The 51050-nt window shown below is 57.7% G+C and carries 53 protein-coding genes; 29 read left to right on the forward strand and 24 right to left on the reverse strand.

Annotation, left to right across the window (positions count from 1 at the left end):
* Positions 1 to 24: 24 nt before the first annotated feature.
* The 13 genes from ACFWW4_RS19385 (at position 25) to ACFWW4_RS19445 (ending at position 10345) form a co-directional block, all read left to right on the forward strand.
* Positions 25 to 354: a hypothetical protein gene (locus ACFWW4_RS19385; RefSeq protein ID WP_411891543.1), complete on the forward strand. Its 330-nt coding sequence runs from the start codon at positions 25 to 27 to the stop codon at positions 352 to 354.
* A gap of 132 nt (positions 355 to 486) precedes the next feature.
* Positions 487 to 1050, forward strand: coding sequence for a NifU family protein (locus ACFWW4_RS19390; RefSeq protein WP_411892371.1), 564 nt, complete (start codon positions 487 to 489; stop codon positions 1048 to 1050).
* Positions 1040 to 1630, forward strand: a complete 591-nt coding sequence (tsaB, locus tag ACFWW4_RS19395; RefSeq protein WP_411892372.1) for a tRNA (adenosine(37)-N6)-threonylcarbamoyltransferase complex dimerization subunit type 1 TsaB — start codon at positions 1040 to 1042, stop codon at positions 1628 to 1630. Before ACFWW4_RS19390 ends, tsaB begins: the two co-directional genes overlap by 11 nt.
* The gene (locus ACFWW4_RS19400; RefSeq protein ID WP_411892373.1) at positions 1627 to 2046 is read left to right on the forward strand and encodes a GNAT family N-acetyltransferase; all 420 of its coding nucleotides are present in this window, start codon (positions 1627 to 1629) and stop codon (positions 2044 to 2046) included. The genes tsaB and ACFWW4_RS19400 overlap by 4 nt, the downstream gene beginning before the upstream one ends.
* A gap of 191 nt (positions 2047 to 2237) precedes the next feature.
* Positions 2238 to 3233 carry a BMP family protein gene (locus ACFWW4_RS19405; protein WP_393927741.1) on the forward strand — a complete coding sequence of 332 codons (996 nt, stop codon included), beginning with the start codon at positions 2238 to 2240 and terminating at the stop codon, positions 3231 to 3233.
* 79 nt (positions 3234 to 3312) lie between these two features.
* The gene (locus tag ACFWW4_RS19410) at positions 3313 to 3669 is read left to right on the forward strand and encodes a molecular chaperone GroEL (RefSeq protein ID WP_411892374.1); all 357 of its coding nucleotides are present in this window, start codon (positions 3313 to 3315) and stop codon (positions 3667 to 3669) included.
* The gene (locus ACFWW4_RS19415; RefSeq protein WP_411892375.1) at positions 3666 to 5270 is read left to right on the forward strand and encodes an ABC transporter ATP-binding protein; all 1605 of its coding nucleotides are present in this window, start codon (positions 3666 to 3668) and stop codon (positions 5268 to 5270) included. Before ACFWW4_RS19410 ends, ACFWW4_RS19415 begins: the two co-directional genes overlap by 4 nt.
* Before the next feature lie 3 nt (positions 5271 to 5273).
* On the forward strand, positions 5274 to 6368 hold the full coding sequence (locus ACFWW4_RS19420) for an ABC transporter permease (RefSeq protein WP_411892376.1): 1095 nt from the start codon (positions 5274 to 5276) through the stop codon (positions 6366 to 6368).
* On the forward strand, positions 6365 to 6787 hold the full coding sequence (locus ACFWW4_RS19425) for a hypothetical protein (RefSeq protein WP_393927734.1): 423 nt from the start codon (positions 6365 to 6367) through the stop codon (positions 6785 to 6787). The genes ACFWW4_RS19420 and ACFWW4_RS19425 overlap by 4 nt, the downstream gene beginning before the upstream one ends.
* A complete protein-coding gene (locus tag ACFWW4_RS19430) occupies positions 6788 to 7756 on the forward strand; it encodes an ABC transporter permease (protein WP_411892377.1) in 969 nt (322 codons plus the stop codon).
* A complete protein-coding gene (locus ACFWW4_RS19435; RefSeq protein ID WP_411892378.1) occupies positions 7740 to 8546 on the forward strand; it encodes a purine-nucleoside phosphorylase in 807 nt (268 codons plus the stop codon). The genes ACFWW4_RS19430 and ACFWW4_RS19435 overlap by 17 nt, the downstream gene beginning before the upstream one ends.
* Before the next feature lie 135 nt (positions 8547 to 8681).
* The gene (locus ACFWW4_RS19440) at positions 8682 to 9599 is read left to right on the forward strand and encodes a sulfite exporter TauE/SafE family protein (protein ID WP_411892379.1); all 918 of its coding nucleotides are present in this window, start codon (positions 8682 to 8684) and stop codon (positions 9597 to 9599) included.
* On the forward strand, positions 9596 to 10345 hold the full coding sequence (locus ACFWW4_RS19445) for a TIGR02186 family protein (RefSeq protein ID WP_393927726.1): 750 nt from the start codon (positions 9596 to 9598) through the stop codon (positions 10343 to 10345). The genes ACFWW4_RS19440 and ACFWW4_RS19445 overlap by 4 nt, the downstream gene beginning before the upstream one ends.
* Here ACFWW4_RS19445 and ACFWW4_RS19450 read toward each other — a convergent pair.
* The 6 genes from ACFWW4_RS19450 to ACFWW4_RS19475 all read right to left on the reverse strand — a co-directional run bounded on the left by ACFWW4_RS19450 (position 10342) and on the right by ACFWW4_RS19475 (position 17317).
* On the reverse strand, positions 10342 to 11052 hold the full coding sequence (locus ACFWW4_RS19450) for an SDR family oxidoreductase (protein ID WP_411892380.1): 711 nt from the start codon (positions 11050 to 11052) through the stop codon (positions 10342 to 10344). The two genes, ACFWW4_RS19445 and ACFWW4_RS19450, sit on opposite strands and share 4 nt — an antisense overlap.
* A complete protein-coding gene (locus ACFWW4_RS19455) occupies positions 11049 to 12575 on the reverse strand; it encodes an ATP-dependent RecD-like DNA helicase (protein WP_411892381.1) in 1527 nt (508 codons plus the stop codon). Before ACFWW4_RS19455 ends, ACFWW4_RS19450 begins: the two co-directional genes overlap by 4 nt.
* 40 nt (positions 12576 to 12615) lie before the next feature.
* The gene (locus tag ACFWW4_RS19460) at positions 12616 to 13251 is read right to left on the reverse strand and encodes an acyl-homoserine-lactone synthase (protein WP_411892382.1); all 636 of its coding nucleotides are present in this window, start codon (positions 13249 to 13251) and stop codon (positions 12616 to 12618) included.
* Between the two features lie 103 nt (positions 13252 to 13354).
* Positions 13355 to 14146, reverse strand: a complete 792-nt coding sequence (locus ACFWW4_RS19465) for a helix-turn-helix transcriptional regulator (protein WP_411892415.1) — start codon at positions 14144 to 14146, stop codon at positions 13355 to 13357.
* 359 nt (positions 14147 to 14505) lie between these two features.
* Complete coding sequence (ccrA, locus tag ACFWW4_RS19470) at positions 14506 to 15798, reverse strand: crotonyl-CoA carboxylase/reductase (RefSeq protein WP_411892383.1); 1293 nt, start codon at positions 15796 to 15798, stop codon at positions 14506 to 14508.
* 121 nt (positions 15799 to 15919) lie between these two features.
* On the reverse strand, positions 15920 to 17317 hold the full coding sequence (locus tag ACFWW4_RS19475; protein ID WP_411892384.1) for a 1-acyl-sn-glycerol-3-phosphate acyltransferase: 1398 nt from the start codon (positions 17315 to 17317) through the stop codon (positions 15920 to 15922).
* Positions 17318 to 17455: 138 nt separating this feature from the next.
* Here ACFWW4_RS19475 and ACFWW4_RS19480 point away from each other — a divergent pair, with 138 nt between their 5' ends.
* The 4 genes from ACFWW4_RS19480 (at position 17456) to ACFWW4_RS19495 (ending at position 21668) form a co-directional block, all read left to right on the forward strand.
* On the forward strand, positions 17456 to 19423 hold the full coding sequence (locus tag ACFWW4_RS19480; protein ID WP_411892385.1) for a methylmalonyl-CoA mutase family protein: 1968 nt from the start codon (positions 17456 to 17458) through the stop codon (positions 19421 to 19423).
* Between the two features lie 108 nt (positions 19424 to 19531).
* Positions 19532 to 19873 (forward strand): H-NS family nucleoid-associated regulatory protein, encoded by a 342-nt coding sequence (locus tag ACFWW4_RS19485; RefSeq protein ID WP_411892386.1) that lies wholly within the window; start codon positions 19532 to 19534, stop codon positions 19871 to 19873.
* Between the two features lie 110 nt (positions 19874 to 19983).
* The gene (gene deoD, locus ACFWW4_RS19490; protein WP_411892387.1) at positions 19984 to 20688 is read left to right on the forward strand and encodes a purine-nucleoside phosphorylase; all 705 of its coding nucleotides are present in this window, start codon (positions 19984 to 19986) and stop codon (positions 20686 to 20688) included.
* Complete coding sequence (locus tag ACFWW4_RS19495) at positions 20685 to 21668, forward strand: aldo/keto reductase (RefSeq protein WP_411892388.1); 984 nt, start codon at positions 20685 to 20687, stop codon at positions 21666 to 21668. Before deoD ends, ACFWW4_RS19495 begins: the two co-directional genes overlap by 4 nt.
* 58 nt (positions 21669 to 21726) lie before the next feature.
* On the opposite strand, the gene ACFWW4_RS19500 is transcribed toward ACFWW4_RS19495, so the two are convergent.
* The 13 genes from ACFWW4_RS19500 to ACFWW4_RS19560 form a co-directional block, all read right to left on the reverse strand.
* Positions 21727 to 22506 carry a succinate dehydrogenase iron-sulfur subunit gene (locus tag ACFWW4_RS19500; protein ID WP_393927709.1) on the reverse strand — a complete coding sequence of 260 codons (780 nt, stop codon included), beginning with the start codon at positions 22504 to 22506 and terminating at the stop codon, positions 21727 to 21729.
* Between the two features lie 42 nt (positions 22507 to 22548).
* Entirely contained in the window at positions 22549 to 22836 is a 288-nt protein-coding gene (locus ACFWW4_RS19505) for a hypothetical protein (RefSeq protein WP_411892389.1), read from the reverse strand.
* Positions 22836 to 23168 carry a succinate dehydrogenase gene (locus ACFWW4_RS19510; protein ID WP_393927706.1) on the reverse strand — a complete coding sequence of 111 codons (333 nt, stop codon included), beginning with the start codon at positions 23166 to 23168 and terminating at the stop codon, positions 22836 to 22838. The genes ACFWW4_RS19505 and ACFWW4_RS19510 overlap by 1 nt, the downstream gene beginning before the upstream one ends.
* On the reverse strand, positions 23168 to 24973 hold the full coding sequence (gene sdhA / locus ACFWW4_RS19515) for a succinate dehydrogenase flavoprotein subunit (protein WP_411892390.1): 1806 nt from the start codon (positions 24971 to 24973) through the stop codon (positions 23168 to 23170). Before sdhA ends, ACFWW4_RS19510 begins: the two co-directional genes overlap by 1 nt.
* Positions 24974 to 24992: 19 nt before the next feature.
* Positions 24993 to 25364 carry a succinate dehydrogenase, hydrophobic membrane anchor protein gene (gene sdhD, locus ACFWW4_RS19520; protein ID WP_411892391.1) on the reverse strand — a complete coding sequence of 124 codons (372 nt, stop codon included), beginning with the start codon at positions 25362 to 25364 and terminating at the stop codon, positions 24993 to 24995.
* Between the two features lie 11 nt (positions 25365 to 25375).
* The gene (sdhC, locus tag ACFWW4_RS19525; RefSeq protein WP_411892392.1) at positions 25376 to 25759 is read right to left on the reverse strand and encodes a succinate dehydrogenase, cytochrome b556 subunit; all 384 of its coding nucleotides are present in this window, start codon (positions 25757 to 25759) and stop codon (positions 25376 to 25378) included.
* A gap of 169 nt (positions 25760 to 25928) precedes the next feature.
* On the reverse strand, positions 25929 to 27002 hold the full coding sequence (locus tag ACFWW4_RS19530) for a M48 family metallopeptidase (RefSeq protein WP_411892393.1): 1074 nt from the start codon (positions 27000 to 27002) through the stop codon (positions 25929 to 25931).
* Positions 27003 to 27065: 63 nt separating this feature from the next.
* On the reverse strand, positions 27066 to 27488 hold the full coding sequence (locus ACFWW4_RS19535; protein ID WP_411892394.1) for a hypothetical protein: 423 nt from the start codon (positions 27486 to 27488) through the stop codon (positions 27066 to 27068).
* A gap of 95 nt (positions 27489 to 27583) precedes the next feature.
* Positions 27584 to 28249: a DUF1194 domain-containing protein gene (locus ACFWW4_RS19540; RefSeq protein WP_411892395.1), complete on the reverse strand. Its 666-nt coding sequence runs from the start codon at positions 28247 to 28249 to the stop codon at positions 27584 to 27586.
* A 43-nt stretch (positions 28250 to 28292) separates the two neighbouring features.
* Complete coding sequence (locus tag ACFWW4_RS19545) at positions 28293 to 29318, reverse strand: MaoC family dehydratase (protein ID WP_411892396.1); 1026 nt, start codon at positions 29316 to 29318, stop codon at positions 28293 to 28295.
* Complete coding sequence (locus tag ACFWW4_RS19550; RefSeq protein ID WP_411892397.1) at positions 29315 to 29521, reverse strand: DUF1737 domain-containing protein; 207 nt, start codon at positions 29519 to 29521, stop codon at positions 29315 to 29317. Before ACFWW4_RS19550 ends, ACFWW4_RS19545 begins: the two co-directional genes overlap by 4 nt.
* A gap of 1 nt (position 29522) precedes the next feature.
* Positions 29523 to 30077 carry an NnrU family protein gene (locus ACFWW4_RS19555; RefSeq protein WP_411892398.1) on the reverse strand — a complete coding sequence of 185 codons (555 nt, stop codon included), beginning with the start codon at positions 30075 to 30077 and terminating at the stop codon, positions 29523 to 29525.
* On the reverse strand, positions 30074 to 30916 hold the full coding sequence (locus tag ACFWW4_RS19560) for an HpcH/HpaI aldolase/citrate lyase family protein (RefSeq protein WP_411892399.1): 843 nt from the start codon (positions 30914 to 30916) through the stop codon (positions 30074 to 30076). The genes ACFWW4_RS19555 and ACFWW4_RS19560 overlap by 4 nt, the downstream gene beginning before the upstream one ends.
* A 202-nt stretch (positions 30917 to 31118) precedes the next feature.
* On the opposite strand from ACFWW4_RS19560, the gene ACFWW4_RS19565 reads away from it, so the two are divergent.
* Positions 31119 to 31433 carry a hypothetical protein gene (locus ACFWW4_RS19565; RefSeq protein ID WP_411892400.1) on the forward strand — a complete coding sequence of 105 codons (315 nt, stop codon included), beginning with the start codon at positions 31119 to 31121 and terminating at the stop codon, positions 31431 to 31433.
* Here ACFWW4_RS19565 and ACFWW4_RS19570 read toward each other — a convergent pair.
* Positions 31421 to 32182: a sulfite exporter TauE/SafE family protein gene (locus ACFWW4_RS19570; RefSeq protein WP_411892401.1), complete on the reverse strand. Its 762-nt coding sequence runs from the start codon at positions 32180 to 32182 to the stop codon at positions 31421 to 31423. The two genes, ACFWW4_RS19565 and ACFWW4_RS19570, sit on opposite strands and share 13 nt — an antisense overlap.
* Before the next feature lie 100 nt (positions 32183 to 32282).
* On the opposite strand from ACFWW4_RS19570, the gene mdh reads away from it, so the two are divergent.
* On the forward strand, positions 32283 to 33245 hold the full coding sequence (gene mdh, locus ACFWW4_RS19575; RefSeq protein ID WP_393927688.1) for a malate dehydrogenase: 963 nt from the start codon (positions 32283 to 32285) through the stop codon (positions 33243 to 33245).
* A 146-nt stretch (positions 33246 to 33391) separates the two neighbouring features.
* Complete coding sequence (locus ACFWW4_RS19580) at positions 33392 to 34618, forward strand: hypothetical protein (RefSeq protein ID WP_411892402.1); 1227 nt, start codon at positions 33392 to 33394, stop codon at positions 34616 to 34618.
* 21 nt (positions 34619 to 34639) lie between these two features.
* On the opposite strand, the gene ACFWW4_RS19585 is transcribed toward ACFWW4_RS19580, so the two are convergent.
* Positions 34640 to 35665: a glycosyltransferase family 2 protein gene (locus ACFWW4_RS19585; protein WP_411892403.1), complete on the reverse strand. Its 1026-nt coding sequence runs from the start codon at positions 35663 to 35665 to the stop codon at positions 34640 to 34642.
* 205 nt (positions 35666 to 35870) lie between these two features.
* Between ACFWW4_RS19585 and sucC the strand changes: the two genes are divergently transcribed.
* The 7 genes from sucC to ACFWW4_RS19620 all read left to right on the forward strand — a co-directional run bounded on the left by sucC (position 35871) and on the right by ACFWW4_RS19620 (position 44034).
* A complete protein-coding gene (gene sucC / locus ACFWW4_RS19590; RefSeq protein ID WP_411892404.1) occupies positions 35871 to 37064 on the forward strand; it encodes an ADP-forming succinate--CoA ligase subunit beta in 1194 nt (397 codons plus the stop codon).
* Between the two features lie 2 nt (positions 37065 to 37066).
* On the forward strand, positions 37067 to 37561 hold the full coding sequence (locus ACFWW4_RS19595) for a hypothetical protein (RefSeq protein ID WP_411892405.1): 495 nt from the start codon (positions 37067 to 37069) through the stop codon (positions 37559 to 37561).
* Between the two features lie 13 nt (positions 37562 to 37574).
* The gene (gene sucD, locus ACFWW4_RS19600) at positions 37575 to 38459 is read left to right on the forward strand and encodes a succinate--CoA ligase subunit alpha (RefSeq protein ID WP_411892406.1); all 885 of its coding nucleotides are present in this window, start codon (positions 37575 to 37577) and stop codon (positions 38457 to 38459) included.
* The gene (locus ACFWW4_RS19605) at positions 38459 to 39166 is read left to right on the forward strand and encodes a hypothetical protein (protein WP_411892407.1); all 708 of its coding nucleotides are present in this window, start codon (positions 38459 to 38461) and stop codon (positions 39164 to 39166) included. Before sucD ends, ACFWW4_RS19605 begins: the two co-directional genes overlap by 1 nt.
* Before the next feature lie 13 nt (positions 39167 to 39179).
* Positions 39180 to 42137 (forward strand): 2-oxoglutarate dehydrogenase E1 component, encoded by a 2958-nt coding sequence (locus tag ACFWW4_RS19610; RefSeq protein ID WP_411892408.1) that lies wholly within the window; start codon positions 39180 to 39182, stop codon positions 42135 to 42137.
* A complete protein-coding gene (odhB, locus tag ACFWW4_RS19615) occupies positions 42137 to 43336 on the forward strand; it encodes a 2-oxoglutarate dehydrogenase complex dihydrolipoyllysine-residue succinyltransferase (protein WP_411892409.1) in 1200 nt (399 codons plus the stop codon). Before ACFWW4_RS19610 ends, odhB begins: the two co-directional genes overlap by 1 nt.
* Before the next feature lie 236 nt (positions 43337 to 43572).
* Positions 43573 to 44034 carry a hypothetical protein gene (locus ACFWW4_RS19620; protein ID WP_411892410.1) on the forward strand — a complete coding sequence of 154 codons (462 nt, stop codon included), beginning with the start codon at positions 43573 to 43575 and terminating at the stop codon, positions 44032 to 44034.
* Positions 44035 to 44349: 315 nt separating this feature from the next.
* Here the strand turns inward: ACFWW4_RS19620 and ACFWW4_RS19625 are convergent, their stop codons facing one another.
* Positions 44350 to 46632, reverse strand: a complete 2283-nt coding sequence (locus tag ACFWW4_RS19625; RefSeq protein ID WP_411892411.1) for an adenosylcobalamin-dependent ribonucleoside-diphosphate reductase — start codon at positions 46630 to 46632, stop codon at positions 44350 to 44352.
* Between the two features lie 198 nt (positions 46633 to 46830).
* On the opposite strand from ACFWW4_RS19625, the gene ACFWW4_RS19630 reads away from it, so the two are divergent.
* Positions 46831 to 47262, forward strand: a complete 432-nt coding sequence (locus ACFWW4_RS19630) for a DUF1489 family protein (RefSeq protein WP_393932479.1) — start codon at positions 46831 to 46833, stop codon at positions 47260 to 47262.
* A 41-nt stretch (positions 47263 to 47303) separates the two neighbouring features.
* Here ACFWW4_RS19630 and ACFWW4_RS19635 read toward each other — a convergent pair whose 3' ends face one another.
* The gene (locus ACFWW4_RS19635; protein ID WP_411892412.1) at positions 47304 to 48683 is read right to left on the reverse strand and encodes a pyridoxal phosphate-dependent decarboxylase family protein; all 1380 of its coding nucleotides are present in this window, start codon (positions 48681 to 48683) and stop codon (positions 47304 to 47306) included.
* Positions 48684 to 48770: 87 nt separating this feature from the next.
* Here ACFWW4_RS19635 and ACFWW4_RS19640 point away from each other — a divergent pair, with 87 nt between their 5' ends.
* Entirely contained in the window at positions 48771 to 50309 is a 1539-nt protein-coding gene (locus ACFWW4_RS19640; protein ID WP_411892413.1) for an AMP-binding protein, read from the forward strand.
* Positions 50310 to 50608: 299 nt separating this feature from the next.
* On the opposite strand, the gene ACFWW4_RS19645 is transcribed toward ACFWW4_RS19640, so the two are convergent.
* Entirely contained in the window at positions 50609 to 50932 is a 324-nt protein-coding gene (locus ACFWW4_RS19645; protein ID WP_411892414.1) for a hypothetical protein, read from the reverse strand.
* Positions 50933 to 51050 lie beyond the last annotated feature (118 nt).

Raw genomic sequence — 51050 nt, forward strand, 5'->3', positions numbered from 1 at the left:
AACTCTGAAAAAAGGATAAACCTCATGTCTTTCAAATCAATCGCATTTGCCGCTGCCGCCGTTGCCGTGACCGCCACTGCCGGGGCTGCTGACAGTTATTTCGAGCAAGGCCGGACGCTGGATGCCGGCGACGTGCTGGAACTGGGCCTGATCACCGCTGACGGTGCTGGCGTGGTCGAAATCTACGACTATCACACAGGTGCGCAGGGCGCGCTGGTCGGATCCGAGCGTCTGTCGGCGGGCGCCAACACCAATGTGCGCGTCAACACAGGCCTGCCCCAGACCCGCGACGTGATCGCCCTGATCAAGATCGACGGTGAAGTCGTCGCGTCCAAACCATTCGACGTCAACTAAGCAAACACCCCTCCCCGAAAGGCCGGCCATCGCAAGATGACCGGCCTTTTTTTGTAGTTTAGAACCATTCCAAACCTTGACTTGCCACCGGGCGAGGCGCATATCTTAAGCCTGACAAAAAAGGTTGGCCCGATGTTCATTCAGACTGAATCGACCCCAAATCCCGCAACGCTCAAATTCCTGCCCGGCCAGAATGTGCTTGAGGTCGGCACAGCCGATTTTCCGAGTACGGAAGCTGCGGAAAACTCGCCATTGGCCAAGCGTATCTTTGCCACCGGCGGTGTCACGGGCGTGTTCTTTGGCATCGATTTTGTGACTGTGACCAAAGAAGACAACGTGGAATGGGACCATATCAAACCCGGTATTCTGGGCGCGATCATGGAACATTACCAGTCCGGCCAGCCGGTGATGGCCGACGACCATAAACCCGCCAGCGGCCACGCCGAACATTCCGGTGAGGACAGCGAAATCGTGGGCCAGATCAAGGAGTTGCTGGACACCCGCGTGCGCCCTGCCGTGGCGCAGGACGGGGGCGACATTACTTTTCACGGCTTTGACCGTGGCATCGTCTATCTGCACATGCAGGGGGCCTGTGCCGGTTGCCCATCATCGACCCTGACCTTGAAAATGGGGATCGAGAACCTGTTGCGCCACTACATCCCCGAAGTGGTCGAGGTGCGCCCGGTTGCCGCCTGACGTCAAGCTGATTGCCTTTGATACATCGGCGGCGCATTGCGCCGCCGCTTTGCTGTTGGGCGACAGCATCGTGACCCGCGTTGATGAAATGGACAAGGGACAAGCGGAACATCTGATGCCGATGCTGGAACAGATGCTGGCAAATGCCGGGATTGGCTGGGCCGATCTGAATGGCATTGGTGTCGTGACCGGCCCGGGGAATTTCACCGGTATTCGCATTGCGGTTTCCGCCGCCCGTGGGCTGGCGCTTGGTCTGGGTAAACCGGCTATCGGAGTCGATGGGTTTGCGGCCCGCGCCTATGGTGCCACACGGCCCTTCACGGCGATTATTCCGGCCCCACGCGATCAGGCCTATGTCCAGTTTTTTGACGCAGACGGTGGCACGTCCCAGCCAGCATTGATGGGCAAGGATGCCCTGCCTGCGATGATGTCACTGCCTGCGCCTGCCAAGCTGATCAGCGCGGTGGCCCGGATTGCTGCAGAGCGGTTGCAAACCGACCATCCGCGCCCCGCGCCGCTTTACATACGCGATGCGGATGCCGCCCCGCCACGCGATCCGGCGCCCACGATCCTGTCATGACGCCCAAGACACTGGCGACCCTGCACGCAACCGCCTTCAGCGCGACGCGGGCCTGGTCAGAGGCCGAGTTTGCGGCCCTTTTGGCCCAGCCCGGCACAGTGGCGTGTGGCGATGACAGCTGTTTTGCCCTGATCCGCGTGACGCTGGATGAGGCCGAATTGCTTACCCTCGCCACTGATCCCGCGCACCGGCGGCAAGGTCTGGCCCGGTCAGTGTTGAACATGGCAGAGATCGCAGCGGCGGATGCTGGTGCGGCATCCATGTTTCTGGAGGTGGCCGAAGACAATACGGCGGCCAGAGCGCTTTACGATATCGCCGGCTATGCCCAGGTCGGCCACAGGCCGGGCTATTATCTGCCCAAAGATAGCGCGCCTGTGGCCGCGCTGGTGTTGCGCAAACAACTGATAGGTGATTGACCAAAGGTCAGCCCCCAAATAATGGGCATTTCCGGGCTCGTTCCTGCCTTGTTCACCAAAAACCGGTTGATATTCCCCTCGTAGACGGGCCTTATCTTGTGATGGACCGGCAACGACCGGCTCGACTTTCATCGGGGTGACCGGCAATGGTCACGGGTCACCCTGTAGTTCAACGACCTGGGAGACGATAAATGACCCTTATGCAAAAATTCCTCGGCGCTTCTGCCGCATTGGCCCTGTCGGCCGGTGCCGTTGCAGCCGACCCTGCCATCCTGTTCGATCTTGGCGGTAAGTTCGACAAGTCCTTCAACGAAAGCGCCTATAACGGGGCAGAGCGTTGGGCGCAGGAAACCGGTGGTTCCTATGCCGAAGTGGAAATCCAGTCTGACGCCCAGCGCGAACAGGCAATCCGCCGTTTCGCTGAATCAGGTGCCAACCCGATTGTCATGGCCGGTTTTTCATGGGCGACACCGCTGGCCGAGGTCGCTGCTGACTACCCAGACACAAAGTTTGCGATCATCGACATGGTTGTTGATGCGCCAAATGTCCGCTCCGTCGTGTTCAATGAACATGAAGGGTCTTATTTGGTTGGCATGATGGCGGCGATGGCGTCTGAAACCGGCACGGTTTCCTTTGTTGGTGGCATGGACATCCCGCTGATCCGCAAGTTTGCCTGTGGTTATGCCCAGGGCGTCAAGGCTGTGAATGCAGATGCAAACGTCATCGCAAACATGACCGGCACGACACCTGCCGCCTGGAACGACCCGGTGAAAGGGTCCGAACTGACGCTGGCCCAGATCAGCCAGGGCTCTGACGTTGTGTTTGCCGCTGCTGGTGGTACCGGCGTTGGCGTGCTGCAGACCGCCGCTGACGAAGACATCCTGTCCATCGGTGTAGATGCCAACCAGAACTACCTGCATCCCGGTGAGGTTCTGACATCGATGATGAAGCGCGTGGACAACGCGGTTTACGAAGCCATGTCGCAGGGCGCCGACCTTGAAACAGGTTTCAACGTGATGGGCGTGGCCAACGAAGGTGTGGGTTATGCGCTTGACGAATTCAACGCTGAGCTTGTGTCTGACGAGATGAAGGCCGCTGTCGATGCCGCCGCTGCTGAAATGGCGGCCGGTACGCTGGTTGTGCATGACTATTCCAGCGACGAAAGCTGCCCAGCTCTCGACTTCTAAGACTGCCTATTAGGCCAAGACAAAGAAGGGCCGCGCTGGGAACAGCCGCGGCCCTTTGCACAGCAAACGGAGCGATGAAATGGCAGACAGCATAACGATATTTTTCGAAGCATGGGGGATGTCAGATCATGACGTGCGCATTTCAGCCATTCAAAGTGCCGTTGATGCCAAAGCCCTCTACACCGATCCGCGCACCGAGGCGCCGCTGTCCGGCCCCGACGCCATCGCCGAATATGTCGGCATGTTTGCAAAATCCACACCGGGTGCAGTCGCAGAGGTCGCTGACGCGTCTGAGCGCGATGGCGTGACCCGGGCCACGATCCTTTTCAAGATGTCTGATGGCATGCAGCAGACCGGCCAGTATTTCGTGGAACGTGGCGATGACGGGCTGATCACCCGCATGGTGGGCTTTGTCGGAACAGGATTGCCATCATGACGGAACAAGCGCCCGCCATTGAACTGAAAGGCATTTCCAAGGCGTTTGGCCCGGTCCAGGCGAACAAGGATATTTCGATCCGGGTGATGCCCGGCACCATCCACGGCATTATCGGAGAGAACGGGGCGGGCAAATCGACTCTGATGTCGATTTTGTACGGGTTTTATAAGGCTGACGCGGGCGAAATCTTTATCTCCGATCAGAAAACTGCAATTCCCGATAGTCAGGCGGCCATTGCTGCGGGCATCGGCATGGTGTTCCAGCACTTCAAACTGGTCGAGAATTTCACCGTGCTTGAAAATGTTGTGCTGGGGGCCGAGGACAGCGGCCTGCTGCGCCCGTCGCTGACCCGGGCGCGCCGGGAATTGAAGAACCTTGCCCAGGAATACGAACTGAATGTGGATCCGGATGCGGTCATTCAGGATGTGGGCGTGGGCATGCAGCAACGGGTGGAAATCCTCAAGGCGCTTTATCGCAAAGCCGATATCTTAATCCTGGATGAGCCGACCGGCGTACTGACCCCCGCCGAAGCGGACCACCTGTTCCGCATCCTTGAAAACCTCAAACGCGAAGGCAAAACAATCATCCTGATCACGCATAAACTACGCGAGATCATGGAAATCACCGATACCGTCAGCGTCATGCGCCGTGGCGAGATGACCGCGACGGTTAAGACGTCCGAGACGAGCCCGGAGGAACTGGCCGAACTGATGGTGGGCCGCGAGGTGCTGTTGCGGGTTGACAAGGCCCCGGCCCAGATCGGGCGCAAAATCCTGGAAGTGCACGACCTGAACGTGACCGACGAAAAGGGCGTGCACCGCCTGAAGGGTATCAGTTTTGACGTGCATGCCGGTGAAATCCTCGGGATTGCGGGTGTGGCAGGGAATGGGCAGTCAGAGCTGCTTGAGGTTTTGGGCGGTTATGAAAGGGCGACCGGGTCCATCAGGGTCAATGGGGAAGAAATTGACCTGACCGGTGCCAAATCCGACGGCCAAAGCCGCCGCCTGCGCGGGATCGCCCATGTGCCAGAGGATCGGCAGCGCGAAGGGCTGATCATGGACTATACAGCCTGGGAAAACACCGCTTTTGGCTATCACCATGCCGATGAGTATCAGAAATCCCGGCTGTTCATGGACAACGGCGCTATCCGGAAAGATACCGAAGAAAAGATGGCGCGTTTTGATGTGCGCCCGCCCGACCCGAAACTCGCCGCCAAGAGTTTTTCCGGCGGAAATCAGCAGAAAATCGTGCTCGCCCGCGAGATTGAACGCAATCCTGACCTGCTGCTTGTGGGCCAACCGACACGAGGTGTGGACATTGGGGCCATCGAATTCATCCACCAGCAGATTGTTGCACTTAGGGATCAGGGCAAGGCAATCTTGTTAGTTTCTGTGGAGTTAGAGGAAATTTTGTCGCTCTCGGACCGGATCGCCGTTATGTTTGACGGAAAAATGATGGGCGAGCGGATGCCTAACGAAACGGACGAAAAAGAGCTTGGTCTTCTCATGGCAGGGATGACGACCGAGCCGAAGGGGCCATTGCACGAAGCGGTCGAGGGTAACCTTGCCACCGCTGGCAGTGTCGCGGCCAAAGGGGTCTGAGGCATGGATGTGATGCCAAAATGGGCCGACGTCGTCCTGATCCCGCTGATTTCGATCCTTTTGGCGGCGATCCTGTCTGCACTTGTGATCCTAGCCATTGGTGAAAATCCATGGGAAGCGCTGAAACTGATGGTGTCGGGCGCGCTGGGTTCGACCTATGGCTGGGGCTATACCCTGTACTACACCACTAACTTCATCTTTACCGGCTTGGCCGTTGCCATCGCCTTTCACGCCCGCATGTTCAATATCGGCGGTGAAGGCCAGGCGCTGCTGGGTGGTCTGGGTGTGGCGGTTGTCTGTCTGTTCATTCCGTGGCCACATTGGACGCTGGCCTTGCTGGGCTGCATTATCGGTGCCGCTCTTTTTGGTGCTGCCTGGGCTGCGATCCCCGCCTTTCTACAGGCCAAACGGGGCAGCCATATCGTGATCACCACGATCATGTTCAACTTCATCGCAGCCGCCCTGCTGAACTATTTTCTGATTGGCGCACTCAAAGTGCCGGGTTCAATGGAACCGGCCTCTGCCAAGTTTCCAGAAGCGACGCATCTGCCATCGTTCCAAGACATGTTCAGCTTTGGCGAAGCCACATTGTTTCGCGGGGCACCCGCAAATGTCACCTTCTTTGTGGCTGTCGCGGCCTGCGTTGGCCTTTGGGCGCTGATCTGGCGCACACGGCTTGGCTATGAAATCCGGGCTTTTGGGCATTCGGAATCGGCGGCTAAATATGCGGGCATCAGCCCGACCAAGATCATCATGGTCTCCATGCTTATCTCAGGCGGGCTCGCCGGCATGATGGCCATCAACAACGTACAGGGCGAGGCCGAACGGCTGGTCCTGAACGCAGTCGAGGGCGCTGGCTTTATAGGCATCGCCGTCGCACTCATGGGGCGCAGCCACCCGTTTGGGGTGTTCCTTGCGGCCCTTCTTTTCGGCTTTCTATATCAAGGCGGCGCAGAACTCGCCCTATGGACGTCGATCCCCCGGGAACTGATCATCGTAATACAGGCATTGGTGATCCTGTTCACGGGCGCACTGGATAACATGGTGCGCATGCCGCTCGAGCGGCTATTCCTATCAATGAGGAGAGCAAAACAATGATGGCAGGACCATATAAAATCGGTGTCGAGGATGACACCGGTGCCGATCTGGGCTTTGTGCTCAGTTGTCTGGCACTTGGCATGATCACGATGGACGAATTCCACCAATGGATTCACCATGTGATTGATCAAACACCCGGCGGCGACGTGCCCCCACATCTGGTGGCCCTCTTGGCCGTCAAGAACCGGACCAATGTCTTTCGCCCCAATCAGGCTGTGATGCGCCGTATTCCGCATGATCCGTTCATCACCGATGACCGGTTCGATGCGATGCTGGGGCTGCAGTTCTTTTTGCGGGTTGATCGCACGCAAGCCAATGACATCACCCAGGCCGAGGCTGAGGATGCGCTGCGACGCAACCCCGAAGTCGCCGACCGGTTCTTTGCCCTGTTCCCGTTCCTGATGGAGAAAGTGGCCTAAATGGACTTTGCGACCCTTCTGCAGATGCTGGACGCCACCGTGCGTCTGGCAACCCCGCTTCTGCTGGCCTGTCTTGCAGGCCTTTATTCAGAGCGGGCCGGTATCTTTGATATCGGGCTGGAAGGGAAAATGCTGGCGGCGGCGTTTCTGTCGGCAGCTATTGCCGCTGTTTCCGGCAGTGTCTGGCTTGGTCTTTTGGCGGGCATTGGCGCGTCGATCATTCTGTCTATTGTGCATGGGCTGGCCTCGATCACGTTTCGGGGCAATCAACTGATTTCCGGGGTCGCGATAAACTTTCTCGCCGCAGGGCTAACGGTTGTGATTGCGCAAAGCTGGTTCCGTCAGGGTGGGCGCACCCCGCAACTGACGGGTGATGCGCGCTTTAATCCCATCGAACTGCCCTTTGCCGAGGCGCTGCGTGACGTTCCGATATTCGGCTCAATCTATTACGAATTGATTTCGGGGCATACGATCCTTGTCTATATTGCGATTTTGATGGTGCCCCTTACCTGGTGGATCCTTTTTCGAACCCGCTTTGGCCTGCGTTTGCGCGCGGTTGGCGAAAATCCGGCTGCCGTCGACACCGCAGGTGTTTCAGTGGTCTTTCTGCGCTACTCCGCCGTCGCGATCTGCGGGATTCTCTGCGGGATTGCCGGGGCCTATCTGGCGACAGCTCTGCAGGCCGGTTTCGTCAAGGATATGAGCGCCGGGCGTGGCTTTATCGCGCTGGCCGCCCTGATTTTTGCCAAATGGCGTCCTTGGTATGCGCTTTATGCCTGCCTGCTGTTCGGCTTCCTGCAGGCCATGTCGCTGCGGTCTGACGTGATCGAAGGTGTGCTGGGCTTCCAAGTCAATGGCCAGCTTCTGGACGTTCTGCCATATATCCTGACCGTGGTTATCTTGGCCGGTTTCGTGGGCAAGGCGATCCCACCGCGTGCCGGGGGCGAACCTTATGTCAAAGAACGCTGAGGCGCTCGCCGATCAGATCAGGCAGGTGGCGGGCGATGCGCCGGTTCGCCTCGGTCTGATCCTTGGTTCCGGCCTTGGTCATATTGCGGACACTGTGGATGGTGTCGCCATTCCCTATGATGAGTTGCCCGAATTTCCCCATGCTGGCGTGTCCGGCCATAACCCCAATCTAGTGATTGGCGAATTGGAGGGCGTGCGCGTTGCCGTTTTTGGCGGGCGGTCGCATTACTATGAAAGAGGGCGGGCCGATGCGATGCGGCTGCCGCTGGAGGTGCTGCGCGCGCTGGGGGCCGATACGGTGATTGCGACCAATGCGGCGGGCTCGATGCGGCCTGATATGCCGACCGGGTCGATCATGTGCCTGTCAGACCATATTAACTTCTCTGGCCTGAACCCGCTGATTGGGGAACCGACAGATGCCCGCTTTGTCCCAATGAAGGACGCCTATGATCCTGGTATTCGGGCGGCCCTTCGCGCGGCTGCGGACACCACCGAGACCGATATGGCCGATGGTGTCTATGCCTGGTATTCCGGGCCATCGTTTGAAACCCCAGCCGAAATTAATGCGATCTCCATGCTTGGGGCGGACGCCGTCGGCATGTCGACCGTGCCAGAGGTGATTCTGGCCCGGTTCCTTGGCCTGAAGGCCGCTGCAATTTCGACCATCACGAATATGGCCGCCGGGATGAGCGATGAATCCATCAGCCACGAACACACCAAGGCTATGGCACCCATCGGGGCCGCAAAGCTGGAGAAGGTGTTGCGCAGGTTTCTGCAGGACCTGAAGTAGGTCCAGTTTTGCCACAGTGATGACTCCACGTGGCGGAAATGCTGCGATTGCAGCATATTTCCGCGAGCGGGATTTGACAGAACGGTCACAAAGGTCTTTGTTGCGGCCAGCGGCACAAGCGCCCCGGACCAGTTCATGCAGATTTACCTTCCCATCGCCGAGGTCTCGGTGAATGTCTTCCTGTTACTCGGGCTGGGCGGCATTGTGGGCGTATTATCGGGTATGTTCGGCGTAGGCGGCGGTTTTCTGATGACGCCGCTCTTGTTCTTTATTGGCATCCCGCCTGCGGTGGCCGTGGCGACAGAAGCCAACCAGATTGTGGCCTCGTCTTTTTCCGGTGTTCTCGCCCACCTGAAACGAAAAACTGTCGATCTAAAAATGGGGACGGTGCTGCTTATCGGCGGTTTGGTAGGGTCGGGCTTGGGGATCATTCTGTTCAATTACCTCAAGGCGCTTGGTCAGGTCGAACTGCTGGTCCAGCTTTGCTATGTGGTGTTTCTTGGCATGATCGGCTCTTTGATGTTTATCGAAAGCCTCAACGCCATCCGCAAATCCAAGAAACCGGGGGCGAAACCCACACGGCGCAAACATAACTGGGTGCATAACCTGCCCTTCAAGATGAAGTTCCGGGTGTCCGGACTTTATATCTCGATCATTCCGCCGCTGATGGTTGGTGTGCTGGTCGGTGTTCTGGCCGCGATAATGGGTGTCGGCGGCGGCTTTATCATGGTGCCGGCCATGATCTATCTGTTGGGAATGCCCACAAAGGTGGTTGTGGGCACGTCGCTGTTCCAGATCATCTTTGTCACTGCGTTCACCACGTTGTTGCACGCAACGACCAACTATACCGTGGACGTTGTTCTGGCGGTTTTGTTGCTGGTGGGCGGCGTGATCGGCGCACAAATCGGCACCCGCATCGGGGTCAAGATGAAGGCCGAACAGCTCCGCATTCTGCTGGCACTGATGGTGCTCGCGGTCTGTGGAAAGTTGGCATTTGATCTGCTCGTGCAGCCGGCAGAACTCTATTCCCTGGGCACAGGGGGCCATTCATGATCCGCCTCATCGCCCTGTTCCTGATACTCGCATTGCCCGCCAAAGCCGAAGAGATCGTGCTGGGTCTCAGCCGTGATCAGGTCGCCATCACGGCCACGTTTGAGGGGTCCGAAATCCTGATCTTCGGCGCTATCAAGCGTGAGGCGCCGATCCCTGACAAAAGCGAGCTTGGTGTGATTGTCACTGTCGCGGGTCCTGATCATCCGGTCATGGTGCGCCGCAAGGATCGCAGGGTTGGCATCTGGGTGAACACCGACAGTGTCGAGGTGGACGCCGCCCCATCATTCTACGCAGTCGCCACGACCGCCCCGATGCGGGATGTGCTGCGCGATATTGAAGATCTGCGCTATCGCATCACGATCCCGCGGGCGATCCGGTCTGTCGGAGCCGAAGTGGGCGATAGTGAGGCATTTACACAAGCCCTCATCCGCATTCGTGCGGGCAATGATCTCTATCAGGTTCTTGAAGGTGCGGTTGATCTGGAGGACGAGACGCTGTTTCGGACTGCGATCACCCTGCCAGCAAACCTGACCGAAGGAGATTATGAGGCGCATATCTTTCTGACGCGCAATGGTCGGGTCATTGATGAATACATCGCCGTTATTCCGGTGCAGAAGGTCGGGCTGGAACGCTGGCTTTACAACCTCGCCCATGAAAATGCGCTGATCTACGGCCTGATGTCACTGTCGATTGCGATTGCTGCGGGTTGGCTTGCGTCGGCGGCGTTTAGCCTGCTGCGCCGCTAACCCCGACCGATATGTGGCATCTTGGTCGCCATGATCATCATGGATTGCACATTCGCCTCTGGTGGCAATGACGCCATGTGAAACACTGCCCGCGCCACATCTTCCACTGCCATGCTGGGCAACGGATCAAGCCCTTGGGCGGCGCGTGTTACTTCAAGATTCGTCACCAGATCGGTACGCGCGTTGCCGATATCAATCTGACCGCAGGCGATATTGAACGCGCGGCCATCAAGCGACAACGTCTTGGTCAGCCCAGAGACGCCATGTTTGGTTGTGGTATAGCAGGTTGACCCCTCGCGCGGGGTATGGGCCGAGATTGACCCATTGTTGATAATCCGCCCGCCTTGCGGCGACTGATGCCGCATCTGGCGAAAGGCAGCACGGGCACACAGGAACATGCCGGTCAGATTCACATCGACAACCTTTTGCCAATCCGCCAGCGCAATTTCATCAATCGTTGTCTGCGGGCCGAACATGCCCGCATTGTTGAACAACACATCGAGATGTCCGAACCTGTCGAAAGCCGCGTCGACCGCCGCCTCATCCGTCACATCGCAGGGCAAAGGAACGGCGTTGTCATGTGTGATGTCGCCAAGCACATCCGCACGGCGCGCGATTAGACCCACACGCCAGCCATTCGCCAGAAAATGCTCGGCTGTCATACGGCCAATGCCGCTGCTGGCCCCCGTGATGATGATGCTTTTCATATCTCTTCACTCTTCAGTTCCAAGGCGGTCGCCGGCGCTTCCAGATCATCCACCCGCAAGACGCCCTGTGGCCGTGCCAGACGGTTTCGCACAACCCAGCGCAGTTGCGTTTCGGCCCGCGTAATGGCGACATACGCAAGACGTTTCCACAATGGCTGGCCGGCCTCAACCCGGCCCATGCGCGATGCGGCGTAGATATCAGGGGCGAAGACCTGCACCGTGTCCCATTGCGACCCCTGTGCTTTGTGAATGGTCACTGCGGCGCCGTGCAGAAACGTCGCCCCCATGCGGGCGGCGAAAGGGATGAACGGCTCTTCCTCCCCTTCCTGTTCGATCTTAACGATGCTGGCAACGCCAACCTGCGGGTCTTCGGCACCCATGACAAACAGCTTCGAAAAGCCCGGGCGTTTGCCTGGCCCCAGATAGATGACCTGCGCACCCTTGATCAGTCCGCGCGCCTCAAGATCGAGCCGCTTCTTGCGATGTTTGAGCGGTAATTCAATCCCGTCGCAAATCAACGGCTCGCCCGCAAGCAGTTCGTCGGGCGGGGCACCAAAGGCTGCGCGGAACGCATGGATCAACCGGATGCGTGTTGCGTTGCGCCAGACCAGACAGGGGGAACGGGCCATCAGATCAGCCTCGACCCGCTGTGCCATGACGACACGTTCATCGGATTTGGCGGCCTCTTCGACCATGCGTTCGAAGGCATGGAAATCAAGTTGAGGATCAGCCAGCGCATGGGCCAGATCAAGGATCGGGTTGCCAGCATCCTGCCGGTGAATGCGATTTAGGCTCAGAACCCGCTGTTCCGGCAGGGTTTCAAAAACCATGCCCCCGGTGGATTGCACCGGCGGCAGCTGTGCGGGGTCACCGAACAGCAGCAACGTCGGAAAGATCTCTTTGAGGTCCTCGAACTGCTTTTCATCCAGCATGGAGCTTTCATCGACAAAACCGATGTCCAACGGCTCTTCGCGGCGCTTCCAGCCGGTAATGAAATCACTACCGCGCAAACCTGCAGCGGCCAACGCCGCCGGAATGGACTTGTTGGTCTGATAAGAGGTATGGGCGCGATCAAGGGCGACATCGGTCAGCCCTTCGATCTCGGGTCGGTCGCCATGCCCCGCCAGCCACTCTGCCACCTTTTCATATTCCGGGTCATAGACAGGCGTATAAAGAATACGGTGGATTGTCGTTGCGGGCACGCCGTGATTGCGCAGGACGCTGGCGGCTTTGTTCGTGGGCGCAAGGATGGCGAGCGTCCTGCGGTCCCGGCGCTTGCGCCCTTCCCAATCGCCTGAGATAACATCGACGCCCGCCTCATCAAGCGCCTGATAGAGCCGGGCCAGCAGCATTGTCTTGCCCGATCCCGCCTTTCCAATGACGGCCATGACAGAACTTGCATCGGATTGCGGGGGCTGTAGTAGGCTGTCTTCCAGATCGACGCCCGCTTGTCGCAAGGCAACGGCAACACTATCCCAGGCCTCTGCCTGATCGTCAGAAAATGTGATGGCGGGCGCGTTCATGCCGCGACAGTATCTGGACCGTCGCGGCGCTGCCAGTGGATTAGGCGGCCTTCTGCAATTCGTGCACCGACCGTCCGAACGAACGGTTGAACCAGTGTTCCGAAATCTCGGACGACAGCCCGGCGCGGCGCAGGACCTTGACCCGATCCTCGGCCCGGAACGGCCACAACCCGACACTGATCTTGTCGCGGCCTTCGCCAGCACTCCCCAATATCTCTGGCGAGGCACCGATCATCGAATAGATGCGCACCATTCTGGGATCAAATACGCCGAGCAGATGGGTCAATGAAAAAGCCCGCATCAGTTCACCCCCCGCCAGCATCATGGCGGCAGCCACACGCGGGGTGGATTTTTGCCCAAGGCAGAAACGGGTACATTCCCAAATGAATGGGCTGCGGATGTCTTCGCCATTCAGCAGTTCTGCGAAATGATCATTCACCATGGTCCGCTCTGTTGTTGGCAGGAACCGCATGGATCCGCCATGGGTACCGTCGGGATTGGCCCAGATCACGTAAAGCGGGTTCATGTCGTCATATTCGTCACGCTCCCAACCCATTTCATCGACCGTGACAGCCCATTTCAGACGTTCCGAGAATTGGACGGCCCGGTCACGATGCATGGATGCCTGCAGAACCGGAAACTGAGACAACTCATTAGCGTAGATATAACGAAGCATGCTGCTACCCTTTGAACGATTACCGAATGGCAACAGGGTAGGATGCCGGATCACATCAACGGTTAACGGCCCGGGCGCTGCGTTAACGAATCATTAAGGATTGTTAACCAGCTGCGGACTTGGCTATCTTGTCGCCCTCTTCCCGGCCCGGCCAGCCGCCGGCCGCTGCCCGCGCGGCACCGCCGACAACGATCAGACCTTCCGTGATTGCCCTTGCGACAGCGTGGGTCGTGTTCAGCGCCCCGAGTTTGAACCGCGCGCTTTCGATATAGGCGCGCAAGGTGTGTTCCGAGATATTCAGCAGATCGGCCACCTGTCCGCGGCTATACCCCATGCCCAGATAGGTCAGCGCATCTGTTTCGCGCGGTGACAGCGCCCTGACCGGTTCTGGTGTCCGACCCTTTTCAAGTTGCAGGGCCTTCTGATTGAGGTAGTGGGCGATCAGAATCCATTCGCGTTGATGGGCTTCCATGAATTCCGCCCATGATTCATCATCGGTGGTATGCGATGCGGTCAACAAGGCAAGTTGCCCATTCGGGCCGCGAATGGGAATGGAAAATCCTTGATTTCCAACGCCATGCGCAATTGCATCTTTTCGAAATGCCTGCGCGGCCTTTGATGACCAGTCCAGCCTTTTCCAGTCCACCGGATCAAAGCGCTGAAAGCAACCGACGATCACCGGATCTATGCGCAGGTATTCCTTTTCGGAGTAGCGTTGTGCCCATGCCGGATCGTATGTCCCAAATCCGTATTGTTCACCATCCGCGCTGACCCAGTGGTACACCACATGGTCGATCTGAAACTGGTCACGCAGTCCCACCGTCAGATCATGGATCTGTTCAAGCGCGTCTGCCTGCTCCAGTGCTTGTAAAAATTGGTCGAGTTCCAGAACAATCTCCTCGCGTCATTGGAGACGTGTTTCCAACCACAGTTGCGATCTCTGCCGACGCGACCAGCGCGGTATCTTCGAGTTGAACTGCCAACAAAGGCAGGTCATTTTGCTTAGCGAAGGATTTCAAGTCGGCGAGAACGTCGATGATCCATTCATGTCCCATTACTAGTCTCTCTATTAATGATTAACGGAGCGTTAACAACTTATAGTAGCATTTAGACTTTGTAATACTTACTCGCATCTTCATACCCCCCAAAAATAGCGAGTAGACAGCTCCGTTGTTCAGAATCGGCTAAATTAACCAATAAATAAGGGGCTCAGGAGGTGATATCCCAAGCCCCCGATGCTTTGGCGGCCCGTATTCAGCGGTTTTGCGACGCCTCGACAGTATCCTCAAACGTGCGCAGCCCCACCTGTGGTGATTGCACGAGCACCGCCATATTGCCGGGTTTATGTTCGTTCTTGCGCATCTTTGTGTGGGCTGCCGGAATCTCGTCCCAGCCAAAGACTTCGGACATACATGGGTCCAACCGCCGCTCGACCATCAAATTGTTGGCCGCACTGGCCTGTCTGAGATTGGCAAAGTGGCTACCTTGCAGCCGTTTCTGATGCATCCACATGTAACGGGCATCCATCGTCAGGTTGTAACCAGTTGTACCGGCGCAAATCACGACCATACCGCCGCGTTTGACCACAAAAGTCGACACTGGGAACGTTGCCTCACCCGGGTGTTCAAACACCATGTCCACGTTCACGCCCTTGCCGGTGATGTCCCAGATAGCCTTGCCAAATTTTCGTGTTTCTGTGAACCATTCCTTGTACTCGGGCGTGTTCACCGTCGGCATCTGGCCCCAGCATTTGAAATCATTCCGGTTGATGACCCCTTTTGCCCCCAGCGACATCACAAATTCCCGTTTGCTTTCGTCGCTGATCACACCAATTGCATTTGCGCCAGCGGTGTTGATCAGCTGGATGGCATAAGAGCCCAGACCGCCGGACGCCCCCCAGACCAGAACGTTCTGGCCTGGCTTGAGGTCGTGCGGTTCGTGGCCGAACAGCATTCGGTATGCCGTAGCGAGGGTCAGCGTGTAGCAAGCGCTTTCCTCCCAGGTCAGGTGCTGCGGACGTGGCATCAGCTGTTGGGACTGCACGCAAGTGAACTGTGCGAACGACCCGTCAGGTGTCTCGTATCCCCAAATCCGCTGGCTCGGTGAATACATCGGATCACCACCATTGCAGTGCTCGTCATCGCCGTCATCCTGATTGCAATGAATGACGACTTCATCGCCCACTTTCCATCGCTTGACCTTGTCGCCGACCGCCCAGACGATACCGGACGCGTCGGAACCGGCGATATGGTAATCTGCCTTGTGAACATCAAAGGGGCTGATCGGGATACCCAGACCGGCCCAGACCCCGTTATAGTTCACGCCAGCCGCCATGACGAGGACAAGAACCTCGTGACTGTCCGGCTTTGGGCATTCCACCACTTCGACCTCAAACGCTTTTTCCGGCTCACCGTGGCGTTCGCGGCGGATGGTCCACGCATACATCTCTGCCGGTACATGGCCCAGCGGAGGCATCTCGCCCACCTCATACAGGTCTTTTTGCGGGGCAGTATAAGCTGCCGCCGGGGCAGATTGATCAAGGGCCATCTGTGTCTCCATCATTAGGGTTCCATGTGCATTGCCGCACCGCAGAATCGGGTGCTTTCTAGTTGGATATACGATGGAAGAGTAACTATGCAATCATTTTTGGCAACTTTTTGTAATTTAATTACCCAGCGGTTGCAGCATTTTGCCCCGTTTTTGCTGCATCTGCATCAAAATGATGCGAAATCGAGTTGGCGTAATACACAAGCACGTCTCGTCCCGAGGGTGTCACGGTCAATACCTCACCAGTTTCCTCCACCAGCCCGCGCGCAATGAGGCGATCCAGCGCGTCATTCACGACCTCTTCCGGATCACGACGTGGAAACGGCACCTTTCGATCAGCCAGTGTCGCCACTGATGCGGTCACCTGCTGCGCCAGCCCCGCCCGATCAATGCCATTGTTGGCAAGTAGATGTCGCGATACCAAGGGAACGCCAAGAACCGGGATGACGATATTGATGCGACGCATCAGTTCTTCCGCCACTGCCTCTGTAGGATCGCTGGTTTCGGGACGCACAAATGCTGATAGCTCCAGTGGCTCCCCGAAACTGACCGATGCCGTACCAAATCCCTTGAAACGGCGCAGCAGACGCTGCACCAGATGACCACCAACACCGCGAATGACCGTCCAAAGCGGCGGTCGAAACCGGCGATTGGCGTTTTTGTCAGCCGCAATCAGGAACGTATCTTCCAGCACGCGATCATAATTCAAAGCGACGGGGACAAAAATCACCTCGCGTTTTTCAGGATCAAAATCGTCAATGATATAATTGAGCAAACCCAGCTTCGGCGGGGCGGTCTTGCCCGTCAGGCTCAAGCCGCCTTCGGGGAATACCGCCTGGCTGACACCACCACGCGTCGCCATCTGCACATAGCGGGCCAGAACCCTGCGATAAAGGGCGCCGCGCGATCTGCGCCGGATGAAGTAGGCCCCCATTGCCCGGATCACACTGGACAGCGGCCAGACCCGCGCCCATTCCCCCACGGCATAGGACAAGGCCCCGGCATTGGCCGCAAGATAAGTCACCAATACATAATCCATGTTGCTGCGGTGGTTCATGACAAAGATGACGGTGGCATTTGGGTCAATATCGGCCAGGCGCTTGCGGTCCAGTGTCCCCAGCTTGATCCGATAGAGTGACTTCGACAGCCAGCGGGCCAGCCTGATCCCAACGCTGAAATAGGCGGTCGCCGAAAAGGATGGCACGATTTCACGCGCATAGCGGCGGGCCTGTTCAAACGCCACATTCTCGGGCACTTTCTGGGTCTGGGAATGTTCGACAATCGCCTGCGTGACTTCCGGGTCATACAGCAGCCGCTGGATCATGTCATAGCGGCGGGCCAGCTTGAACGGCTCGATCGGGCGCTGCAAACGTTGATTGACCCGCGCGATGACCCGCTCTGCTCGCTTGCGAAAAAACCATCGGACGGATGGAAACAGGAAATGCGATGCAAAGGTGACACCCGCAAACAAGATAATCAGTACAAACGCCCAAAGTGGCATGGAAACGGTCTGCGTCATAATGGAACCGTGACAGGGAACGTCGCAATGGTAAATCCCGTCATGCCGCAACGCAGCGAATTGACAGCGCCATAAAATGTCCGATAATGGACATCATCGCGCAATTTAGTTGCGCCGCGTGATTCAGGAGACCCCGGTATGTCGCAGACGCAGAAAGACCGCCCTTGGCTGTTTCGGACCTATGCCGGGCATTCAACCGCTGCCGCGTCGAATGCGCTTTACCGCGGCAACCTCGCTAAGGGGCAAACTGGGCTTTCCGTCGCGTTCGATCTGCCGACCCAAACAGGCTATGACAGCGATCATGTGCTGGCAAAAGGCGAGGTTGGCAAGGTTGGCGTTCCCATCAGCCATCTGGGCGATATGCGTACCCTGTTCGATGACATCCCGCTGGATCAGATGAATACGTCAATGACGATCAATGCCACTGCCCCGTGGCTGTTGTCGCTTTATATCGCAGTGGCCGCGGAACAGGGCGCCGATATCAGCGCCCTGCAAGGCACCGTGCAGAATGACATCATAAAGGAATACCTGTCGCGCGGGACGTATATCTGCCCGCCCGAACCATCACTGCGGATGATCACAGATGTGGCTGCTTATACTCGTGAACATCTACCCAAATGGAACCCGATGAATGTCTGTTCCTATCATTTGCAAGAGGCCGGTGCGACGCCGGAGGAGGAATTGGCATTCGCGCTGGCAACGGCAACGGCTGTGCTGGATGATCTGAAAGGCAAAGTGCCACAGGAGCATTTCCCGGCGATGGTGGGCCGTATTTCTTTTTTCGTGAATGCTGGCATCCGTTTTGTGACCGAGCTGTGCAAAATGCGCGCATTTGTCGAATTATGGGATGAGATTTGTGCGGAACGTTACGGTGTCGAAGACGCCAAATACCGGCGTTTTCGTTATGGGGTGCAGGTCAATTCACTAGGCTTGACCGAACAACAGCCCGAAAACAACGTCTACCGCATTCTGCTGGAAACGCTGGCGGTGACCCTTTCCAAGAACGCCCGCGCCCGCGCCGTTCAATTGCCAGCCTGGAATGAAGCACTCGGCCTGCCCCGGCCATGGGATCAGCAGTGGTCGCTGCGGATGCAACAAATTCTGGCCTATGAAACGGATCTGCTGGAATTTGACGATCTGTTTGATGGCAACCCGGCTATTGACCGCAAAGTCACTGCCTTGAAAGAGGGTGCGCGCGCAGAATTAGCGCAGATTGATGGAATGGGCGGTGCGGTAGGGGCGATCGCCTATATGAAGTCGCGCCTTGTCGAAAGCAACGCGGCCAGGATCAATGCCATTGAAAACGGCGAAACCACCGTAGTAGGCGTGAACAAATGGCAAAGCGGCGAACCTTCACCGCTGACAGCGGGTGATGACGCCATTATGGTATCTGACCCCAAGGCCGAAGCCGACCAATTGCGTCGCCTGCGTGAATGGAAAGCGGATCGGGACGGTGACGCGGTCGTCAAAGCGCTGACAGACCTGCGCCAGGCCGCCCAGGACGGAAGCAACATCATGCCGTCTTCTATTGCCTGTGCCAAAGCTGGTGTCACAACGGGGGAATGGGCAGATGTGATCCGATCTGTCTTTGGTCAATACCGCGCGCCCACCGGCGTCAGCAGCAATCCATCCAACCGGACCGAAGGACTTGATGATCTGCGTGAGCAGGTTGATCTTGTCAGTACCGCACTCGGACGTCGGTTGAAGTTTCTCGTGGGCAAACCCGGTTTGGACGGACATTCAAACGGGGCCGAGCAAATCGCAACACGCGCCCGCGATTGCGGTATGGATATCTCTTACGAAGGAATTCGGCTAACGCCGGATGAAATTGTGGAGGCCGCTCTGAATGACGACGCCCATGTGATCGGGCTATCCATTCTTTCGGGGTCGCATATTCCGCTGGTGCGCGATGTGATGGCGAAACTGAATGCCGCTGGAATCGGACATATTCCGGTGATTGCCGGCGGAATCATTCCCGATGAAGACGCCGCGGAATTGCGCGCCATGGGTGTTGCAAAGGTCTATACTCCGAAAGACTTTGAACTAAACAGGATCATGAGTGATATAGTTTCTCTTGTTGATCCGCGCTCGGTGGCGGCCGAATAGGCAAAAGATCTCCTGGTTTTGCACTTTAGTACAACAGTCTACCGATTTGGGCTGCGGTCATTAATCTCGGCTGCTAAGTCCACACTCAGTTAAAGACTGGAGACTGAAATGAAACCTGATCTGAAATCCATGACCCGAAAAGAGCTTGAAAAGCTCAAATCAGACGTGGAAAAGGCACTCGCCAAAGTCAGTGTAAAGGAAAAGAAAGCTGCCCTTGCCGCAGCAGAAAAAGCCGCCGCGGCCCATGGGTTCAGCCTGGCGGAAATCACGAGTGACGCCCCGGTAAAAGCCAAGACTCGCAAGGCCAAGACCGGCCCTAAAACGGTATCAAAGCCAAAATACCGAAATCCCGATGACAAGGATCAAACCTGGACTGGCAAGGGCCGCCAGCCGGAGTGGTTCAAATCAGCAATCGCAGCCGGAAAGTCCCCGGACGATATGGAAATCTAAACCTTTGCGTGTTGCTGCAGCCAAATGAAATACGGCTGCAGCGCCCCCTGGCTACTCCACCTTTTGATTTCCACGGCCTAAGGTAGGGTCAAAATCGAGAGGACCCGACCATGACCATCCACATTGGCGCAAAAAAGGGTGATATCGCCCCCACCATTCTTATGCCCGGCGATCCCTATCGGGCCAAATGGGCCGCCGAGACCTTTTTGCAGGGGGCCCGTTGCATCAACGAAGTGCGCGGCATGCTGGGTTTCACCGGCACGTGGAACGGACACCCCGTAACGATCCAGGGGTCGGGTATGGGCATGCCCTCCCTGTCGATCTACGCCAATGAACTGATCTCAGACTATAACGCCCAAACCCTGATACGGATTGGGTCCTGCGGTGGCATGCAGGACCATGTGGGTATTCGCGACGTGATCCTTGCGATGACCGCATCCACCCTGTCCACACCATCGCGCGGGATTTTCAAGGAATTGAATTTCGCGCCCTGCGCTGACTATGGCCTCTTGGCTGCAGCACATAAGGCCGCGACCGATAAGGGCGTGCAAACCCATGTGGGCGGTATCTATTCTTCGGATGTTTTTTACGACGAACGGCCTGATTTGAATGAGCAGATGATGCGCCATGGAATCTTGGGTGTCGAAATGGAAGCAGCAGAGCTTTACAATCTTGCAGCCCGACACGGTCGTCGGGCGCTGGGTGTGTTGACGGTGAGCGATCATCTGATCACGCATGAGGCATTGCCGGCTGAAGATCGTGAACGGTCCTTTGGTGACATGGTTGAAATCGCGCTGCAGGCAGCCTTTGCATGAAAAAGCGCGAATTAGGATCAGCCGGACCGCAGGTTGGAGCCATTGGCCTTGGCTGTATGTCCTTTGGTGGCCTTTCGGGCCCAACGACTGAGGCGGAAAGTTTTGCGGCACTCAACACGGCCTGGGACATTGGGCTGACCCATTTCGATACGGCGAATATCTATGGGCCGCATATATCGGAGCAGGTTGTTGGCAGATGGATCGCCGCCACCGGAAAAACGCCCATCATCGCGACCAAGGCAGGCATTCAACGGGACCCGGATCACCTCGTAAACAACGACCCGGCCTATCTTGAGGCAGAGTTGGATAGCTCGCTCCAACGCCTTGGCACAGATCACGTCGATCTGTTCTATATCCATCGCCGCGAACAGGCCGTCCCGGTAGAAAACGTCGCGGGCCTGATGGGACGTCTGATCGACAAGGGAAAGATCGGCGGTTGGGGGATGTCTGAAGTGTCACCAACGACGCTTCGCCGGGCCCATGCGGTTACGCCTGTGCGGGCCATTCAAAACGAATATTCGCTTTGGACACGCCAGCCTGAACTCGGCTTGTTGCAGGAATGTGCGCGTTTGGGTGTTGCCTTTGTCGCCTTCTCTCCGCTGGCGCGGGGTGTCTTCGGTCGAACGATCATCGACCCTGATCACCCGGATTTTGGCCAGTTTCGCGCGCAGATGCCAAGATTTCAGCCGGACAACTGGCCGCATAACAGAAGACAGGCGGAAGCATTTCATCTGTTGGCGAATGAATATGGGGCGGGCCCCGCAGCGCTGGCATTGGCCTGGATACTGGCGCAGGGCGATCACATTATCCCGATACCCGGCAGTAGAACAGCCAATCACATTTCAGACTGGCAAGGGGCGGATACAATTGACATGACACCCGACCTGATGGCCAAGATCGCCGCAATCCTGCCAGTCGGTTGGGCCTGGGGTGATCGCTACAGCGAAAACCAATCGCGTGCACCGGAACGCTACTGTTAGGCCCAAATAAAAACGCCGCCACAAGGGCGGCGTATTTTTTCGTACGCGTGACGGTCTATCAGACGACCCGCTCAACCATCATCTTTTTGATATGCGCGATCGCCTTGGCGGGGTTCAGGCCCTTTGGGCAGGTCTTGGCGCAGTTCATGATGGTGTGGCAACGGTAGAGCTTGAACGGATCTTCCAGCTCATCCAACCGCTCACCCGTCGCCTCGTCGCGGCTGTCGATGATCCAGCGATAGGCATGCAGCAAGGCCGCCGGTCCAAGATAGCGGTCCCCGTTCCACCAATAGGACGGGCAGGATGTCGAACAGGATGCGCACATCACGCATTCATAAAGCCCGTCCAGCTTCTTGCGATCTTCGATGGATTGCTTCCATTCCTTGGCCGGGCGGTTCGTCTTGGTTTCCAGCCACGGCATGATTGATGCGTGCTGCGCGTAGAAATGGGTCAGATCAGGGATCAGATCCTTGACCACTGGCATATGCGGCAGCGGGTAAATCTTCACATCACCCTTGATCTCGTCCATGCCGTAGATGCAGGCCAGCGTGTTGATACCGTCGATATTCATCGCACAGGACCCACAGATCCCTTCACGACAGGACCGGCGGAAGGTCAGCGTTGGATCAATCTCGTTCTTGATCTTGATCAGCGCATCCAGAACCATGGGACCGCAGGTATCCATGTCCACGAAATAAGTATCCAGCGACGGGTTCTTACCGTCATCGGGGTTCCAACGATAAATCTGAACCTTACGCAGATTTGTAGCTCCCTCCGGCTTTGGCCAGGTCTTACCAACCGTCATGCGGGAGTTCTTGGGAAGTGTCAGCTGTACCATTTTCGTATCCCTTACGTCTGGAGCAGACTTGCCCCGAAATCCTTAAAGTGCCCGCAAACGTGGCGGTCTGATCGGCGGCTGCCCGGTCATTTGGATGACACAAGTCTCGTAGACCTCCAATGGGTCACGACCGCGCAGCAGGTCACCGCTGAGGCTGATATTGCCGCTGGCAAATGGCCCGCCATCGCTGCTGGCCCCGATAGTCACACCAACCTCGGGCGCCTGAGCGGCCCGCGCGCGTTCTTCGCAGCGCTGTGCCGCCTGTTCAGGTGTTGGTGGCGTACAGGCCGCAACCGATATCGCCAAAGCAGCCAACGACCAGCGATGCATCATCCGGCTCCCAACAGAAATGCGCCCAGCGCGTTGTCGGCAGCGCAGCCAAGCGTATCGGGCCGCCGCGCGATATCGAGGATCAGGGTGGATGTCTGCGGGGTCGGCCCCAAAACCGCAGCCTCGGCGATCTGGTAGACCTCGGTGATGCTGGCATTGTCGATGATGCAATCGGTCAGCAATGCTGTGTTGGTTCCGGGAAAGCGATTTTCCAGAACTCCATTGACCACGCCTTTGGCCGTGTCGCGTGCTACGCGGTCAGCCTCGCCAGAAACCTCGGTGCAGGCGGCCAGTATAGTCAGACCGGCGGCCATCAGCAGGGGAAAACGCATCAGAATGTCCTTTCTTTTGGAGCAATCTTATCAGCGTTGATCCCCCCCTGCGCCTCTGTCGTCAGCGGATCGGTGATAACTGGCCGATAGCTGAGCTTGACCTTGCTGCCATCGACATTCGCGATGGTATGCACCCGCCATTTTTCGTCATCCCGGTTGGCATAATCCTCGTGCGCATGGGCGCCCCGGCTTTCCTTGCGCGCCTCGGCACTGACGATTGTGGCCAGCGCATTGGGCATCAAGTTCGTCAGTTCCAGCGTTTCCATCAGATCGCTGTTCCAGACAAGGCTGCGATCCGTCACCTTCAGATCGTCCATCTTGCCTGCAATGTCTGTCATTTTCTTTACACCCTCGCCCAGCGTCTTGTCGGTCCGGAATACGGCGGCATCTTCCTGCATCGCCCGCTGCATTTCTAGACGCAGCTCTGCCGTGCCGGTTGTGCCATCTGCATGGCGCAGCCCATCGAACCGGTCAAAACATGCGTCAATGGACGCCTGATTCAGTGTCGGGTTTGATGCCTCGCGATCGACAACCTTGCCCGCCTGAATGGCAGCGGCACGGCCAAAGACCACAAGGTCGATCAGGCTGTTCGACCCAAGCCGGTTCGCCCCATGGACCGAGGCGCAGCCAGCCTCACCCACAGCCATCAGGCCGGGAACCACCCTGTTGGGATCCTTCTTGGTGGGGTTGAGAACCTCGCCATGATAATTCGTTGGAATGCCGCCCATATTATAATGCACGGTCGGTAGAACGGGGATCGGTTCCTTGGTCACATCGACGCCAGCAAAGATGCGGGCGGATTCAGAGATGCCGGGCAACCGTTCGGCCAAAGCCTCTTTCGGCAGGTGGTTCAGGTTCAGGTGAATGTGATCACCATTCGCGCCCACACCGCGCCCTTCGCGGATTTCCATCGTCATGCAACGGCTGACATAGTCGCGCGGGGCGAGGTCCTTGTAGTTGGGCGCATAGCGTTCCATGAAACGCTCGCCTTCGCTGTTCGTCAGGTAGCCACCTTCGCCGCGCGCACCTTCGGTGATCAGACAGCCCGCGCCGTAGATGCCGGTGGGGTGGAATTGCACGAATTCCATATCCTGCAGCGGCAGCCCCTGACGTGCCACCATCCCACCACCGTCGCCGGTGCAGGTGTGTGCGGATGTCGCAGAGAAATAGGCCCGGCCATAGCCGCCTGTGGCCAAAACAACTGTCTTGGCGTTGAACACATGCATTGTGCCGTCATCAAGCTTCCACGCAATGACGCCCTGACAGATGCCATCATCCGACATGATCAGATCCAGGGCGAAGTATTCGATATAGAACTCCGCCTGCTGTTTCAGCGACTGACCATAGAGCGTGTGCAGGATGGCATGACCGGTCCGGTCTGCGGCGGCACAGGTGCGCTGCACCGGGGGGCCTTCGCCGAATTCAGTGGTGTGGCCACCAAACGGACGCTGATAAATCTTGCCCTCTTCCGTGCGGGAAAACGGTACGCCGTAGTGCTCCAGCTCATAAACCGCCTTGGGCGCCTCGCGGGCCAGGTATTCCATCGCATCGGTGTCACCCAGCCAATCGGACCCTTTCACGGTGTCATACATATGCCACTGCCAGCTATCGGGGCCCATATTGCCAAGCGACGCGGCAATGCCGCCCTGCGCGGCAACGGTATGAGACCGGGTCGGGAAAACCTTGGTAATGCAGGCAGTGCGCAACCCCTGCTCTGCCAGACCCAGCGTGGCCCGCAGCCCAGCGCCGCCCGCCCCCACAACAATCGCGTCATAGGTATGCGTTTCGTATTCGTATGCAGCCATTACTCGATGCTCCGGGAAATCAAAGGGCGATGCGCACGATTGCGAAAATCGCAATGGCAGCAGCAGAATAGGACAGGCAGATCATTGCGATGATCAGCGCCTTGCGGGCGAAACCATGCACATAGTCCTCGATGAGGGTTTGCACACCTTTGCGAAAGTGGACGAAGCCCACCAGCATGGTCAGCGCAGCGATGATCGCAGGGAATGGACGCTGATAGTAAGCGATAACCTCTTCATAAGGTGATCCCAGCACAGCTCCAAACGTGAAGATAAACAATGGGATCAGGCCGACAAGGGCAACAGATGTCACCATCATGTGCCAGTGATGATCGGTTCCGGTTTTGGCAGAACCCAGCCCTTCGGCGCGTTTACGGTCAGTCAAAAATGCCATTGTTGCGCCCCTTACAATACGACTGCGGTGAAGATCGTGAACAGAACCGAGGCGATGATCATTACCAGACCGGCTGTCTCGGACTGATCAACCTCAAGCATATGGCCGCTGTCCCAGATCAGATGCCGGATGCCGCCAAACATGTGATACCACAGCGCCCAGACAGAAAGGAACATGACCAGATCGCCAAACCAGCTTGTGACAAATCCATTGGCTCGCGCAAAGGCTTCAGGGCCAGTCGCAGCTGCTATGAACCACCAGACGATCATCAACGCGGCCACAATCAGGGCGTTGCCCGTAAGCCGGACGAAAATGGAGGTCATCGAAGTCAATTGTGGACGATAGATTGTCAGGTGGGGTGAGAGAGGGCGATTGCCCCTGTTCACGTCTGCCATGTGTGTTCCCTTCGGTGGCTTTTGCTGCCGATCACAGCGCCTTTGGTTCGTTTTGCACCATTCCGCTGCCAGAGTCACGCAGACGAAAGTAGATAAACTGTGAAAAAACGACGCGTTGGATCATGTTTCTTCAGTTTGTGATCACAGTAATTTTTTTCGTGATCACAAATCACTGCACCTCGTGTAACTGCATCAAACGCTTTCCCTGACGGTCAGCCTCTGCCTGCATCTCGAACGCGATAAGGTCAAAGTCGAAATCAGTTGCTTTCACCTTTGGGGCGGACGGTTCCATCAGTTCGAGAAAGGCCATGCGATAACTGGTGGGCGGATGACTGGCATCCACCCGCGCCTTTTCCTTGGCCGCCTCAGCTTCCAGTGTGGCGCGCTCCTCCTTTGTAGCGTTCTGCACGGCCCCAATCATCACATTGAAGACGCGGGCGTTCTGGTCGCGGTCAAAGGGATAGAGCTGGAAAATCGCCTGGTCCGCGATGGGTGTCAGCGCCAACAGCCGCAGGCCCGAGACAAGCGCATCGCGGCCCGCAACCTGTGCCGCCAGACCATCAGCCAGATATTCGGCACGCTGTGACCGATTGAACTGCAGCAATACCAGTAGACGTCCCAGACCAAGAACGGGCAGGATCAACAGCCACTGCAAAAGTTCGGCTACCATGCCAACCAGATCCCGCCCCAAAGGATCATCCGCATCAGGGCGCAACAGGAAGTCCCAACGCTCCACCGCATGCAGCGCGCCGCCAACAAAACCGCCGCGTGCCGGGTCGCCATTCACGAAATGCGCCAGTTCATGCGCGATCAAAGCCACCCGCTGCTGTGGTTCGTACAACCGCCAGAGCGGCACACCGATCTGCAGAAAATGCCGACGGCGAACCAGCCCAACGGTCCATGCCGATGCGTTAATTTGATAGTCAAACGACAGCCCGTCCGGCACTGGTGCATCCAACGCATCGGCAACCGCATCCACAAGACGCATCAGTTCAGGCATTTCATCGCGCCCGAATGTCAGTGCGTCGTGTTTGCTTGGGCGCGGTATCAACACGTAGGTAATCCACAGCAGCACAAGGCCACCCAGAATAGCGAACATATTCTGCGACTGCCAAAACAACAGCCAGATCGCCAACCCGAGTATCGCCGCTGGTATCAGAAACAAAAGCCCAGCAACGACATAGCACCCGACTAATCCGAGCGTTATCCGGGGTTGCTGCAACAGCGCGCGTTGCGCTTCCAAAAACACTCTTTCAGATTGACTACGATGCAGCCTTTCGCGAACACGTTCCAACATGGTCCAGGTCTAGCGCAGCTTGTCCAGAACGGTACTAATGGAGGTGTTGTAAGTGAATTCCAGCATCCGGATCTCGCCATCGACCTCGGCCCCGGTAAGGTGCAGCGCAAGTGGCACGGCACTGCCTTTCGGAAAGTAAAGCACGATTTCCTGATAAAACGCCGGTTCCTCGCGCCGTTGCAGGATGGTGCGACACCGGTCATATCCCTGCGGCTCGAACGCATCAAGCGGTCCAAACAAGCCTTTGAACTGCGCATCCATCGTCGGGATGTAGTCATCAACCAAATTTGCAAAGGCCCGATAGTCAGTTCTGAGAAATGCTGTCTTTGCCTCTTCGAATACCGGGATGTCCGCATCTGTTGAGGGGTCGCAGGATTGTGCCAAAGCCGACAAGGGCAGGAATGACAAAAGAAGCGAGCTGAAAAATTTCATGATCGCATCAAGACGCAATAATTCGGATCAATCAAGACCTTGGATCAGGTCGCCATGGAGTAATAACGAAGCCATCGAACCGTAGGATCAAACACCTAGGGCAAGTCGAGGCCAGCAACCGCCTGCGTCAGCTCCCGGTATAGTTTTCGAATAATCTGCTCCGGATAGTCGTCAAACGTCATTGCGGTCACAGCAAACGCCCCGGGTCCCGTGATGACTTCGTTCTCGAAATAGGTGGTCAAACCAGGCTCGCTTTCTTCAATGACCAGCGCATTTACCGTTACATTTGACTTCGCCAAGTCCGCCCAGACCGATCGCGGCAATCGCCCTTCGTTGCTTTCGCCGTCTCCCGAAATATCAATGACATGCCGTTTGCATTCCGGCACGGCGCCAAAATAGTCGAGCGACAGTGCCATGGCCTCACCCACCGCGGTTGAGTAGTCCCGCCAAAGACGTCGCTGCAGGGCAACTTGATCGGCAAAGGCCAGCACCTCTTCTTCGCCTTTCATCGTCGTCCAGTTGATGACAACCACTTGTCGGCCCGAGCCTGTCCATTGCATCATGGCCAGCTCGACCTTGCCTTCGATCAGCGCGGCCATGACCGTGCTATCCAGAAGTGCCGCAGCCAAGCCATCCGCCTGCACCCGGTACTCTTCATTATCGACAGACCCTGACACGTCGACGGCCAGCATGAGCGCCACCTCGCAGGCATCCAAAGGTGCTGCAGAACCGATCAGGCTGGCAATGAGGACGGCGCGCATAGCATTAGCCTACACACCAATGCCCTCGCCCGCCACAATCCTTCTAAACAGGCATCAGCGCCCAATAATCGAGGTCGAGGAGGACATCGGGCAAGTATTTGCCATTCTCATCGCGCAAGTGACCCGCTTCCCCTTTTGTCGCAACCAGACGCAAACGGATCGCACCAACACCAGGTGCGTCTGTCTGCTCTATCTCCAACACTTCGGACCACGCTCGCACGGTATCACCGGCGAAACAGGGGTTGGCATGCGCACCGCCGTTCAACGCGACAATCATCTGCGCGTTGGCCAGCCCATTGAATGACAAGGCGCGAGCCAGCGATATGACATGACCCCCATAGATCAGCCGCTTCCCGTCTTCGCGATTGGTTGCATCAAAATGCACTTTGGCCGTGTTCTGCCAAAGCCGCGTGGCCAGCATGTGTTCGGCCTCTTCGATGGTCACACCATCCACGTGATCGATGATTTCACCAACGGTATAGTCCTGTAACCGGTGCGGCTCTCCCGCCAGGGCAAAATCGTAATTGTCAAATGAAAGACCTGCCGGCACCACCAGATCAGTGGCGGCAACGGCCTTCGGCAGTTCGGGGATGATCGCCTCGGGCGCAGCCCCGTCACCGCGCTTGCGCACCATCACCCAACGCACGTAGCTTAGTACATCCTGCCCATGCTGATTGCGCCCTGTGGTCCGCACCCAGACCACGCCCGACTTTCCGTTGGAGTTCTGCTTGACCCCGATGACCTCGGAAATCGATGTCAGGGTATCGCCCGGATAAACCGGCGCGAGCCAACGCCCATCCGCGTAACCCAGATTGGCCACTGCGTTCAGGGATACATCGGGCACCGTTTTGCCAAAGACCGTGTGAAAAGTTATCAGATCATCCACTGGCGACGCGGGCAAACCACAGGCGCGGGCAAATTCATCCGATGAATACAAAGCACCCCGCGCGGGGTATAGCGCGTGATACATCGCTCGCTCACCACCGGAAATGGTCCGCGGCACGGCATGGGTGATCACATCGCCAACGGCGTAGTCTTCAAAAAACCGGCCCGGATTGGTCTTGGTCATTGCTGGCCCAGCTTCATGTCTTTGGAATAGGGCACATCCACATTCTTGGTCACCGCCTGACCACAGCGCATCACACCATTGGCGTGGTCAAAAGCATAAGTGGGATCACCATATAACTCCCAGCCCTGCGACAAAGCTTCGGAAACCTTGTGGCAGAAGGCAGAGGTGTCATCTTCGGTCAGCAAACGATAAATCTTGGTCATGTTATCCCCAGGGCGGCACGCCCAGCCAATAGTGAATTCCCATCACAACCACGACGACCACGATGGTCACCACGATCGCGACAATCTCTTTCTTGAAGGGCGCGCGGGGTGGTGGGGTCCACGGCCCCTCCTGCGCATTGATCAGCAAAATCTCGACAATCGCCCAGATCAGCAGGCCACCGAACAGGACAAAGGACGGCGTATCACCATTCACCAGCAGGTGCGCGACAGCCCAGATTGAAAACCCGGTCAGTTGCGGATGGCGCACCTTGGTGCCGAGCCAGATCTTGGCCCCCTTTGCCCCGCTGGCGGCATAGAAGTAGAACGCAGGCACCATCAGCAGGTTGTTGATGCCAACCCACATCGGGTCGCGGCCCCAATAAAAAGCCCCCTCGGCCGAGCGATAGCCGATCACCATCAGGATAATGCTCCCGACCAACAGTAGCGCGACCAGCCCCTTGCCCGGCTCCCCCAGACGTGCTCGTGGACCCGGTGCAATACGTTTGAACAAATGCACCGCCCACCACAGGGCAACACCAGCGATCAAAAGGTTCATGCACTCTCCAATGCAGCGATGGCTTCGGCTTTGGCCAAGGTCGCCCGCGCGGTGACAATATGCAAGTTCTCGACGATGCGGCCATCCACCACCGCCACACCCTGCCCTTCGGCCTCGGCCGCTTCGAACGCGGCTATCTGGCGTTTCGCCAGATCAATCTCATCCTCGGTCGGGCCAAAGGCGGCATTGGCAATCGCCACTTGAGCAGGATGTATCAGTGTTTTTCCGTCAAAACCCATGTCGCGGCCTTCGGCACATTCTGCGCGCAGCCCATCTTCATCCTTGAAGGCGTTATAGACGCCATCCAACGCGACGATGCCTGCCGCCTTGGCAGCCAACAGGCAAATCTGCAGCGACGTCATCAACGCTGCGCGCCCGCGTGAATTCAGATCTTTGGCCAGATCATTGGTACCAAGCACAAATCCCGCCATGCGGGGATGGGCAGCAATGCTCGCCGCATTCAGCACCCCTTGCGGAGTTTCCATCATGGCCCAGATCGGCAAATCCGGAACAAGGGCAGCCAAGGCATCGACATCAGCCGGGCTGTTCACCTTTGGCAGCAAAACACCGTCGCAATCCATTGCAGCAACGGCGGCGGCATCAGCGGCACCCCATTCGGTATCCAGCCCGTTGATCCGCACAATCCGCAGCCGCGACCCATATCCACCATCGGCCAAAGCGCTGTTCAGCGTATCGCGCGCGGCCACCTTGGCATCGGGCGCAACCGCATCTTCAAGGTCAAACAGGATCACATCGACCGGCAGGCCGCGCGCCTTGGCCAGCGCACGATCCTTTGAGCCGGGAATGTACAGGGCCGAGCGATAGGGGCGGTCATGCATCGAATCTTCCTCGCAGTATTGTTGCGCGAACATGGCCTGAATTTGGCAAATCATTCAACCGGAAAATGCCGCATCGCAGCAAACATCCCACCGTCACGGTGTGTTAACCAATTTGCGGCAAGTTAATCGCAAATTTGTTCCACTTACCGACTGCGACGGACGATCAGCCGCGGTCATCGTCTCTCGCAGAAAGGTGAACCAAATGAAGCGTAATCTATTTCTGATGTCCTTTGGGATCGGCGCCGTGATGCTGGCCGCCAACCATGCCAATGCCCAGTCGCGCAATTGCGCGCCACATGCCGCCGTTGTTGAACGGCTCGCTGTAAACTATGGCGAAAGCCGCCAATCCATCGGTCTTGGCAGCGACAATTCTGTGGTTGAGGTTTTTGCCTCCACCGAAACCGGCAGTTGGACCATTGTGGTCACGCGGCCCGGCGGCCCCAGCTGCCTTGTCGCAGCAGGCCAATCGTTCCAGCAAGTGGCAGAGGCGTTGCCAAATACCGATCAGGGTACCTGAAGCCACATCTGCCGCAATCCGTCCCAGATCAATTTCAGAGACAATAGCAATAGTGCCCAGATCACGAGCCTGAAAAACAGTTTCTCCGGCACGATACGCACCAATCGCACACCGGCCAACACGGCCAGAGCGGCGGGGATCATCAGGATCCCCGCCGTTTTCAGGTTCGCGACACTCAACTGCCCCAACAGGTAGTAAGGGATCAGTTTGATGACGTTGATATAGGCAAAGGCGACGGTCACCGTACCGACAAACGCAATCTTGGGCATGCGCAGCGGTAGGGTGAACACCTGATAAGGCACGGCGCCGGAATGGCTCACGAAACTAGTGAAGCCGGTAATTGTTCCCCAAAACAACCCCGGTCGCCAGCGCGGTTTGCGCGGTGGCCCATCGGCGGGGCGTCGTAACATCAGGTTCAGGGCAAAGACTGCGCCAATCAGACCCAGCAGCAGGGTGATCAGCCCCTCAGAGACGATATTAACAGTTAAGTAACCAATCAGAACACCTGGCGGCATGGCCACCATCATGATCCGCAGAACCGGCCAATCGAATGATTTGCGGTAGGCCACCAGCCCAAAAACATCCGAAACGATGAAAACCGGCAGCAGCAGCCCTGCCGCTGCAACGGGCGAAATGACCAACGCCAGCACCGGGACCGCGAGCGCCGTGATCACCGGCACCCCGCCTTTACCCAACCCGATAAAGACCGCTGCCACGAGGGCCGCCAACCAGAATACTGTCCCTTCCACCGGGCGTCCCTTTTGATCACACCTTTCTGTCCTAGACTTGCACCTGCGGCGTCAAAAGACTAGGCACACGGCCAAACCAACCAGGACAGGATTTGATCCCATGGCCAGACCCAAAATTGCCCTTATCGGTGCCGGACAGATTGGCGGCACGCTTGCGCACCTTGCCGCTGTCAAAGAACTCGGCGACGTCATTCTTTTCGACATCGCCGAAGGCATCCCACAGGGCAAGGCACTCGATATCGCCGAATCTGGCCCGGCGGCCAAGTTTGACGGCAGCTTCAAAGGCACCAATGACTATGCGGATATCGCTGGCGCCGATGTCTGCATCGTCACCGCCGGTGTGCCTCGCAAACCGGGCATGTCGCGCGACGACCTTCTGGGTATCAACCTCAAGGTCATGAAATCCGTCGGCGAGGGTATTGCCGCCCACGCCCCCAATGCCTTTGTCATCTGTATCACCAACCCTCTCGACGCGATGGTCTGGGCACTGCGCGAATTCTCGGGCCTGCCCCATGAAAAGGTTTGTGGCATGGCCGGCGTGCTGGATAGTGCCCGCTTCCGTCACTTCCTTGCCGAAGAATTTGAAGTGTCAATGCGCGACGTCACCGCCTTTGTTCTGGGCGGCCACGGCGACACGATGGTGCCTCTGACACGGTATTCCACCGTCGCCGGCATCCCACTGCCCGACCTGGTGCAAATGGGTTGGACAACACAGGAAAAACTGGATGCCATCGTGCAGCGGACCCGTGACGGCGGTGCCGAAATCGTGGGCCTTCTGAAAACCGGTTCTGCCTTCTACGCGCCCGCCACATCGGCCATCGAAATGGCCGAGGCTTATCTGAAAGACCAAAAGCGGCTTCTGCCCTGTGCTGCCCATGTCGAGGGGGCCTATGGGCTTGACGGTTTCTATGTTGGCGTGCCGACGATCATCGGCGCAGGCGGCATCGAGCGCGTGGTGGAAATCAAGATGAACAAGGACGAACAGGCCATGTTCGACAAATCTGTCGACGCGGTCAAAGGTCTGGTCGAGGCCTGCAAAGGGATCGACAGCAGCCTGGGCTAGACTTCCATAAATCAACTATTTTGATAGGGCGCTCACCTGCGGGGCGCCCTTTTTTTTCTTGCCGCGCTCCGCAAAAATGATGTAACCCTCTTCCCATTTACTAATCCGTGAACTATGTTCAATAATATGTTCATATGGAGCCAGATATGCCAAAACCCATTCCCTCACTGATCATTGCATCAGGCCTTGCCCTAGCAGCCCAAACCGCCACTGCCCAGGATTACAGCGTTCAATTCAGTGAGCTTGGCATCACCGGAACAGTGGCCGCACTGTCTGACATCGAAAACCCGACGCCGTCCGACCGCTTTGCCCTCGGCGGCGCACTGTTCCTGCAAGGGATCGAAGCCACATTTCAAGAACGCTACCGTGTCGGCCTGAACGACCTTGATATGGGTATTCCGGGGCTCAGCACCGAACTGAACTTCAACCCTAACCCCGATCCGTTCACACCAGACGTGATCACCAACCTGTTCCAACAGATCGGGACAAGCATGGATCAGGCGCAACAGGCACTCTCGCCCATCAAGGACACTGACGACGTCGCGGTCACACTGGACCTCAACCAGATCTGGTTCGACATCAACGCCAACGGTATCCGCGACGAAAACGAGGATCTGCTGCCAGTCATGGTCCCGCTTTTCGTCAGCCGGTGGCAAGTGCAGGACACGCTCGACGCCTTTGCGGCCGCCGGTGGTGCGCCAACCGTGACCTTTGATACCTCCGACGCCGCGTGGCTCCAGGCTTATACCCACGTCTTCTCAGGCACGGCCGAAATGGTGATTGCATTCGACCCTACCGATATCATCGCCAAGGTTCAGACAAATGCCGCCACCATCGCAGAACTGCGCAACGGACCCGCGCCAATGATGTTCATCTCGCCGCAGGACGAAGAGTTGGCCGATCTCATCACAATCGTGCTTGGCGTGCTGGAACGGGAACCCGATCCGACCCACACTCGGGCGGCCCTTGATGATTTCCGTGCGGTGATCAGCCACAATCTGGTGTTTTGGGACCGAGTGCGCGCCGAAACCGACAATGATATGGAGTTCATCCCCAACGCTACGCAGGACAGCGCGCTCGGCATGCTTTTCCCTGACAATATCGACAGCGCCTGGCAGGCCGTTCTGACCGAAGCGTCGATGGTGATTGAAGGCGAGCTTTTGATCCCCCACTGGCGGACCGGCGACCAGGTTGGAATCAACCTAAACAAATGGCTGGAAAACCCATCAGCCCTTGATGTGATTGGCGTGATCGCAGGCTCTGATATAGCCCCCTACATGGAGCGCGGACCGCTGGCGACCGGCAATGCCATGACACAGTTTGACCGTGTCACGGGGGGTAACTTTGCGCTATTCGCCTTCACTCTGAATTAGGGCGCCGAAACCGGCACCCTTTTAGCTGCTTTGAAGCCACGAAAATCCACGCCGGTGCAACAGCTCACCCCGTTCGGCCCATAGCCATGCGTCCAAAGCATCGGCCGACAGATCAGGCAATGCACCGGCAAAGCAGGTCCGCATCGCGTCCGCAGGGTCGAACCCTGCGCGCAACGCTAACCCGTGATTGTCCAAAGCATCCAGCAAAGCCACATCCGCGACCTTTAGCAGATCGTGCAACTCCAACGCGCCTTTGGGGTCCGCCAGAACGCTTTCCATCTGCTGCTGCCGATGCGGTGGCGCAACCAGACCGTTATGAAAAGCGATCACCTTTGCCATCCTGACCAGCTTGTAGATCCAGTGCAGCGGGGTCAGCCCTTCAAAATGAAGCAACTCCAACCCTTGCGCACGGGCCGAAATCAGCTCCGCCTCTGAACCCTGTGCTGGGCGCGGACGATGGATGGAGATATCGAGGCCCCGCCCGGACCGGCTGAACGCCTTGCCAATCGTGTGGCCGGTCAGACCGCGCAATGTCGGTCCGTTCCTGATCCCGAAAACCGCACTGCCATCATTCATGTCAGAACTGAACGGGCGGCGGAACACACCGGAAAAGATGCTGTCGCTCTGTGATCCGGCAACGAACATGCGTTCAGCCACCGGTACAGTCAGGCAATCGGCCTCGACCGCGGCGCCTGCAAGACAGTCGGCGACCGGTTGCGACGGCCACAAAAACTCATCTGCGTCGATGTGCAGCAGCCAATCGCTGCGTGTCTGTCGATAAGCCAGCGACGCATTGCGGGCCTGCCGCACCTCTTGCTTGAAAGGACGGCGGCGATCCAACCGCAGCCAATGGGCCTCATCGCATCGCATCACAACCACTTGCGGCAGCCCGGCCAACAACGATATCGCCGGATCATCAGGCCGGTCAAAATATAAAAAGACTTCCGATGCGCCCAATGACAAATGCCAAGCCACAAACGCCTGCAACAGCGCTGGCGGCTCGTCCACGGTCGCGACCACGGACCATGTTGGGTCTGTTACACTCATCTGCCCTTGCCTATCAGCTTTGCGAATCTCTTCAAACCTTCCAAAATCGGCGGTGAGACGCTCACAATCAAAATTTGTGATCACACGATGAAAAAGTGTGATCACAAATGTTCGAATATCCCGACTTCACGGATATTTGGGTTAGAATCCCTTAATTCCTTGTGCTCTAAGTAGATGAAACCGCAGCCATATTGGACCAGTCCTCATGAACATCCACGAATATCAGGCCAAAGCCCTTTTGCGCAGCTACGGGGCTCCCGTTTCCGACGGCCGCCCTGTCATGCGCGCGGAAGAAGCCAAGACCGCCGCTGGCGAACTCGACGGCCCGCTTTGGGTGGTGAAGGCACAGATCCACGCGGGCGGACGCGGCAAAGGCAAGTTCAAAGAGGCGGACGCGGGCGAAGCAGGCGGCGTGCGCCTCGCCAAATCGGTGGAAGAGGCCGCACAGGAAGCCAAGAAAATGCTCGGCCGCACGCTTGTGACGCATCAGACCGGGCCAGCAGGCAAACAGGTCAACCGCATCTATATCGAAGATGGTTCCGGCATTGAAACCGAGATGTATCTTGCCCTTCTCGTCGACCGCCAGACCAGCCGGATCGGCTTTGTCTGTTCGACCGAAGGCGGCATGGACATCGAAGAAGTCGCTGCCAACACACCCGAAAAGATCCTGAATTTCACCGTGGACCCCGCCACCGGCTATCAGCCGTTCCATGGACGGCGTGTGGCATTCGCCCTCGGCCTCAGCGGTCAGCAGGTCAAGCAATGCGTGACGCTGATGGGCCAGCTTTACAAAGCCTTCGTCGAGAAAGACATGGAGATGCTGGAAATCAACCCGTTGATCGTCACCGACAAGGGCGACCTGAAAGTGCTGGACGCCAAGGTCGCCTTCGACGGCAACGCGGTCTACCGCCACGCCGATGTGGCCGCGCTGCGGGATGAGACGGAAGAAGACCCCAAGGAACTTGCCGCATCCAAGTTTGACCTCAACTACATCGCGCTCGATGGTGAAATCGGCTGCATGGTCAACGGCGCAGGCCTTGCCATGGCGACGATGGACATCATCAAGCTCTACGGGGCCGAACCTGCCAACTTCCTCGACGTGGGCGGCGGTGCGACCAAGGAGAAGGTGACCGAGGCGTTCAAGATCATCACATCCGACCCCAATGTCAAAGGCATCCTGGTGAATATCTTCGGCGGCATCATGCGCTGCGACGTCATCGCCGAGGGTGTGGTGTCAGCGGTGAAAGAGGTCGGTCTCAAGGTGCCGCTGGTGGTGCGTCTAGAAGGCACGAACGTCGAAAAGGGCAAAGAGATCATCAACAATTCCGGGCTGGACGTCATCGCGGCGGATGATCTGAAAGACGGCGCACAGAAGATCGTGAAGGCGGTTAAAGGCTAGAGATGCTGAGGCAAGCACTCCTATCGCTTGTTTTTAGCGCAAGCGCTGCAAGCGCCGACGTTACTGTTGATCACCGCTGTGACCTTAATGGCTACGGCTATGACAACGAGTGTGTCGCCTGCGTTTCAGCAATATCGCAGTTAACTGCACGTGATACGCGCTATGGATTGAGTATTAGTTTTTTTGCACCTCAACTTCTTGATCTCAATGGTGCCAATTTCGAACCAATCACAGCCAACCAGATTCGGATGGTCTTTGGTGAAGCGGTATTTACGACTGAAATAGGTTATCATCACATGCATGCTGAATGTGTAGTGAGATCTGGTGATGATCAGGTCCGGAATCCGAGAGTCTGGTTCCGTTCGAGCGATGAAACCGGCAGACCTCCACTGGCCGCCCAGCAGACCAAATTCTGCAATCTCGGTGACGAGAATTGCGAACGACTCCAACCAACATATGTAAGTTCGCTTTTCGGCGAAGACTCTGAATTAGAATGAAGGACCAACCAACATGGCCATTCTCGTAAACGAAAACACCAAAGTCATCTGCCAGGGCCTCACCGGCTCCCAAGGCACATTCCACTCAGAACAAGCCATCGCCTATGGCACCAAGATGGTCGGCGGCGTGACCCCCGGCAAGGGCGGCACGACCCATCTGGACTTGCCCGTCTACAACTCCGTGCACGAGGCGAAGGCGAAGACCGAGGCGAACGCATCCGTCATCTATGTCCCCCCACCCTTCGCAGCGGACTCGATCCTTGAGGCGATTGATGCCGAGATGGAACTGATCATCTGCATCACCGAAGGCATCCCCGTCCTCGACATGATGCGCGTGAAAAAGGCGCTGGAGGGCTCCGCCTCCCGCCTGATCGGCCCCAACTGCCCCGGCATCATCACGCCCGACGCCTGCAAAATCGGCATCATGCCCGGGCACATCCACAAGCGCGGGTCGGTCGGTGTTGTCTCCCGCTCTGGCACGCTGACTTATGAGGCGGTCAAACAGACCTCTGACAGCGGCCTTGGCCAATCTACCGCCGTCGGCATCGGCGGCGATCCGATCAAGGGGACCGAACATATCGACGTGCTGGACATGTTCCTGGACGATGATGAGACGCATTCCATGATCATGATCGGCGAAATCGGGGGCACAGCCGAGGAAGAAGCCGCCGAATTCCTGACCGCCCAAAAGAAGAAAGGCCGCTGGAAACCCACCGCCGGTTTCATCGCCGGGCGCACCGCCCCTCCCGGCCGCCGCATGGGCCATGCTGGCGCCATCGTGGCCGGCGGCAAGGGCGACGCGGAAAGCAAGATCGAAGCCATGAAGAGCGCCGGGATCGTGGTGGCAGATAGCCCCGCGACGCTGGGCGAGGCTGTACTTGAGGCGATTGGCAATTAATGAACACCGGGCGCCACGATATCCACAATACCCATTGGGGGAACCGGCGTGAGGCCCTCGCCAGCCGCCTGTTCTTCGTGCCGATGCCGGCGCTGGGGCTAATCGTGGCTGCGGCCCAACTGGGGGCCGAAGGAGTAGCGGAGACCGAACTAGAGCCTATCAAAGCAGCTCTAGAGCTTTGCCTAGACGTCCCTGAAGACCGGGAGCAATTCGATCTCTTGATCACCCGTGCGGGATGGGTCAGGCATCCCGATGCCCCGATGGAAACAGTGCTATCTCAGGTTCTTGCGAGCCAGTGGGATAGTGCGCTCGATCCGCTCAATTTGATAGGAGGAGCGGTTATGCTGGCGGCACAAACCATCGATTACTACGAGCTTGATGGACCTCCGCCCGGCTATCGCCTGAACGGGCACTCCATAGCCATCATCAATATTGATCGCGTCCGCGACTCCAACCCGCGCTGCTATCTAGCAGGACCGCCGGGTCTGGAAGACGCAATACTTGGATATTTTGACCTCCCAAGATCAGAGACGGACTTGGGTCGGCGCAGCCTTAAATGGCTCGCTTTCGGGACACGTCGCGAGCTGGATGTCTGGGAGGTTGAGGCGCTTGAATCAGCCCTTGCGACACTCCCAACTGAGGTCAATGAGCTGCCTTATTTCCACGTCAAACCCACGAATCTACGCATTTCACGACCGCTTGAGTAGGAGTCGAGTTCCAATGACCGAACAGCCAACTAACGACGTCTTCCATGCCTCCAGCTTCCTGCAGGGGCACAATGCTGAATATGTCGAACAGCTCTATGCCCGCTACGCCGACAACCCGGGTGCAGTCGATGAGCAATGGCAAGCATTCTTCCGCTCGCTCGGTGACGCCCCCGCCGACGCCAAGGCCGAAGCTACCGGCCCAAGCTGGGCGCGCACCGACTGGCCCCCTGCCCCTGCCGATGACCTAACTGCCGCTCTTGACGGCCAATGGCCCGCCGAACCCGAGGCGGCGGGGAAAAAGATCAAGGACAAGGCCGCAGAAAAGGGCGTTGACCTTTCCCAAGAGCAGGTCCGCGCCGCCGTGCTCGACTCCATCCGCGCCCTGATGATCATCCGCGCCTATCGCATCCGGGGGCACCTGATCGCCGATCTTGACCCGCTGGACATGCGTGAAAACACCCCGCATCCCGAACTTGACCCGGCCTCCTACGGCTTCACGGCCGCCGACATGGACCGCCCGATCTTTATCGACAATGTCCTCGGCCTCGAAATGGCGACGATGAACGAGATTATCGCCATCGTGCAACGCACTTATTGCGGCACCTTCGCCCTGCAATACATGCATATCTCCAATCCGGAAGAGGCGGGTTGGCTGAAAGAGCGGATCGAAGGCTACGGTAAGGAAATCGCTTTCACCAAGAATGGCCGCAAGGCGATCCTGAACTCCCTTGTCGAGGCCGAGGGTTTCGAAAAATTCCTCCATGTCAAATACATGGGCACCAAACGGTTCGGCCTTGATGGCGGCGAAAGCCTGATCCCCGCGATGGAACAGATCATCAAGCGCGGCGGGCAGCTGGGGCTGGAGGATATCGTCATCGGCATGCCTCACCGGGGGCGGTTGTCGGTGCTGGCGAACGTCATGGAAAAGCCGTACCGCGCCATCTTCAACGAATTCCAGGGTGGTAGCTTTAAGCCCGAAGATGTCGACGGCTCGGGCGATGTAAAATACCACCTCGGCGCGTCATCGGATCGGACATTCGACGACAACACCGTGCACCTGTCGCTCACCGCAAACCCCTCACACCTTGAGGCCGTGAACCCCGTTGTTCTGGGCAAGGTCCGCGCCAAGCAAGACCAGTTGAATGACGAGGACCGGACCAAGGTCATGGCGATCCTGCTACATGGCGATGCAGCTTTTGCAGGCCAGGGCGTGGTTGCCGAAGGGTTCGGCCTGTCCGGCCTGCGCGGTCACAAGACCGGCGGCACCATGCATATCGTGGTCAACAACCAGATCGGGTTTACGACGGCGCCACATTTTTCGCGTTCATCACCCTACCCGACTGACATCGCACTGATGGTCGAGGCGCCGATTTTCCACGTCAATGGCGACGATCCAGAGGCGGTCGTGCATGCCGCCCGCGTGGCCACCGAATTCCGTCAGAAATTCCACAAGGACGTTGTACTGGATATCATCTGCTACCGCCGGTTTGGGCATAACGAAGGCGATGAGCCAATGTTCACCAACCCGCTCATGTACAAGAAGATCAAAAAGCAGAAGACAACGCTTACGTTGTACACGGAACGCTTGGTCAATGACGGGTTGATCCCCGAAGGCGAAATCGAAGATATGAAAGCCGCCTTCCAGGCGCATCTGAACGAAGAATTTGAATCCGGTAAATCTTACAAACCCAACAAGGCCGACTGGCTCGACGGGAAATGGTCGCATCTCGACCGCAAGGAGGAAGACTATCAGCGCGGCGCCACGGCGATCGAGGAAAAGACCTTTGACGAGGTTGGAAAGGCGCTCAGCAAAGCGCCTGACAACTTCCCGTTGCACAAAACCGTCGCGCGCCTGCTCGATGCCAAGGCCAAGATGTTCGAAACCGGTGAGGGGATCGACTGGGCCACGGGCGAGGCGCTGGCCTTCGGATCACTCCTGACCGAGGGGTACCCGGTACGGCTTGCCGGGCAGGATTCGGCCCGTGGCACGTTCAGCCAGCGGCATTCAGGCCTCGTGAACCAGGAAACCGAAGAACGGTATTACCCGCTCAACAATATCCGCGACGGTCAGGCGCATTATGAGGTCATCGACTCGATGCTCTCGGAATACGCGGTGCTTGGTTTCGAATACGGCTACTCCCTCGCGGAACCCAACGCCCTGACCCTGTGGGAGGCGCAGTTCGGCGATTTCGCCAATGGCGCGCAGATCATGTTCGACCAGTTCATTTCGTCAGGCGAAAGCAAATGGCTGCGCATGTCCGGCCTCGTCTGCCTGCTGCCCCATGGCTACGAAGGACAAGGGCCGGAACACTCCAGCGCCCGTCTGGAACGGTTCCTCACCATGTGCGGTGGCGACAACTGGATCGTGGCCAATTGCACGACTCCAGCCAACTATTTCCACCTGTTGCGTCGTCAGTTGCACCGGACATTCCGCAAACCGCTCATCCTGATGACCCCCAAATCACTACTGCGGCACAAGCTGGCGGTGTCGAAGAAAGAAGAATTCACGACCGGGTCTTCTTTCCATCGGGTCCTGTGGGATGATGCCCAGCACGGTAACTCCGACACCAAACTGGTCGCCGATAGCAAGATCAAGCGGGTCATCATGTGCTCGGGCAAAGTCTATTTCGACCTGCTGGAAGAACGGGACAAGCGCGGGATCAAGGATATCTACATCCTGCGGTTCGAACAGTTCTATCCATTCCCCGCCCAATCAGCGGTCAATGAACTCGAACGATTCAAGAATGCCGAAATGATCTGGTGCCAGGAAGAGCCCAAGAACCAGGGAGCCTGGTCGTTCATGGAACCAAATCTTGAGTGGGTCCTGACCCGGATCGGCGCAAAGCACACACGCCCTGTCTATGCAGGCCGCGCCGCTGCGGCGTCGCCCGCCACCGGGCTCGCCAGCCAGCACAAAGCACAGCAAGAGGCGCTCGTGAACGACGCCCTGACCATCGAAGGAAACAAGTAATGAGCACCGAAGTCCGCGTCCCCACCCTTGGCGAATCCGTGACCGAGGCCACCGTCGCCACATGGTTCAAGCAACCCGGCGATGCCGTCGCCGTCGACGAAATGCTGTGCGAACTGGAAACCGACAAGGTCACGGTCGAGGTGCCCAGCCCCGTGGCTGGCACTCTGTCGGAAATCGTAGCGGCTGAGGGGGAGACCGTCGGTGTCGACGCCCTGCTCGCTCAAATCGCCGAAGGCGACGCCGCACCTGCCCCCAAAGCCGAAGCGCCAAAGGCGGAAGCCAAGGCCGAGGCTGCACCGGCCCCTGCAAAGGCGGCCAAGGATGTCGAAGACGCCCCATCGGCCAAGAAGCTGATGGCCGAAAACGACCTGACTGACGTGCAAGGCACCGGCAAGGATGGCCGCGTGATGAAAGAGGACGTGTTGAACGCCTTGGCTGGCAAATCAGAGGCGCCCGCCCCTGCCCCGGCCCCGCGCGCACCCGTCCCCGCCGATCAGGCCGACCGCGAGGAACGGGTCAAGATGACCCGGCTGCGCCAGACCATCGCCAAACGGCTGAAAGACAGTCAGAACACAGCCGCCATGCTGACCACCTATAACGAGGTCGACATGACCGAGGTCATGGCGCTGCGCAACGAATACAAGGACCTGTTCCTAAAGAAACACGGGGTCAAACTCGGCTTCATGTCCTTCTTCACCAAGGCCTGCTGCCATGCCCTGAAAGAGGTGCCAGAGGTCAACGCCGAAATCGACGGCACCGATGTGGTCTACAAAAACTACGTCAATATGGGGATCGCCGCTGGCACACCCACCGGGCTTGTGGTCCCCGTGATCAACGACGCCGACCAGATGTCATTCGCCACCATCGAAAAATCCATCGCCGAAATGGGCGCAAAAGCCCGCGACGGCAAGCTGAGCATGGCCGAAATGCAAGGCGGCACGTTCACCATCTCCAACGGCGGTGTCTACGGCAGCCTCATGTCCTCGCCGATCCTGAACCCCCCGCAATCAGGCATCCTCGGCATGCACAAGATCCAGGATCGTCCAATGGCGATCAACGGCCAGGTGGTGATCCGCCCCATGATGTATCTGGCGCTATCCTACGACCACCGGATCGTGGACGGCAAAGGGGCGGTCACGTTCCTCGTGCGTGTGAAAGAAGCGCTGGAGGATCCACGGCGGTTGCTGATGGATTTGTAATGCGATGACCGATAGAGGGCAGCGCCCGGACCTCGGAGCGGGCGCTGCGAGGTGTCTTTTTTGCGGCACGCACTTACTCGCAACAGATGCGCCTTTCACAACGCCGCAAAAGCGCCCTCCACATGGGGGAGGTCCGGGCGCTGCCCGGCGATGCCGGGCGGGACATACCCCGCAGATCGCATACATCTTTCAGACTTACGAAATCCACCAATGCCTGGGATCGTTAAGGGGAACACTTGACCCGCGTTGTTGAAACCCCGCTCCGCATCAGCGCCCCCCGGATCGGCGAGCGCCCAAGCTGGTGGTCCGAGATCGTCGGGATACGATGCCCGAATTGCGACCGCCCGCAGTCCCCGCGAAAAATGTATGCGACCAATCCGTATCGCGCCCACAATCGGACCGACTATCATTTGTGCGGCGGTTGTGGACAACTGCTTTACTTGACAGGTGAACATCGTGTTCGCCGATACTTCACAGTGACACTACCCAGTTTCTTTGGAGTCGCGCTCGCCTGTTTTTATGTTCTCAGGAACGTTAATGGTTTGAATATCTATCGTGAAGGCAGGGAGGCCTATGAACCAAATTTCTGGGGCTTCCTCATCGCAGGTGCCGCGATTTTCTTCGTCGTAAGCCTGCTTTCTCGATTTGAGATCGTTGGGCAAATAACATCGTCTGAACGCAACAAGACAAAGATATGAGGCTCCTCATCAGCCCCTCACCCGAGTTGGGAAAATTCCAATTAGGCAGGTATTTCGATCGGCTACGGCTCTCTTTTCAATACGCAAAAGCACCAACCTTGGGTTGAAACGACAATGGGACCTAGCGAGGGGCTCGAGACACAATGGCAACCACGTTCCGCGCAATCGACGATCTGCTTTAGGAGGGCTAATTGGTTAAATTATCATGTCTTTCAAGGATGATCGCGACTAGGCACTTGGCAGTTCGGAGGCTGATCGCTAGACCCACAACGCCATTTCGGGTGACGTGTTTCACAACAGCCCCCACCTCACCCCCTACCCGCATTTCGAATACCCGCAGGACCCACAGGTCATGCAACCTTCGATCATTCGCATCTCATAGGATCCGCAGGATGAACATGCCTTGCCGCGCGGTACGCCGTTAATGGCCACCACGTCTGCTGTCGGATCAGCCTTCAGACCCATCCCTTCGCCGGCCAAAAACCCGATTGAGATCATGTGTTTCTCGATCACCCCACCAATCGCAGCCAGGATCGACGGCACATACTTCCCCTGCATCCAGGCCCCACCGCGGGGATCAAAGACGGCCTTCAACTCCTCGACCACAAAAGACACGTCCCCACCGCGCCGGAACACGGCTGAAATCATCCGGGTCAGCGCGACGGTCCAGGCGAAATGCTCCATGTTTTTGGAGTTGATGAAGACCTCGAATGGACGCCTGTGCCCCGCGATCACCAGATCATTGACCGTGATATAGATCGCATGCTCGCTATCGGGCCATTTCAGTTTGTAGGTCGCCCCCTCCAATTCCTGCGGGCGGTCCAGCGGTTCGGACATATAGACGACCTCGGCCCCCTCATCCCCGTCCCGGACCTGATCGGGGACCTCTGACGGCGACGCCTCATCCGAAACGCTCAACACAGAACCGGTCACATCATTTGGTCGGTAAGTTGTGCAGCCTTTACAGCCCTGATCCCAAGCGGCCATATAGACCTCTTTGAAGTTATCAAAGCTGATATCCTCGGGGCAGTTGATCGTCTTGGAAATTGATGAATCAACCCATTTCTGTGCCGCGGCCTGCATGCGCACATGGTCCAGCGGTGCCAGCGTCTGTGCATTCACGAAATAGTCTGGCAAGGGCGCATCCCCTTTCAGATCGCGCCAGAGCTGAACGGCATAATCAACCACCTCTTCCTCGGTCCGCGATCCGTCTTTCTGTAGAACCTTCCGCGTATAGGCATAGGCAAAGACAGGTTCGATCCCCGAGGACACATTGCCCGCGTACAGGCTGATCGTACCGGTTGGCGCAATTGACGTCAAAAGCGCATTTCGTATGCCATTTTGACGGATCGCGTCTTTGACATCCGCATCCATATGTTGCATTGCGCCAGATGCGAGAAACTTATCCGCATCGAAAAGCGGAAACGCACCCTTTTCTTTCGCCAGTTCCACCGATGCCAGATAGGCCGCTCGCGCAATGGCGTGCATCCATCGATCCGTCTGCGCCGCTGCCTCTTCAGAGCCATAGCGCAGACCGACCATCAGCAATGCATCCGCCAGCCCGGTCACCCCAAGGCCGATCCGACGCTTGGCATGTGCTTCCTGCGCCTGCGCATCCAGGGGAAATTGCGAGGCATCGACCACATTATCCATCATCCGCACGGCCGTTGCCACCAACGCGATCAGAGCGTCCTGATCCAGCGCCGCCGCAGCATCAAATGGGTCGTTCACCAGCCGTGCCAGATTGATCGAGCCCAGCAAACAGGCGCCATAGGGCGGCAAGGGCTGCTCTCCACAGGGGTTCGTGGCCGCAATCGTCTCGCAATAGTTCAGATTGTTCATCTGGTTGATCCGGTCGATGAAGATCACGCCCGGTTCAGCGTAATCATAGGTCGACCGCATGATCGCGTCCCAAAGATCACGGGCTTGCACGGTTTCATAAACCTTGCCGCCGAACACCAGGTCCCAGGACGCATCAGCTTTCACCGCCTCCATGAACGGATCGGTCACCAGCACGGACATGTTGAACATGCGCAGCCGGGCGGGATCAGATTTGGCGGTGATGAAATCCTCGATATCCGGATGGTCGCAACGCATCGTGGCCATCATCGCCCCCCGGCGTGATCCGGCGGACATGATCGTGCGGCACATCGCATCCCAGACATCCATGAACGACAGCGGGCCGGAGGCATCCGCCGCCACCCCTATGACCTCAGCCCCCTTGGGCCGGATGGTCGAGAAGTCGTATCCGATCCCGCCGCCCTGCTGCATGGTCAAGGCGGCCTCTTTCAACCCGTCGAAAATCCCGCTCATCGTGTCGGGGATCGTGCCCATGACAAAGCAGTTGAACAGCGTCACCGACCGGGCCGTGCCTGCGCCCGCAGTGATCCGACCCGCGGGCAGATATTTGAAATCCGCCAAAGCGTCATAGAACCGGCCTTCCCACGCCGCCGGGTCCTTTTCGACCGCCGCCAGCGCCGATGCGATCCGCCGCCAGGTATCCTCAACCGTCTCGTCAATCGGTGTGCCATCGGCCTGTTTGAACCGGTACTTCATATCCCAGATCTGTTCGGCAATCGGGGCGGCAAAGACGGTCATTGGGGGAATCTCCTCTGGCGGCAGGCAAGGCCTGCATCTTACGGGGTTAGGATGGACTTGAAAACGGGGAATTAATGAAACTCAATACCACATATAGTGGTTGATCTCAACCACAACACTACATAAACCAGTTCTTGGCTTATCATTGAAGTAGAACCCAAACGCCTTATCTGTTCACTACCATCCCGGGGGGGATTGATGTCAAAGACTGTTCATCTGCTGAAACTATCCGTCGGCACCGAAGACGTCGCGGGTCTTTCAGCATGGCAAGCGACCAAGCGCGCGCAGACAGATGACGGTCTGCCGCGCCACGTCACCCGCATGTGGCCGAAACGGGGCGATGAAATCCTCAATGGCGGCTCGATCTTCTGGGTGATCAAAGGTGTGATCCTCTGCCGCCAGCCGGTCTTGCGGCTTGACGAATATATCGGCGCGGACGGCATCCGCCGTTGTGCGATCGTCTGCAAACCCGGTCTCATCAGGGTCGAAGCAACCCCGAAACGCGCCTTTCAGGGCTGGCGTTATCTTCCTGTCGCCGACGCCCCGCGCGATCTTCCGCAAAGCCGCCAATCCGAAGAGGCCCTGCCGCCTGAACTGACGAGGGCGCTTGCCGATATCGGTGTGCGCTGAACAAAATTTTGGCCAAAATTCTGTCCGCGCCAGAAATTTCGTCACGAAATTTCTGAAAGCACCTGCGCCACCATCATCACATCATCGCGGGTGCAATCGAACTGTCCGATCTGCACCCGGATCACGAACTGCCCGTCATGCCGGGTCTGCGTCAGATAAACCCGACCGTCATCATTGACGCGGGCCAGCAGTGCCTCGGTCGCCGCGTCGTCGCGATAGCGGAACGTGAACAGCGACAATGCGGGCGGCGTGACAATCTCGAACCCGTCCATACCGCCAATCACGTCAGCCAGTTCCGCAGCCCATGCCACATGATTGCGGATCCGCGCCCGCAACCCGTCTAACCCATAAGCCCGCAGCACGAACCAGATCTTCAACGCGCGGAAACGGCGGCCCAGCGGCACCGTCCATTCGTTGAAATTGACGATCTCGTCCTGTCCCAGCGTCTGCAGATAGTCCGGGCGCAGGCCCAGCGACCGGATCTGCGGCGCGGGATCAGCAAGGAACTGCACCGCACAGTCAAACTGTATGCCCAGCCATTTGTGCGGGTTGAAGACAACACTGTCAGCCGCGTCAACGCCTGCCCATAAACCCCGAAATTCTGAACAAATCATTGCCGACCCGGCCCAGGCGGCATCCACATGGGTGTAAAGATCATGCGCCCGCGCCACCGCCACACATTCCGCGACCGGATCAAACGCCCCAATCGACGTGCCGCCAGAACAAATCACGACTCCTGCAGGCCGATATCCCGCCGCAAGATCCGCCCGGATTGCCGCGTCAAGCGCGGCAGGGTCCATCCCGAAATCATCCCGCACCGGCACCTTCACCAGATTGGCCTGCCCAATTCCGGCCAGCCGCACCGCCTTATCGACCGAAGAATGGGTCTGGGCCGAGGCGTAGATACGCAAACGCGGCCCTCCACATAACCCCTCTTCAACCGACCGCCAGCCCATGGCCCTGTCGCGCATTGTCAGCACGGCAGACAGGGTTGCGGTTGTTGCACTGTCATGGATCGTCCCGGTGAAGTGATCCGCCAAACCCAACGCCTCACGCAGCCAGGTCATCATCACCTGCTCGATCTCTGTTGCTGCGGGCGAGGTCTGCCAGAGCATCGCCTGTGCGGCGATCGCATTCGCCAGTTGCTCGGCCAACATTGAGGCCGGGGATGCGTTTGCAGGGAAATAGGCAAAGAAGCGGGGATGCTGCCAATGGGTCATGGCATCAGGCACAACCGCCTGAAAATCATAGAAAATCTGCTCTATCGGTTCCGGTGCTTCGGGTGCGGTGGCAGGTAACCGCGCCGCTGTCGCCCCATAATCGACCTGCGCCCGCACCGGTCTGTCGCGCAGGCCCTTGTGATAGTCCAGCGCCCACTCAGCCGCGCGTCGCGACCATTCCAATAACTCATCATGTGTCATGGCCGCACTAAGGCACGGGCACAGCAAAACGACAAGACACTCGCCCGGCGCAAATCACTGTGCCATGATCGCAAGACGGAGGACCCCATGACAGAATACAATAACCCATTCGCCGATGTTGCCATCACCGATCAATCCATCACGGAACGCGTTTTTGCAGGGCTCAAGGACCGCGCGGACGCGGTGGTGCTGACGGACGGACCCAGCGGGCGCAACCTGACGGCGGGTGACTTCATGGATAAGGTCAAACGACTGGCGGGTGGGCTGACATCAGCCGGGCTGGGTCAAGGGCATACCGTGGCCCTGATGGCCCCCAACATCCCCGAATACTGCGTGATCTTTCATGCCGTTGCGTGGGCAGGGGGGACGATCACGACGCTGAACCCGACCTATACCGCCAATGAGGTGCGCCACCAACTTGATGATTCCAAAGCGGAAATCCTGATCACCATCCCGGATTTCATGGACACGGCGCGGGATGGCGCGGGCGACATTCCCGTCGTGGCCATCGGCACGCCGGAATTCGCGGCACTTTTCGGTGATCCGATTGATGCGCAGGTTACAGTTGACCTCGACCATCACACTGTCGTGCTGCCCTATTCCTCTGGCACAACAGGTCTGCCCAAAGGGGTGATGCTGTCGCATCGTAACCTTGTGGTGAACGTGGATCAGATCATCCGTGCCGCCGATTTTCAGGCAGGTGAGGTCGCGGCGGGTTTCCTGCCATTCTTTCATATCTATGGGATGACCGTGCTGATGAATGTACATCTGGCCGGTGGCGGTGCTGTTGTGACCATGCCCCGGTTTGACCTGCCGCTGTTTCTGCAAATCTGCCAGGATCACAAATCGCGGCGTATGTGGATCGTGCCGCCCGTGGCGCTCGCTCTGGCCAAACACCCGCTGGTGGATGAGTATGATCTGGGTTCTGTCGAACAGGTGTTTTCAGGTGCCGCGCCGATGGGGGCGGACCTGTCCAATGCGGTGGGTGAACGCCTGAATTGTGTGTCTTTACAAGGCTATGGCATGACCGAGCTGAGCCCGGTTTCCCACATCACCCCCGGCACGGGCAACCGGCCCGGCGCGTCCGGTCAGGCGGTCCCGAACACCACTTGCCGGATTGTCGATATCGACACCGGGGCCGACCTGCCCGCTGGCGAAGAAGGTGAGCTGTGGATCAAAGGCCCGCAGGCCATGCAGGGCTATCTCAACAACCCCAAAGCCACTGCTGAGACGATCACCGCTGATGGATGGCTGCGCACCGGCGATATCGCCCTGATTGATGCCGATGGCTATATGTTCATTGTGGATCGGCTGAAAGAACTGATCAAATTCAAAGGCTTCCAGGTCGCCCCGGCAGAGTTGGAGGCGACACTGGTCGCCATGGATGGCATCACCGATGCCGCCGTAATTGGCCTGCCCGACCCGGAGACGGGCGAATTGCCGATTGCCTTTGTCGTGGCAGGTGAAAACGCCCCGGATGCTGCGGCCATCACTGCGCATCTGGATGATCTACTGGCGCATTACAAACAGGTTCACCAAATCCATTTCGTTGATGAGATCCCGAAATCGGCCTCTGGAAAGATCCTGCGGCGCCTGTTGCGCGATCAGGTTGCCAAAACGGGTTAGCAACGTTCGGTGGTGTTGCGCGGAGGGGGTACCGCACGGTGGCCGGCGATTTTTGGCGAATCAGCCGTTAACGCTAGGTTTTTCGCCATATTGGCGTGTCGGCATCGCGTCGGCAAAACGTCGGACTTGCGTCGGACAATTTGGGCTGGGTTTGCCCGGTTAACTGGGCGTGCGGTGGAAGTGTTAAGACAGCGTTAGGAATTGGCAGGGGCTGCTCCGCGTCAGTTGTTGGGCAGATCTGAGCCCTTCTGATCAATGTCGTGAGATGCGCCCATGTCTGCTCTTCACATGCGCTGCGATTACTGACTCCGGGCCTTCATCGCTTTTTGGAGAACTGCATGAGCCTCCCATCTCCCATGGAACTTTGCATAGTAAATGGGTTGTGCTTGCTGACGCTCATTATCAAAGAGCATTGGGTCCGCCCCACAAGATAGTAAGTGATGTATGACGGTCGGCGAAGACCACATCGCCGCCGTGTGGAGAACAGATTCCCCCAACGTGCCGGTCAAGTTGATGTCCGCGCCGGCGTCCAAGAGCAGGTCGATGAAGCGGATCGTGAGCTGTGTCTTTTTAGATTGGCTTCGTTGATGAATGATATCCGGATCACCCTCGATCTGAAGCACATGCTTGAGTGGCGTAAAGACGGTTGGCCTGCTGCCGGTTTTGTGGACGGCAACTTAAGCTTTCATTGCTCGCTCCTCGAATGTCATAGGGCTTAGATAGCCGATGGTCGAGTGGCGG

Source organism: Yoonia sp. SDW83-1, from assembly GCF_046762885.1.
Taxonomy (GTDB): domain Bacteria; phylum Pseudomonadota; class Alphaproteobacteria; order Rhodobacterales; family Rhodobacteraceae; genus Yoonia.

Bases quoted from the DNA above. Each gene is read 5' to 3' on its own strand.
- ACFWW4_RS19415 (WP_411892375.1), top strand. From the start codon at position 3,666: ATGACGGAACAAGCGCCCGCCATTGAACTGAAAGGCATTTCCAAGGCG.
- ACFWW4_RS19390 (WP_411892371.1), top strand. From the start codon at position 487: ATGTTCATTCAGACTGAATCGACCCCAAATCCCGCAACGCTCAAATTC.
- ACFWW4_RS19500 (WP_393927709.1), bottom strand. From the start codon at position 22,506: ATGGTACAGCTGACACTTCCCAAGAACTCCCGCATGACGGTTGGTAAG.
- ccrA (WP_411892383.1), bottom strand. From the start codon at position 15,798: ATGGCCCTTGATCAATCTGCCCCGGCGGCAGCTTATACTGCCCCGCAA.
- ACFWW4_RS19455 (WP_411892381.1), bottom strand. From the start codon at position 12,575: ATGAACGCGCCCGCCATCACATTTTCTGACGATCAGGCAGAGGCCTGG.
- ACFWW4_RS19475 (WP_411892384.1), bottom strand. From the start codon at position 17,317: ATGACGCAGACCGTTTCCATGCCACTTTGGGCGTTTGTACTGATTATC.
- sdhC (WP_411892392.1), bottom strand. From the start codon at position 25,759: ATGGCAGACGTGAACAGGGGCAATCGCCCTCTCTCACCCCACCTGACA.
- ACFWW4_RS19435 (WP_411892378.1), top strand. From the start codon at position 7,740: ATGTCAAAGAACGCTGAGGCGCTCGCCGATCAGATCAGGCAGGTGGCG.
- ACFWW4_RS19495 (WP_411892388.1), top strand. From the start codon at position 20,685: ATGAAAAAGCGCGAATTAGGATCAGCCGGACCGCAGGTTGGAGCCATT.
- ACFWW4_RS19580 (WP_411892402.1), top strand. From the start codon at position 33,392: ATGCCAAAACCCATTCCCTCACTGATCATTGCATCAGGCCTTGCCCTA.
- odhB (WP_411892409.1), top strand. From the start codon at position 42,137: ATGAGCACCGAAGTCCGCGTCCCCACCCTTGGCGAATCCGTGACCGAG.
- ACFWW4_RS19450 (WP_411892380.1), bottom strand. From the start codon at position 11,052: ATGAAAAGCATCATCATCACGGGGGCCAGCAGCGGCATTGGCCGTATG.
- ACFWW4_RS19425 (WP_393927734.1), top strand. From the start codon at position 6,365: ATGATGGCAGGACCATATAAAATCGGTGTCGAGGATGACACCGGTGCC.
- ACFWW4_RS19480 (WP_411892385.1), top strand. From the start codon at position 17,456: ATGTCGCAGACGCAGAAAGACCGCCCTTGGCTGTTTCGGACCTATGCC.
- ACFWW4_RS19630 (WP_393932479.1), top strand. From the start codon at position 46,831: ATGTCAAAGACTGTTCATCTGCTGAAACTATCCGTCGGCACCGAAGAC.
- ACFWW4_RS19535 (WP_411892394.1), bottom strand. From the start codon at position 27,488: ATGAAATTTTTCAGCTCGCTTCTTTTGTCATTCCTGCCCTTGTCGGCT.
- ACFWW4_RS19400 (WP_411892373.1), top strand. From the start codon at position 1,627: ATGACGCCCAAGACACTGGCGACCCTGCACGCAACCGCCTTCAGCGCG.
- sdhD (WP_411892391.1), bottom strand. From the start codon at position 25,364: ATGGCATTTTTGACTGACCGTAAACGCGCCGAAGGGCTGGGTTCTGCC.
- sucC (WP_411892404.1), top strand. From the start codon at position 35,871: ATGAACATCCACGAATATCAGGCCAAAGCCCTTTTGCGCAGCTACGGG.
- ACFWW4_RS19610 (WP_411892408.1), top strand. From the start codon at position 39,180: ATGACCGAACAGCCAACTAACGACGTCTTCCATGCCTCCAGCTTCCTG.
- ACFWW4_RS19545 (WP_411892396.1), bottom strand. From the start codon at position 29,318: ATGACCAAGACCAATCCGGGCCGGTTTTTTGAAGACTACGCCGTTGGC.
- ACFWW4_RS19510 (WP_393927706.1), bottom strand. From the start codon at position 23,168: ATGCGTTTTCCCCTGCTGATGGCCGCCGGTCTGACTATACTGGCCGCC.
- ACFWW4_RS19385 (WP_411891543.1), top strand. From the start codon at position 25: ATGTCTTTCAAATCAATCGCATTTGCCGCTGCCGCCGTTGCCGTGACC.
- ACFWW4_RS19430 (WP_411892377.1), top strand. From the start codon at position 6,788: ATGGACTTTGCGACCCTTCTGCAGATGCTGGACGCCACCGTGCGTCTG.
- ACFWW4_RS19560 (WP_411892399.1), bottom strand. From the start codon at position 30,916: ATGCATGACCGCCCCTATCGCTCGGCCCTGTACATTCCCGGCTCAAAG.
- ACFWW4_RS19550 (WP_411892397.1), bottom strand. From the start codon at position 29,521: ATGACCAAGATTTATCGTTTGCTGACCGAAGATGACACCTCTGCCTTC.
- ACFWW4_RS19625 (WP_411892411.1), bottom strand. From the start codon at position 46,632: ATGACCGTCTTTGCCGCCCCGATTGCCGAACAGATCTGGGATATGAAG.
- ACFWW4_RS19605 (WP_411892407.1), top strand. From the start codon at position 38,459: ATGAACACCGGGCGCCACGATATCCACAATACCCATTGGGGGAACCGG.
- ACFWW4_RS19460 (WP_411892382.1), bottom strand. From the start codon at position 13,251: ATGCTTCGTTATATCTACGCTAATGAGTTGTCTCAGTTTCCGGTTCTG.
- ACFWW4_RS19420 (WP_411892376.1), top strand. From the start codon at position 5,274: ATGGATGTGATGCCAAAATGGGCCGACGTCGTCCTGATCCCGCTGATT.
- ACFWW4_RS19635 (WP_411892412.1), bottom strand. From the start codon at position 48,683: ATGACACATGATGAGTTATTGGAATGGTCGCGACGCGCGGCTGAGTGG.
- ACFWW4_RS19440 (WP_411892379.1), top strand. From the start codon at position 8,682: ATGCAGATTTACCTTCCCATCGCCGAGGTCTCGGTGAATGTCTTCCTG.
- ACFWW4_RS19640 (WP_411892413.1), top strand. From the start codon at position 48,771: ATGACAGAATACAATAACCCATTCGCCGATGTTGCCATCACCGATCAA.
- ACFWW4_RS19540 (WP_411892395.1), bottom strand. From the start codon at position 28,249: ATGCGCGCCGTCCTCATTGCCAGCCTGATCGGTTCTGCAGCACCTTTG.
- ACFWW4_RS19410 (WP_411892374.1), top strand. From the start codon at position 3,313: ATGGCAGACAGCATAACGATATTTTTCGAAGCATGGGGGATGTCAGAT.
- sucD (WP_411892406.1), top strand. From the start codon at position 37,575: ATGGCCATTCTCGTAAACGAAAACACCAAAGTCATCTGCCAGGGCCTC.
- ACFWW4_RS19485 (WP_411892386.1), top strand. From the start codon at position 19,532: ATGAAACCTGATCTGAAATCCATGACCCGAAAAGAGCTTGAAAAGCTC.
- ACFWW4_RS19585 (WP_411892403.1), bottom strand. From the start codon at position 35,665: ATGAGTGTAACAGACCCAACATGGTCCGTGGTCGCGACCGTGGACGAG.
- ACFWW4_RS19505 (WP_411892389.1), bottom strand. From the start codon at position 22,836: ATGCATCGCTGGTCGTTGGCTGCTTTGGCGATATCGGTTGCGGCCTGT.
- ACFWW4_RS19595 (WP_411892405.1), top strand. From the start codon at position 37,067: ATGCTGAGGCAAGCACTCCTATCGCTTGTTTTTAGCGCAAGCGCTGCA.
- ACFWW4_RS19565 (WP_411892400.1), top strand. From the start codon at position 31,119: ATGAAGCGTAATCTATTTCTGATGTCCTTTGGGATCGGCGCCGTGATG.
- sdhA (WP_411892390.1), bottom strand. From the start codon at position 24,973: ATGGCTGCATACGAATACGAAACGCATACCTATGACGCGATTGTTGTG.
- ACFWW4_RS19405 (WP_393927741.1), top strand. From the start codon at position 2,238: ATGACCCTTATGCAAAAATTCCTCGGCGCTTCTGCCGCATTGGCCCTG.
- ACFWW4_RS19555 (WP_411892398.1), bottom strand. From the start codon at position 30,077: ATGAACCTTTTGATCGCTGGTGTTGCCCTGTGGTGGGCGGTGCATTTG.
- mdh (WP_393927688.1), top strand. From the start codon at position 32,283: ATGGCCAGACCCAAAATTGCCCTTATCGGTGCCGGACAGATTGGCGGC.
- deoD (WP_411892387.1), top strand. From the start codon at position 19,984: ATGACCATCCACATTGGCGCAAAAAAGGGTGATATCGCCCCCACCATT.
- ACFWW4_RS19445 (WP_393927726.1), top strand. From the start codon at position 9,596: ATGATCCGCCTCATCGCCCTGTTCCTGATACTCGCATTGCCCGCCAAA.